The 57,443-nt window shown below is 59.9% G+C and carries 51 protein-coding genes and 1 other RNA gene (1 of these 52 running past the window's edge); 33 read left to right on the forward strand and 19 right to left on the reverse strand.

All coding sequences use genetic code 11. The features are described 5' to 3' along the window. The first annotated feature begins 357 nt into the window (after positions 1–357). Both ABS758_RS08480 and ABS758_RS08485 read left to right on the forward strand, forming a co-directional pair. Positions 358–2,607, forward strand: a complete 2,250-nt coding sequence (locus ABS758_RS08480; RefSeq protein ID WP_350382275.1) for a diguanylate cyclase domain-containing protein — start codon at positions 358–360, stop codon at positions 2,605–2,607. Continuing rightward, complete coding sequence (locus ABS758_RS08485) at positions 2,562–2,978, forward strand: EAL domain-containing protein (RefSeq protein ID WP_350382274.1); 417 nt, start codon at positions 2,562–2,564, stop codon at positions 2,976–2,978. Before ABS758_RS08480 ends, ABS758_RS08485 begins: the two co-directional genes overlap by 46 nt. Before the next feature lie 17 nt (positions 2,979–2,995). Here ABS758_RS08485 and lnt read toward each other — a convergent pair whose 3' ends face one another. The 10 genes from lnt to queA all read right to left on the reverse strand — a co-directional run bounded on the left by lnt (position 2,996) and on the right by queA (position 14,310). Further along, entirely contained in the window at positions 2,996–4,621 is a 1,626-nt protein-coding gene (gene lnt / locus ABS758_RS08490; RefSeq protein ID WP_350382272.1) for an apolipoprotein N-acyltransferase, read from the reverse strand. After that, entirely contained in the window at positions 4,614–5,501 is an 888-nt protein-coding gene (locus ABS758_RS08495) for a CorC family transporter (protein WP_350382270.1), read from the reverse strand. The genes lnt and ABS758_RS08495 overlap by 8 nt, the downstream gene beginning before the upstream one ends. A gap of 54 nt (positions 5,502–5,555) precedes the next feature. Beyond that, positions 5,556–6,041: an rRNA maturation RNase YbeY gene (gene ybeY / locus ABS758_RS08500; RefSeq protein WP_350382304.1), complete on the reverse strand. Its 486-nt coding sequence runs from the start codon at positions 6,039–6,041 to the stop codon at positions 5,556–5,558. Next, on the reverse strand, positions 6,031–7,053 hold the full coding sequence (locus tag ABS758_RS08505) for a PhoH family protein (protein ID WP_350382269.1): 1,023 nt from the start codon (positions 7,051–7,053) through the stop codon (positions 6,031–6,033). Before ABS758_RS08505 ends, ybeY begins: the two co-directional genes overlap by 11 nt. Beyond that, positions 7,050–8,537, reverse strand: coding sequence for a tRNA (N6-isopentenyl adenosine(37)-C2)-methylthiotransferase MiaB (gene miaB / locus ABS758_RS08510; RefSeq protein ID WP_350382268.1), 1,488 nt, complete (start codon positions 8,535–8,537; stop codon positions 7,050–7,052). The genes ABS758_RS08505 and miaB overlap by 4 nt, the downstream gene beginning before the upstream one ends. Before the next feature lie 208 nt (positions 8,538–8,745). Beyond that, complete coding sequence (gene secF / locus ABS758_RS08515) at positions 8,746–9,681, reverse strand: protein translocase subunit SecF (protein ID WP_350382267.1); 936 nt, start codon at positions 9,679–9,681, stop codon at positions 8,746–8,748. Positions 9,682–9,693: 12 nt separating this feature from the next. Further along, complete coding sequence (gene secD, locus ABS758_RS08520) at positions 9,694–11,565, reverse strand: protein translocase subunit SecD (protein WP_350382266.1); 1,872 nt, start codon at positions 11,563–11,565, stop codon at positions 9,694–9,696. Positions 11,566–11,668: 103 nt separating this feature from the next. After that, on the reverse strand, positions 11,669–12,016 hold the full coding sequence (gene yajC, locus ABS758_RS08525; protein ID WP_350382265.1) for a preprotein translocase subunit YajC: 348 nt from the start codon (positions 12,014–12,016) through the stop codon (positions 11,669–11,671). Positions 12,017–12,118: 102 nt separating this feature from the next. Further along, positions 12,119–13,255: a tRNA guanosine(34) transglycosylase Tgt gene (gene tgt / locus ABS758_RS08530; protein WP_350382264.1), complete on the reverse strand. Its 1,137-nt coding sequence runs from the start codon at positions 13,253–13,255 to the stop codon at positions 12,119–12,121. Then, on the reverse strand, positions 13,252–14,310 hold the full coding sequence (gene queA, locus ABS758_RS08535; protein ID WP_350382263.1) for a tRNA preQ1(34) S-adenosylmethionine ribosyltransferase-isomerase QueA: 1,059 nt from the start codon (positions 14,308–14,310) through the stop codon (positions 13,252–13,254). Before queA ends, tgt begins: the two co-directional genes overlap by 4 nt. Positions 14,311–14,515: 205 nt before the next feature. On the opposite strand from queA, the gene dacB reads away from it, so the two are divergent. The 5 genes from dacB to ABS758_RS08560 all read left to right on the forward strand — a co-directional run bounded on the left by dacB (position 14,516) and on the right by ABS758_RS08560 (position 17,883). Continuing rightward, entirely contained in the window at positions 14,516–15,895 is a 1,380-nt protein-coding gene (gene dacB / locus ABS758_RS08540; protein ID WP_350382262.1) for a D-alanyl-D-alanine carboxypeptidase/D-alanyl-D-alanine endopeptidase, read from the forward strand. Positions 15,896–15,991: 96 nt separating this feature from the next. Continuing rightward, positions 15,992–16,630, forward strand: coding sequence for a uracil phosphoribosyltransferase (gene upp, locus ABS758_RS08545; protein WP_350382261.1), 639 nt, complete (start codon positions 15,992–15,994; stop codon positions 16,628–16,630). 139 nt (positions 16,631–16,769) lie between these two features. Continuing rightward, the gene (locus ABS758_RS08550; protein ID WP_350382260.1) at positions 16,770–17,093 is read left to right on the forward strand and encodes an ElaB/YgaM/YqjD family protein; all 324 of its coding nucleotides are present in this window, start codon (positions 16,770–16,772) and stop codon (positions 17,091–17,093) included. A gap of 5 nt (positions 17,094–17,098) precedes the next feature. Continuing rightward, entirely contained in the window at positions 17,099–17,551 is a 453-nt protein-coding gene (locus tag ABS758_RS08555; protein ID WP_350382259.1) for a phage holin family protein, read from the forward strand. Beyond that, positions 17,551–17,883, forward strand: a complete 333-nt coding sequence (locus tag ABS758_RS08560) for a hypothetical protein (protein WP_350382258.1) — start codon at positions 17,551–17,553, stop codon at positions 17,881–17,883. Before ABS758_RS08555 ends, ABS758_RS08560 begins: the two co-directional genes overlap by 1 nt. A 22-nt stretch (positions 17,884–17,905) precedes the next feature. Here ABS758_RS08560 and ABS758_RS08565 read toward each other — a convergent pair whose 3' ends face one another. Beyond that, positions 17,906–19,450 (reverse strand): UbiD family decarboxylase, encoded by a 1,545-nt coding sequence (locus tag ABS758_RS08565; RefSeq protein WP_350382257.1) that lies wholly within the window; start codon positions 19,448–19,450, stop codon positions 17,906–17,908. Positions 19,451–19,521: 71 nt separating this feature from the next. Here ABS758_RS08565 and ABS758_RS08570 point away from each other — a divergent pair, with 71 nt between their 5' ends. Next, positions 19,522–20,406, forward strand: coding sequence for a lytic transglycosylase domain-containing protein (locus tag ABS758_RS08570; protein WP_350382256.1), 885 nt, complete (start codon positions 19,522–19,524; stop codon positions 20,404–20,406). Between the two features lie 19 nt (positions 20,407–20,425). Here the strand turns inward: ABS758_RS08570 and ABS758_RS08575 are convergent, their stop codons facing one another. Beyond that, positions 20,426–21,595 (reverse strand): pyridoxal phosphate-dependent aminotransferase, encoded by a 1,170-nt coding sequence (locus ABS758_RS08575; RefSeq protein WP_350382302.1) that lies wholly within the window; start codon positions 21,593–21,595, stop codon positions 20,426–20,428. 61 nt (positions 21,596–21,656) lie between these two features. Between ABS758_RS08575 and ABS758_RS08580 the strand changes: the two genes are divergently transcribed. The 4 genes from ABS758_RS08580 (at position 21,657) to ABS758_RS08595 (ending at position 26,608) form a co-directional block, all read left to right on the forward strand. Beyond that, positions 21,657–22,583 carry a hypothetical protein gene (locus ABS758_RS08580; protein WP_350382255.1) on the forward strand — a complete coding sequence of 309 codons (927 nt, stop codon included), beginning with the start codon at positions 21,657–21,659 and terminating at the stop codon, positions 22,581–22,583. 86 nt (positions 22,584–22,669) lie between these two features. Continuing rightward, entirely contained in the window at positions 22,670–24,964 is a 2,295-nt protein-coding gene (locus ABS758_RS08585) for an NADP-dependent malic enzyme (protein WP_350382254.1), read from the forward strand. Between the two features lie 22 nt (positions 24,965–24,986). Continuing rightward, the gene (locus tag ABS758_RS08590; RefSeq protein ID WP_350382252.1) at positions 24,987–26,150 is read left to right on the forward strand and encodes a patatin-like phospholipase family protein; all 1,164 of its coding nucleotides are present in this window, start codon (positions 24,987–24,989) and stop codon (positions 26,148–26,150) included. Next, positions 26,147–26,608 (forward strand): barstar family protein, encoded by a 462-nt coding sequence (locus tag ABS758_RS08595; protein WP_350382250.1) that lies wholly within the window; start codon positions 26,147–26,149, stop codon positions 26,606–26,608. The genes ABS758_RS08590 and ABS758_RS08595 overlap by 4 nt, the downstream gene beginning before the upstream one ends. 1 nt (position 26,609) lies before the next feature. Here the strand turns inward: ABS758_RS08595 and ABS758_RS08600 are convergent, their stop codons facing one another. Then, on the reverse strand, positions 26,610–27,332 hold the full coding sequence (locus tag ABS758_RS08600; protein ID WP_350382248.1) for a 16S rRNA (uracil(1498)-N(3))-methyltransferase: 723 nt from the start codon (positions 27,330–27,332) through the stop codon (positions 26,610–26,612). A gap of 135 nt (positions 27,333–27,467) precedes the next feature. Between ABS758_RS08600 and tkt the strand changes: the two genes are divergently transcribed. The 10 genes from tkt to ABS758_RS08650 all read left to right on the forward strand — a co-directional run bounded on the left by tkt (position 27,468) and on the right by ABS758_RS08650 (position 37,651). Then, positions 27,468–29,513, forward strand: a complete 2,046-nt coding sequence (gene tkt / locus ABS758_RS08605; RefSeq protein WP_350382301.1) for a transketolase — start codon at positions 27,468–27,470, stop codon at positions 29,511–29,513. 12 nt (positions 29,514–29,525) lie between these two features. After that, positions 29,526–30,536, forward strand: coding sequence for a type I glyceraldehyde-3-phosphate dehydrogenase (gap, locus tag ABS758_RS08610; protein WP_350382246.1), 1,011 nt, complete (start codon positions 29,526–29,528; stop codon positions 30,534–30,536). A 111-nt stretch (positions 30,537–30,647) separates the two neighbouring features. Beyond that, positions 30,648–31,835, forward strand: coding sequence for a phosphoglycerate kinase (locus ABS758_RS08615; RefSeq protein ID WP_350382245.1), 1,188 nt, complete (start codon positions 30,648–30,650; stop codon positions 31,833–31,835). A 19-nt stretch (positions 31,836–31,854) separates the two neighbouring features. Then, an RNA gene (gene ffs / locus ABS758_RS08620) (signal recognition particle sRNA small type) lies at positions 31,855–31,952 on the forward strand. A gap of 31 nt (positions 31,953–31,983) precedes the next feature. Continuing rightward, complete coding sequence (gene dnaX / locus ABS758_RS08625) at positions 31,984–33,864, forward strand: DNA polymerase III subunit gamma/tau (RefSeq protein ID WP_350382243.1); 1,881 nt, start codon at positions 31,984–31,986, stop codon at positions 33,862–33,864. A gap of 43 nt (positions 33,865–33,907) precedes the next feature. Further along, positions 33,908–34,234 (forward strand): YbaB/EbfC family nucleoid-associated protein, encoded by a 327-nt coding sequence (locus tag ABS758_RS08630; RefSeq protein ID WP_350382241.1) that lies wholly within the window; start codon positions 33,908–33,910, stop codon positions 34,232–34,234. Position 34,235: 1 nt separating this feature from the next. Further along, complete coding sequence (gene recR, locus ABS758_RS08635) at positions 34,236–34,838, forward strand: recombination mediator RecR (protein ID WP_350382239.1); 603 nt, start codon at positions 34,236–34,238, stop codon at positions 34,836–34,838. 80 nt (positions 34,839–34,918) lie between these two features. After that, positions 34,919–35,965 (forward strand): substrate-binding domain-containing protein, encoded by a 1,047-nt coding sequence (locus tag ABS758_RS08640; protein ID WP_350382238.1) that lies wholly within the window; start codon positions 34,919–34,921, stop codon positions 35,963–35,965. Beyond that, positions 35,958–36,800 (forward strand): ABC transporter ATP-binding protein, encoded by an 843-nt coding sequence (locus ABS758_RS08645; RefSeq protein ID WP_350382236.1) that lies wholly within the window; start codon positions 35,958–35,960, stop codon positions 36,798–36,800. Before ABS758_RS08640 ends, ABS758_RS08645 begins: the two co-directional genes overlap by 8 nt. 59 nt (positions 36,801–36,859) lie before the next feature. Next, positions 36,860–37,651: an ABC transporter permease gene (locus tag ABS758_RS08650; protein ID WP_350382234.1), complete on the forward strand. Its 792-nt coding sequence runs from the start codon at positions 36,860–36,862 to the stop codon at positions 37,649–37,651. Between the two features lie 57 nt (positions 37,652–37,708). On the opposite strand, the gene ABS758_RS08655 is transcribed toward ABS758_RS08650, so the two are convergent. From ABS758_RS08655 to tal, 4 genes are all read right to left on the reverse strand, one after another. Then, on the reverse strand, positions 37,709–39,199 hold the full coding sequence (locus tag ABS758_RS08655) for a tripartite tricarboxylate transporter permease (RefSeq protein WP_350382233.1): 1,491 nt from the start codon (positions 39,197–39,199) through the stop codon (positions 37,709–37,711). A gap of 3 nt (positions 39,200–39,202) precedes the next feature. Further along, complete coding sequence (locus ABS758_RS08660; protein WP_350382231.1) at positions 39,203–39,685, reverse strand: tripartite tricarboxylate transporter TctB family protein; 483 nt, start codon at positions 39,683–39,685, stop codon at positions 39,203–39,205. A 3-nt stretch (positions 39,686–39,688) separates the two neighbouring features. Continuing rightward, positions 39,689–40,645, reverse strand: coding sequence for a tripartite tricarboxylate transporter substrate binding protein (locus ABS758_RS08665; protein ID WP_350382229.1), 957 nt, complete (start codon positions 40,643–40,645; stop codon positions 39,689–39,691). Positions 40,646–40,807: 162 nt separating this feature from the next. Then, entirely contained in the window at positions 40,808–41,770 is a 963-nt protein-coding gene (gene tal, locus ABS758_RS08670; protein WP_350382227.1) for a transaldolase, read from the reverse strand. A 212-nt stretch (positions 41,771–41,982) separates the two neighbouring features. Here tal and carA point away from each other — a divergent pair, with 212 nt between their 5' ends. The 5 genes from carA (at position 41,983) to greA (ending at position 49,420) form a co-directional block, all read left to right on the forward strand. After that, entirely contained in the window at positions 41,983–43,152 is a 1,170-nt protein-coding gene (carA, locus tag ABS758_RS08675; protein WP_417251599.1) for a glutamine-hydrolyzing carbamoyl-phosphate synthase small subunit, read from the forward strand. Between the two features lie 18 nt (positions 43,153–43,170). After that, entirely contained in the window at positions 43,171–46,410 is a 3,240-nt protein-coding gene (gene carB, locus ABS758_RS08680) for a carbamoyl-phosphate synthase large subunit (RefSeq protein ID WP_350382226.1), read from the forward strand. Further along, entirely contained in the window at positions 46,410–47,189 is a 780-nt protein-coding gene (locus tag ABS758_RS08685; RefSeq protein WP_350382224.1) for an SDR family oxidoreductase, read from the forward strand. Before carB ends, ABS758_RS08685 begins: the two co-directional genes overlap by 1 nt. A gap of 103 nt (positions 47,190–47,292) precedes the next feature. Then, entirely contained in the window at positions 47,293–48,612 is a 1,320-nt protein-coding gene (locus ABS758_RS08690; protein ID WP_350382222.1) for a solute carrier family 23 protein, read from the forward strand. A gap of 331 nt (positions 48,613–48,943) precedes the next feature. Next, a complete protein-coding gene (gene greA / locus ABS758_RS08695) occupies positions 48,944–49,420 on the forward strand; it encodes a transcription elongation factor GreA (RefSeq protein WP_350382220.1) in 477 nt (158 codons plus the stop codon). A gap of 83 nt (positions 49,421–49,503) precedes the next feature. Here greA and ABS758_RS08700 read toward each other — a convergent pair whose 3' ends face one another. Continuing rightward, positions 49,504–50,058, reverse strand: a complete 555-nt coding sequence (locus ABS758_RS08700) for a YhbY family RNA-binding protein (RefSeq protein ID WP_350382219.1) — start codon at positions 50,056–50,058, stop codon at positions 49,504–49,506. 17 nt (positions 50,059–50,075) lie between these two features. Between ABS758_RS08700 and ABS758_RS08705 the strand changes: the two genes are divergently transcribed. The 5 genes from ABS758_RS08705 to ABS758_RS08725 all read left to right on the forward strand — a co-directional run bounded on the left by ABS758_RS08705 (position 50,076) and on the right by ABS758_RS08725 (position 55,824). Further along, the gene (locus ABS758_RS08705) at positions 50,076–50,729 is read left to right on the forward strand and encodes an RlmE family RNA methyltransferase (RefSeq protein WP_350382218.1); all 654 of its coding nucleotides are present in this window, start codon (positions 50,076–50,078) and stop codon (positions 50,727–50,729) included. A gap of 133 nt (positions 50,730–50,862) precedes the next feature. Further along, positions 50,863–52,767: an ATP-dependent zinc metalloprotease FtsH gene (ftsH, locus tag ABS758_RS08710; protein ID WP_350382217.1), complete on the forward strand. Its 1,905-nt coding sequence runs from the start codon at positions 50,863–50,865 to the stop codon at positions 52,765–52,767. A gap of 17 nt (positions 52,768–52,784) precedes the next feature. Beyond that, on the forward strand, positions 52,785–53,627 hold the full coding sequence (gene folP, locus ABS758_RS08715) for a dihydropteroate synthase (RefSeq protein ID WP_350382216.1): 843 nt from the start codon (positions 52,785–52,787) through the stop codon (positions 53,625–53,627). Continuing rightward, the gene (gene glmM, locus ABS758_RS08720) at positions 53,624–54,964 is read left to right on the forward strand and encodes a phosphoglucosamine mutase (protein ID WP_350382214.1); all 1,341 of its coding nucleotides are present in this window, start codon (positions 53,624–53,626) and stop codon (positions 54,962–54,964) included. Before folP ends, glmM begins: the two co-directional genes overlap by 4 nt. Before the next feature lie 110 nt (positions 54,965–55,074). Then, positions 55,075–55,824: a GNAT family N-acetyltransferase gene (locus ABS758_RS08725; protein ID WP_350382213.1), complete on the forward strand. Its 750-nt coding sequence runs from the start codon at positions 55,075–55,077 to the stop codon at positions 55,822–55,824. Positions 55,825–55,844: 20 nt separating this feature from the next. On the opposite strand, the gene ABS758_RS08730 is transcribed toward ABS758_RS08725, so the two are convergent. Beyond that, positions 55,845–57,332: a Ppx/GppA phosphatase family protein gene (locus ABS758_RS08730; RefSeq protein WP_350382211.1), complete on the reverse strand. Its 1,488-nt coding sequence runs from the start codon at positions 57,330–57,332 to the stop codon at positions 55,845–55,847. Between the two features lie 70 nt (positions 57,333–57,402). Here ABS758_RS08730 and ppk1 point away from each other — a divergent pair, with 70 nt between their 5' ends. Continuing rightward, a protein-coding gene (gene ppk1, locus ABS758_RS08735; RefSeq protein ID WP_350382209.1) for a polyphosphate kinase 1 crosses the window boundary here: on the forward strand, positions 57,403–57,443 show its 5' portion. The gene runs 2,029 nt beyond the window's last position; only the first 41 of its 2,070 coding nucleotides appear in the window; the start codon lies at positions 57,403–57,405; the stop codon falls past the right edge of the window.

The raw sequence follows: 57,443 nt of genomic DNA on the forward strand, positions 1-57,443 counted from the left end.
CATTGCTCCATTAAACGTGTTCTTCGTAAAAACAAGTCTAATGAATGTCGCTGTCCCCCGTTCATGATGTAGAGCCCTTTTTTTTCGTGTGCGTCCAGCATGGGCGCACTCCTGCGGGCATGAAACCGCAAAGCTCAGTGTTGAGAACCTTGAGTGTGTCGTTGCGCTTCTATCGTGACGGCTGGGTTTTACACACATGTACTAGCAAAAGCCCGAGATCCCGCCAGGAAACCGGGCTTTTGCGTTGTTACCTTTTGGGGCCGATCCATTAAGATATATTTATAGTGGTTCTATTTTGTGCTCGGCTTTTTGTGCGGGCATCGTGTAGTCCCGACATATCCCAGAAAATCCAAACGCATGCGCCTACCAATATCCCGGCAAACAAGGTTTAGCGGCCACTCGTATTTTGGCATCGCGGCATTGTCTGCAGCCCTGTATGGCTTGGTGCTGGCCATGATATTGGGTAATGCGGGCCTGGTGTACGTACTAATGTCGGGTTACGACGCCGCCCTCGATCAGTCGGCCGTGCTGGCCGAGATGCGCACTGGCAGTCAGCGCCTGGCGGTGCAGGCCATGCGTCTTTCGGATGGTGGGCTTTTGCAAACAGGCCAGCTCAGCAAAGATATCGATGCAATGGATCGCCATCTGCAGGCGCTGGATCAGGGCGGGGTGGTTGGTGATCGTGAGATTGCGCCGTTGCAGCAGGCGGTGGTGCGTCAGTTTCTGCCTAGTATTCAGCGTCACTGGGTGGGGTTCAAGGGGCGCTTGCAGGCGGTCATTCTCAACTCTTACTCGCACGGCGAAGCGTCGCGCGATCCCCAGGATCTGCCTGGCGGCGTGCAACGCCAATGGTTGGCTGATGATGCGGGCGCCTTGCTCAAATCTGTGTCGGCTGCGTCCGACGCCTTAATGCCACAGTTGCGGGAAGTCAAAAATCACGTCATCAGTACTTTGCTGGTAGCGGTATTTGTTGATCTTGCCTTGCTTATCTTTTTGTTTTGGGCGATGCGCCGGATGGTTGTGCTGCCTTTATCCGAGCTACGCAAAGGCACCGGCGCATTTGCGCACGGTAATTACAGCCATCGTCTCGAGCCTAGGGGTGTGCGAGAGGTTGCAGAGATCAGCACCGCGTATAACGTAGGCGTGCAGCATATCCACGAGCTCATCGAGGAAATGCACAGCAACCAGCAGGGCTTGCAGCGGGCAGATCTGGTGTTCCAGGGGCTTGCAGCCAATGCGCTGGTGGGTATCTTCCTGTCATCCCATGGGCGCTTCAGCTTTGTCAGCCGAAAAATGGCCGACATCTTTGGCTATCAGCCAGACGAAATGGTGGATCAGCTGTCGCTGCTTGCGTTGATCGCCCCAAGAGAACGCTATCTGGTAGACGAAACCCTTAAAAATGCCCTTACCCGCAAATCGCCCACGGTGCGCTTTGAGCACCGCGGACGACGTAAAGACGGCTCCCTGATTGATATCGAGGTGTTTTTAACCATCATCGGCAGTGGTGACGAGGCCTCGGTGATTGGGCTGGTGCAGGACATCACTGAAAGCAAGCAGGCAGAGTCCTCTGCCCAATTGGCAGCCATTGCCTACGAGAACAGCAGTGAAGCCATTGTGATCACAGAGCCCACCGGTGTGATCATCGACGTGAATCCAGCGTACTCCAAAATGACCGGCTATTGGCCCGACGAAGTGGTCGGCGAGTTGCTGTCTTTGTTGCGGCCAGGGCGTCACAACCGTGATTACTACGATGCCATGTGGCACGCGATCAATACCAAGGGACGTTGGGAGGGTGAGCGCTGGCAGCAGCGTAGGTCGGGCGAGGAGTACGCCCAGCGTGTGGTGCTGGATACCGCTTGGAATCACGATGGAACCGTCAACTGCCGGGTGGTGATGCTAAGTGATATCACCCAGAAAAAACAGATGGAAACGGCCATCTGGAATCAGGCACACCATGATCCCCTGACTGGCTTGCCCAATCGCCAGTATTTCAACGAGCAGTTGCTCGATAGCGTTGCCCAGTCTCGCGCAAAGGGGCAGACCCTGGCGCTGCTGTTCATGGATCTGGACCTCTTTAAAGAGGTCAATGATTCGCTGGGCCATGCGATGGGCGACCGCCTGCTGGTAGACGTTGCCGAACGGCTGCGTCAGTGTGCTCCGGACGGACAACATTTTATTGCCCGGCTGGGTGGCGACGAGTTTGTGATGCTGCTGACAGGCGCCCCTGACCGTACCGTGATGGATCACTTATGTGAGCAGATACTTGCCCGCATCACGCAGTCCTACCAATTGGCGGGCACTGCCACCCATGTCTCTGCCAGCATTGGCCTGGCCTTCTATCCCGCCGATGCGGATACCGCCGAGTCCCTGATGCGCCATGTGGATATGGCCATGTATGCTGCCAAGGCACAAGGTCGTAATCGCTATCGGTATTTTGATCAATCCATGCGTAATCGAGTGCAGATGCAACACGATCTGCTGGTGGGGCTGCCCCAGGCTTTGGCCGCTGGCGAGTTCTTTCTTGAATATCAGCCGATTTTCGCTTGTGATACCGGGCAGGTTTGCCGGCAGATAGTCTGTCGCTTGAGTTTGATGAGCGCATCCTGACGCACCTTGAGCACAATGTGCGGCCCGGGCTGCTGGCACTGCATCACGCCGGCATGCGATTTTGTGTGGGTGCTGCGTCTCTTGGCATGCCGGCATTGCTGGTGTCGGGGCGCCTGCCTTTCGAGTTTCTGAAGCTGGATCCAGGAATTACGGAGCAGATTACCAACAGTCCAGTGGCCCGAACGGTTTGTGAAACCATTATTTCGTTGGCACACCGCCTTGAGATGTCAGTGATTGCTGAAGGCATCACCAACGCCGCACAGCATCAAGTGCTCAAAGCCATTGGGTGTGATGCCGGCCAGGGGTTTTGGCTGGGTCCACCCCTGAATGCTTCGGACTTCGAACAACAATATCTGGTGCACCCCGCCTAGCCGGTGGCTGCAGTGGCTCAGGCCCTTTTTTTGCGCAGATAGAGGCCTGCCAGCAACAGAGCCAGCAGCCAAATCAGGATGGGGCGGTCGCCCCAGCGGACATACGGGGTCAGGCCCTGGGCCCCCTGGATTTCTACGTCCAGCACGCCCGGTATGCCGGGATCCAGCTCGGCTCGGACCTCACCCTTGGGGCCGATGGCGGCAGTTGTCCCGGTGTTGGTGGCCCGAATCACTGGCCGTGCAGTTTCCAGGGCGCGCATGCGCGAGATCCACAGGTGCTGCCGGAGTGCCCAGGAGTTGCCAAACCAGGCCAGATTGCTGAGATTGACCAGTACGCTGGCACCGGGCTGGCCATTGGCCCCCGGCCTGACCGCTGCGGCAATCTCCTCGCCAAAGGCGTCCTCATAGCAGATATTGATGGCCAGGGCCTGATCGCCAATGTGCAAAGCGGCCTGCCCGGGCTGTCCGCGATTAAAGTCGCCCAGGGGGATATTCATGGCGTGGACAAACCAATGAAACCCGGTCGGGATAAATTCACCGAACGGGACGAGATGCTGCTTGTCGTAGTGCCATTGACCCGGCTGCAAGGGACCCTGCGTGTCGGTGGGTTGAATGACCGTGGCGCTGTTGGTGTAGCGGTCTGCCGATTGGCTGCGGGTGTGCAAGGGCAGCCCCATGATGATGGGTGCCTGCATGGTTTGGCTAAGGCGTATCCAGGATTGCCAGAAGGCGGGGGAGATCTGGTCTTGAAACACGGGCAATACGGTTTCTGGCAGTACGATCAGCTGAGGTTGGTCTTCAGGCGATTTGGCAGCCAGGCCTGCCAGCCGGTGCGTGCGTGCCATGGCCTCTGACAAGCGGTCGGGATTGAATTTGTCGGCCTGTGGCGTGGCGGGTTGCACCAAACGCACCAGCATGGGCTGGCCAGATGCCCGGGCCCAGTCGATGTGTCCCCAGGCAATGCCCAATAAACCGCTCAGCAAAGCCAGGGCAATGGTGGCAGCTGCGCTGCGATCGTAGGGGGTGTCTTTGGCTCGTGCCATCAGTGCAATGGCTCCGGCTGCGAAAGCAGCCAGCCAGGCCACCCCATATACCCCTATAAAAGGGGCCCAGGCCGCAAACATGCCCTCTGCGTGCGCATAACCGATGTTTAGCCAGGGAAATCCGGTAAACAGTGTGCCGCGCAGCCACTCAAAGGATGCCCAGGCACTGGCCCAGACCAGGGCGTTGAGGATCTGCCTGCCTGCCTTTTGCTGGGGCAGGCGATAGGCGGCACAAAGCCAGGCAGTGAGTGCGCAGGCGCCTGCCGCGAACAGTGCCATGGCAGCCGTAAACAGCAGCAGTGCGGCAATGGCCAGGGGCAGGGCCAGGCCACCAAACTGGTGCATGCTGATGGTCAGCCAGTACACCCCGATGCTGAATTGCACCCAGCCAAAGAGCCAGCCGCGCAAGGCGGCTTGCCGGAGGGTGCCTGCCTGCCATGTTTGCGCAGCCAATACCGCCAGGCTGGCGATCTGGACAAAGGGCAGGCTCCAGGCAGGTAGCGGCCCAGGTGCGAAGCAAAGCGCCTGCAGCGCCCCGGCCAGAATCAGGTAGAGCCAGGATTTGGCTGATTGCCCTTGCTTGCTGTTGGGCTCAACCATGCTGTGAGGCGGGTTCCTGTGATTGGTCTGTCATCCGCTGGATATGCAGCCAGCGGGCACATTTGCTGTCGGCACTCACTACTGTGATTGCCAGACCGTGGCTTTCGAAACGCTCGGCCCGGCGGGGGATATGGCCCAATTGTGCGGCCAGCCAGCCATTGAGCGTGTCGTAATCTTCGTCGGGGATATCTACGTGGAAGGCTTCGTTGAAGTCGTCGATTTCGGTCATGCCCATGGCACGCCAGCTGTTCTCGCCGGTGCGGAAAATCGTTTTTTCGTCTGCTTCGTCGAATTCGTCTTCGATGTCGCCCACAATCTGTTCGAGCACGTCTTCCATGGTAACCAGCCCGCAGATGCCGCCGTGTTCGTCGATGACGATGGCCAGGTGATTGTGGCCGACGCGAAACTCGTGCAGCAGCTCGTTGAGCCGTTTGGTTTCGGGGATGAACACCGGGGGCCGGATCAGGGCTCGAATATCCAGGGCGTGATCGGATAGCGTGAGCAGCAGATCCTTGGCCAGCAAAACACCGATGATATTGTCACGGTCGCCTTCGTATACCGGAAAGCGGGAGTGACCTGTCTCGGTGATGCTGCGCATGAGCTCGGACAAGGGTTGAGTGACGTCGAGAAGATCCATCCGCGAGCGCGACACCATGATGTCGGCAACGGTTTTGTCGGCAACTTCAAGCGCGCCCGAGATCATGGCGTAGGATTCGCCATCCAGGATCGAGTGATCGTGTGCGGCTTCGAGGACGGCCCGGATGCCTTGGCGGTCGGTGGGTGGGGCAGGCCGCATCAGGGCTTTTAGACGGGAGAAAAGCGAACGGGAAGCCGCCTGGGTAGGTCGGGGTTCTGAGTCTGAGGAGTGAGGGTCTGGCATTGTCCGAAGGACGAGTAATGGATCCCGTAGCATAACCGATAAAGTGTCAAACGCTTAAGGGCCGGATTGCGTCAGGTAAGGGTTGGGGATCCCCTGTGCCGCAAGGATCGCTGTTTCCAGTGCTTCCATGCGTTCGGCTTCATCTGTCTGGATGTGGTCATAACCCAATGCGTGCAAAACGCCATGGGTCACCAGGTGTGCGGCATGGTGCAAAAACGGCTTGTGCTGATCAAGGGCCTCTTGCTGTAGTACCGGCAGGCAGAGCACGATGTCTCCGCTGATCAAGCCCGAGGGATCTGCACCGTATTCGAAGGTCAGTACGTTAGTGGCGTAGTCACGCTGCCGCCAGGCTGCGTTCAGGGTGCGGCCTTCGTTGGTGTCCACAATGCGTATAGTCAGTGCCACAGGCTGGCCGGCTCTGGGGTCTGGGGGCACCAGAGCGTGTTCAAGTGCCCGGCCGACCCAGCGGCGCAGGCGCCAGCGTGGCAGGTGCGGTGCTTTTACACCGTACTGGACAGCCAGTGAAAACTCAGGATACATGGTCGCCGGCTTGCTCGTAGGCATCCACAATGCGTGCCACCAGCGGATGGCGCACCACGTCGCGGCTGGTGAAGCGTGTTTGGGCAATGCCGGGGACACCATCCAGCACTTCGAGTGCGTGCAGCAGCCCACTCTGGTGGCCCTTGGGCAGGTCTACCTGCGAAGGATCGCCGTTGATGACGGCCTTGCTGCCAAACCCGATCCGCGTGAGAAACATCTTCATTTGTTCGGGTGTCGTGTTCTGGGCCTCGTCCAGAATGATGAAGGAGTGGTTCAGTGTGCGCCCGCGCATGTAAGCCAGCGGGGCGATCTCGATGGTTTGCTTTTCGAAGAAGCGCTGTGTCTTCTCGAAGCCCAGCAGATCATACAGCGCGTCGTATAACGGGCGCAGATAGGGGTCTACCTTCTGGGTGAGGTCGCCGGGTAAAAAGCCCAGGCGCTCGCCGGCCTCTACTGCGGGGCGGGTAAGCACCAGACGTGACACCGATTCACGCTCCATTGCGTCGATGGCGCAAGCCACCGCCAGCCAGGTTTTACCGGTGCCGGCGGGGCCCACACCAAAAGTGACGTCATGCTTGAGGATGGCCTGCAGGTAATCGCGTTGCCGGGGTGTGCGTGGGCGCAGATCCGATTTGCGGGTATGCAGCACGATACCGTCTGCATCCACAGGCGGCAGCTCGGGCAAACTTTGGGCCGACGTGTCTGAGGGCAGGTGCGAGTTTGAAATCCCACGGTTGCTGAGCTCTACCAACCCCAGTTGCAGCGCATCCAGCGATAGCGCTTCTTTTTCGGCTCGTTTGTGAAACCAGCGCAGGGCGTTTGTTGCCTCTTGGGCACGTGCCCCCCGAACGCTGAGGCGGTTGCCGCGTCGGTTGATCGTCACGTCGTAGGCGTGAGAGATCTGGCGCAGGTTCTCATCCAGTGGGCCGCAGAAATTGGACAGCTGCGTGTTGTCTCCCGTCAATTGCAGCGTCACGGGACGCGGGCCGGGTGTCTTGATGCGGGTACTCATGCAGGAATATGGCCGGTTTCGCGGGTGATGATTTCGCCCCGCAGGGTGTTGGTCATGGTTTCGGTAATGCGCACGTCCACCATCTGGCCAATCAGTCTTGGTTGGCCTGCAAAGTTGACGATGCGGTTGTTTTCACTGCGGCCCTTCATGTCGGCTGGGTCGCGTTTTGAGGGCCCCTCGACCAGCAAGCGCTGTACGCTGCCCACCATGGATTGGCTGATATCGGCAGCCTGCTGGTTGATCAGGGCTTGCAGGCGATGCAGTCGTTCAAGCTTTTCGGCTTGCGCAGTAGGGTCGTCCAGATCAGCTGCCGGGGTGCCCGGGCGCTTGGAGTAGACAAAGGAAAAGGACTGATCAAAGCCGACTTCCTGGACGAGGTCCAGCGTTTTTTGAAAGTCGGCTTCGGTTTCGCCTGGAAACCCGACGATGAAGTCGGATGACAGGGTCATGTCGGGACGTGCAAGACGCAGGCGCCGGATGATGGATTTGTATTCGAGTGCGGTGTAGCCGCGTTTCATGGCGGCCAGCACGCGGTCGCTGCCGGCTTGAACCGGCAGGTGCAAAAAAGGCACCAGCTTGGGCAGGCGACCGTGTGCTTCGATCAGGCGTGCCGTCATCTCTTTGGGGTGCGAGGTGGTGTAGCGGATGCGCTCGATCCCCGGAATGTCGTGCACGTAGTCGAGCAGCATCGCGAAGTCGGCAATCTCGTCTGCGGCCCCGGTGGGGCCGCGATAGGCATTGACGTTTTGGCCCAGCAGGGTTACTTCGCGCACACCCTGATCGGCAAGATCTGCGATTTCCGTGAGCACGTCGTCGAAAGGCCGGGAAACCTCGGCACCCCGGGTATAGGGGACAACGCAGAAGCTGCAATACTTGCTGCACCCTTCCATGATGGACACAAAGGCGGTGGGGCCGTCCACGCGTGCTGGCGGCAGCGCGTCAAATTTCTCGATCAGGGGAAACGAAATATCCACTTGCGAGTGGCCTGTGGCCCGGCGCCGGTCGATGAGCTCGGGCAGGCGGTGCAAGGTTTGCGGACCAAACACCACATCGACGTAAGGTGCCCGACGGACAATGGCTTCGCCCTCCTGGCTGGCTACGCAGCCACCCACGCCGATGACAAGATCCGGCTTGGCTTGCTTGAGGTGCTGCACGCGCCCGAGATCCGAAAACACTTTTTCCTGTGCTTTTTCGCGCACCGAACAGGTGTTGAACAGGATGATGTCCGCGTCTTCCGGTGTATCGGTAAGCTCGACACCTTTGGTGGCGCGGAGAATATCCACTATTTTTTCGGAGTCGTATTCGTTCATCTGGCAGCCAAAGGTGCGGATGAAGAGCTTTTTATGCTGTCCGGGTGACACAGGCTGCAGCAGGGTTGCCAGGGTTTCATCTTGAGACTGGCGCCAGGCCTGGTCTTTGAGGTGCTCGGCGGATTCGCGGGAAGCAGGGATGACGCCGGGGCGACGTACGGGGGTTTCTTGCATGGCAAAGCGCCGGGGCGGGTTTACATCCCGGGGGCGTCGAAAAATGGATGATCGGGCATTTTAACCCACAGCGCTGCCAGATGCCCGGGTGGTCCAGGTATCTGGCAGCGCTGTTGTTGGTTGGGAGGATAACCCCACCGCGCGGCCTGTTGGCCGCTTGGATAATCCAGGCAATCCACAGCCCGCAGGGGCTGTGGATTGTCCAGGATTATCCCAGTTCTACCTCGGTGTTATCTTTCTTGACGTGCTTGACGAGGTCTTCACGCTGAATCCCCATCCACATGGCCAGGGCGGCAGCCACAAACACGGAGGAGTAAATGCCAAACCAGATACCGATGGTGAGGGCCAGGGAGAAGTTGTGCAGGGTGGGGCCGCCAAAGAAGAACATCGACAGTACCATCATCTGGGTGGACCCGTGGGTAATCACGGTTCGGGAGATGTTTTGTGTGATGGACGCGTTGATGATTTCGCGTACGGATGCCTTGCGCTGCTTGCGGAAGTTCTCGCGGATACGATCCATCACCACCACGGATTCGTTGACGGAGTAGCCCAGTACCGCCAGCACCCCCGCCAGCACCGAGAGTGAGAACTCCCACTGGAAGAAGGCAAAAAATCCCAGGATGATCACCACGTCGTGCAAGTTGGCGATGGCGCATGATGCCGCCAGCTTCCATTCGAAGCGAACCGCCAGGTACAGGATGATCCCCACCACTACAAACAGCAGCGCCATGAGCCCGTTGTGAAGCAGCTCTTGCCCCACTTGCGGGCCGACGAATTCAACCCGACGCAACTGCACATCGGGATGTTGTGCCTGCAGTGCGGTGAGCACCGTGCGGCTTTGGGTGGCCGTGTCTTCGTTGGGGCGCACTGGCAGCCGGATCATGATGTCTTGCGAGGTGCCAAAATTTTGCACCTGGAAGTCGCCGTAACCCAGGGCGTCAATGGCGTTGCGGATCTCGCCCACCGGTGCGGTCTGGGTGTAGTGCACCTCCATGACGGTGCCGCCAGTGAACTCGATTGACAGGTGAAAGCCGCGGCCGACAATGAAAAATACGGCGGCCAAAAATGTAAGCAGGCTGATGATGTTCAGGATCAGCGCATGCCGCATGAACGGGATGGTGCGATGGATGCGGAAAAATTCCATGATGAATCCTGATTAGTCTTGCTTGGGTTTCCAGATCTGGCCGATGGAGATGGTCTTGAGCTTGCGTTTGCGCCCGTAATACAGGTTGGCCAGTGCACGTACGCCTACCACCGACGAGAACATGGAGGTGAGAATGCCGATAGTGTGCACCACAGCAAAGCCGCGTATCGGCCCGGTACCAAAGGTGAGCAATGCAATCCCGACGATCAGGCTGGTGAGGTTGGAGTCGAAAATGGTTGCCCACGCACGCTCGAAGCCCAGATGGATGGCTTGCTGGGGTGGTAATCCTAATCGAAGTTCTTCGCGGATGCGCTCGTTGATCAGGACGTTTGCATCGATGGCCATCCCCAGGGTAAGTGCGATAGCCGCAATGCCTGGCAGGGTGAGGGTGGCCTGCAGCATGGACAGTACCGCCAGCAGCAACAGCACGTTAAACGAGAGGCCCAGCGTGGAGAACAGGCCAAACAGGTGGTAGTAAAAAATGATGAAAATGGCGATGGCCGTAAAGCCGTACAAGGTGGAATCAAAGCCTTGCTTGATGTTTGCCGCACCCAGGCTGGGGCCGATGGTGCGCTCTTCGATGATGTGCATCGGGGCTGCAAGCGAGCCGGCGCGCAACAGCAAAGAGACATCCGCGGCTTCCTGGGCGGTCATGCTGCCCGAAATCTGCACCTGGCCACCCGGGATTTCTGAGCGGATCACCGGGGCGGTGACAACCTCGCCCTTGCCGTTTTCAAACAGCACGATGGCCATCCGCTTGCCGATATTGTCTCGCGTCACGTCGCGGAAAATCCGTGCACCTTTGGAATCGAGCGTCAGGTTGACGGTGGGCTCTTGTGTTTGCTGGTCGCGCCCAGGTTGCGCGTCTTGCAGGTTTTCACCAGTAAGGATCACCTGCCGGCGCAGCAGCAACGGCCGACCATCGCGGTCGGTGTATTTCACCAGGCCAAACGGGACACGGCCCGAGGCCAGGGCGGCGGTGGCCGACGGGGAGTCGTCCACCATGTGGATTTCCAGTGTGGCGGTGCGGCCAAGGATCTCTTTGGCTTTGGCAACGTCCTGCACGCCAGGCAACTGGACGACGATCCGGTCGCCGCCTTGCTGCTGGATCACGGGCTCGGCCACGCCAAGTTCGTTGATCCGGTTGTGCAGTGTCTGGATGTTTTGTTTGAGGGCGCTGTTTTGCACCTGGGTGATGGAGGTGGCACTGAGCTTGCCATCCAGCGTCCAGGTGTTGTCTGAACGGCCGGTTGAGAATTCCATCTCGGGCATGGTGCGCCGCAGAGTGTCGGCGGCTGCATCACGTGCGTCCTGGCTTGCAAAACTTGCATGCACGGATTGCTGGTTGCGCTCGACGTCTTCGTATTTGATCTTGGCGTCGCGCAGGGCCGTGCGGGCTTCGCCGGCCATGGAGTCGTAGCGGCTGGTGAGTGCGCCCTGCAAATCAACCTGCAGCAAAAAGTGCACACCGCCTCGGAGATCCAGCCCCAGATACATGGGGTGGGCGCCCAAGGCCGTCAGCCAGTTGGGTGAGGCCGACATCAGGTTCAGCGCCACCGTGTAATCCGGGTTCTTGGGATCGGTGTTAAGCGCGTTTTCGAGCGTGTCCTTGGCTTTGAGCTGAACGTCTGTGGTTTCAAACCGCAGGCGCACTGTCCCTACCGGGCCGTTCATTTCAAATGAACCCGCCGTCGGTGTGATATTTGCCTGTGCCAGGATCTCGTTGGCTTTGTCCAGGGTGCCCTGATCGACCCTGACCGATGTTTTAGCCCCGGCGATCTGGACAGCGGGGGATTCGCCATAGAGATTGGGCAGCGTGTAGAGCACGCCAATCACGACGGCGGCCAGCACGATGAGGTATTTCCAGATGGGGTAACGGTTCATGGTCGGTCAGGAGAGAAGCGTAAAAGACCGGGCGCCGTCCAGGGTGGGCAGCATGTCTGGGGGGACAACTGCACGTGGTGCGTGCCGACGGCGCCGGAAGGGATCAGAGCGACTTGATTGTGCCTTTGGGAAGCACAGCCGTGACAGCGCTACGCTGCACGATGGTTTCCACGGCTTTGTCGCCTGATTGAGCGATTTCGAGGGTGATGTAGCTGTCGCTGACTTTGCTGATCTTGCCCAGTATGCCACCAGACAAAATGACCTCATCGCCCTTGCCCAGGGTTTCGACCATTTTCTTGTGTTGTTTCTGGCGCTTCATCTGCGGCCGGATCATCAGGAAGTACAGGATGACGAACATCAGGATGATGGGCAGCATGCTCATCAAGGCATTGGGTTCGCCACCGGCAGCCGCCTGGGCCGGGATCAGGGTCAGGGTGTCAAGCAGAGACATGAAGGCTCCTGGGAATTCGAGTGTGGGTTAAAGGAAGGAAATAATAGATGAGATTAACTCTTGATTGTAGCGGCATCCGGGCAGGGTCGTCTGTAGGGATATTTAATCAATCCCCCGCTGGCGATCCCGCAGGAAGTTGTCGCGCCATGCTTCAAACCGCTGGTGCTCAATGGCTTCGCGCATTTCGGCCATCAGGTTCAGGTAAAAATGCAGGTTGTGTAAAGTATTTAGCCGGGCACCCGTGATTTCACCTACACGTTGCAGATGATGCAAATAAGACCGCGAAAAATGCTGGCAGGTGTGACAGGTACAGTCTGGATCCAGGGGCCGGGTGTCGGCGCGGTAGCGGGCATTACGAATCTTGATGTCGCCGTATCGGGTAAAGAGCCAGCCATTACGTGCGTTACGGGTGGGCATCACGCAGTCGAACATGTCTACGCCGCGTGATACACCTTCAACCAGGTCTTCAGGGGTGCCCACTCCCATCAGGTAGCGGGGTGCGCCGGCCGGCATGCGGGGAGTGACGTGGGCCAGTACCCGCATCATGTCGGCTTTGGGTTCACCCACCGAAAGCCCGCCAATGGCATAGCCCTCGAAGCCGATTTCGGTCAGACCCGCCAGAGATTCGTCGCGCAGGTCTTCAAACATGCCCCCCTGGATAATGCCAAACAGGGCATTGGGATTCTGCAGATCCTGGAAGGCCTGGCGCGAGCGCCGTGCCCAGCGCAAGGACATGCGCATCGATGCCGCTGCTTCTTCGTGTGTCGCCGGGCGGTCACTGATGCGATACGGCGTACATTCGTCCAGTACCATCGCGATATCGGAGTTCAGGCTGCGCTGGATGCGCATGGATTCTTCCGGAGAGAGAAACTGCCGAGAACCATCGATGGGCGAGGCAAAGCGCACGCCTTCCTCGGTGATCTTGCGCATGCTGTCAAGGCTGAATACCTGAAATCCGCCCGAGTCGGTCAGGATGGGGCGGTTCCATTGCATGAACCCGTGCAGGCCGCCATGCTGATCCAGGATATCGGTACCCGGCCTCAACCACAGGTGAAACGTATTGCCCAATACAATCTGGGCGCCGATTTCCGTCAGTTCGTGGGGCAGCATGGCCTTGACGCTGCCATAGGTGCCCACCGGCATGAAGATGGGCGTTTCGACGATTCCGTGGTTGAGGGTAATGCGGCCGCGCCGTGCGGCGCCGTCCGTGTGCAGAAGTTCGAATTGCAGTCCGGTCATGGGGTCAGGGCAGAGGGGTTCTGGGCGGCCTCGATGAACATGGCATCGCCGTAGCTAAAGAAGCGGTAGCGGGATTGTACGGCGTGCTCGTATGCCTGGCGGATGGGGCCCGTGCCAGCCAAAGCAGACACCAGCATCAGCAGAGTGGATTGCGGGAGGTGGAAATTGGTAATCAGGGCATCCACATAGGCAAACGAGTACCCCGGGGTGATAAACAGCCGGGTATCGCCTTCGGTGGTATGGATGCCATCACCTTCTGCAGCGGCTGCTTCAAGCGAGCGCACGCTGGTGGTGCCTACCGCCACCACACGCCCACCACGAGCGCGGGTTTCGTGCACTTTTTGCAAGGTTTCGGCAGAGACGACATAGCGCTCGGCATGCATGACGTGATCACGGATGTGGGTCACCCGTACGGGTTGAAACGTACCCGCTCCTACATGCAGGGTGACAAATGCCTGGTCCACCCCTTGCGCCTTTAGGCGGTCGAGCATGGCCTGATCAAAATGCAGCCCTGCTGTGGGTGCAGCCACAGCACCTGGTTTCTGTGCATAAACCGTTTGGTAGCGCGATTCGTCCTCGTTGTCGGGGGCGTGGGTAATGTAGGGAGGTAGAGGCACGCTGCCGTACTGATCAAGTAGCGCCAGGACGGGTTCGGGAAAATGCAGTTTGAAGAGTTCGTCCTCGCGTCCCAGTACCTGCGCGTCAAATGCGCCGTCGGCCAGTATCAGCCGGGTGCCGGGCTTGGGTGATTTGCTGGCACGCACATGAGCCAGCACATGGTGTGGATCGAGAATGCGTTCGACCAGCACCTCGATTTGCCCGCCAGTGGCCTTTTGTCCACGCAGGCGGGCCTTGATCACCCGGGTGTTGTTGAACACCAGCAGATCTCCTGCCCGCAGCAGACTGGGCAGGTCGGTAAATTGCAGATCATGCCGGGTGCTGGCGGCGTCCAGGCGCAGCAGCCGGCTTGCATCCCGGCGTTCGGCTGGATGCTGGGCGATCAGCTCGGGGGGCAGGTGGTAATCAAAATCAGAAAGATCGAGGTCGGCAATCACGGGCAGGGCAGACGTTGCATCTGTAACGTCTGAAAATAAAGGTTGGCCGGTATTTTAGTCCTAACAAACTTTGGATTATGCTGGGACTTTTTTGAGTGTGCGGATGATGCGGACAGCGCAGGACAGTATTCGATGGCCGCGTCTCTCTAGCTGGAGACGTGGCTTCGCAGGCCGGGTAGCCGGTGCTTTGGCACTGTGGGCAGGCATGGTCTGGGCGGCAAGCGCCTGGGGCCAGGCGTTGCCGCCCGAGTTGCAAAAAGCCTGGCAGGCCACTCGCTTGCCCGATGCTTCTTTGTCGCTGGAAATTCGCGAAGCAGGTGGGCCGGTATTGGCGCAGGTGCAAGCCAATGTGCCGCGCAATCCGGCGTCCGTCATGAAAACCGTCACCACCTGGACGGCCCTGTCGGCGTTGGGGCCAGATTATGTCTGGCGCACGCGGTTTTTGTCGGTTGGTGGCGCCCGCATTGATGATCAGGGCACGCTGCAAGGGCCTTTGTATGTCAAGGCGGCTGGCGACCCCTGGTTCACCATCGAAGACCTCTGGGTTGCCTTGCGCGAACTGCGTCTGCGCGGAGTAAAAAACCTTGCCAGTGTGGTGGTTGATCGCAGTGTGTTCGGGCCTGTGTCCATCGACCCAGGCGACTTCGACGACTCACCCGACCGGCCCTATAACGCCAGCCCTGATGCCATGATGGTTGGGTTTGGCGCCACGCGCATTTTTTTCCAGGCCGATGCTGCGCACCGGCAGTGGATTCCAGTCATCGATCCCCCCACACGCAACGTTCGCATCGAAGGTCGCCTCGAGTGGCGCGACGGTCGCTGCAAGCCGGCCTCACAGTTTTCTGCGGATGCCACAGCCCAGGGGCCCGTCGCAATTATTCGCATTGGTGGTCAGGCCTCGGGGTCGTGTGGAGATTTCAGCCTGTATCGCCTGGCCGGGTCGCAGGCGGATCATTTCGAGTCATTGTTTCGTCTGCTATGGCGCGAACTTGGCGGTACGCTGGGCAAGGGGTTTACCCAGGGCACGGTGCCGGCCAATGCAGACGTCCTCGTGTCACACGACTCTCCGGCGCTGGCCGATGTCATCCGCCAGATCAACAAGCACAGCAATAACGTCATGGCCCGCATGACCTTATTAACCCTGGGGGCCGAAATCAACGGCCCTGGCGCCACACCAGACACGGCCGCCCGTGCGGTCCGTCAGGTACTGGCCAGCCAGCATGTGGATACCGCGGGCTGGGTGCTGGACAATGGTTCGGGCCTGTCGCGGCAAGGCCGCCTGACTGCGCACGGCTTGGCGCAGATGCTGGATGTCGCCTGGCGCTCGCCGATGATGCCCGAGTTTGTATCCTCGCTGGCCATTTCAGGGATGGACGGTACCGTACGCAAACGGCTGCGTTCAGACGATACCCGTGGCCAGGCACATCTCAAAACCGGTACCTTGCGTGAATCGCGCGCCTTGGCCGGGTATGTCAGAGGCGTCAGTGGCAAGCGGTATATTTTGGTGAGCTTGGTAAACCATGCCAATGCCGGGGCAGTGCGTGCATTTGATGACGCACTGGTGCGTTGGCTGGCGGCCCACTGACACCGGCACCGGCCGCCGCTGCGCGGTCGTGCCCCTTCTGTGTATGCCACCAGGGGTTAAACTGCTGTCCAGTTTCCGCCAGTCGACAGGTTTGCCATGCCCATCCACGAAATTCGCCATCCCCTTATCCGCCACAAGCTGGGCCTGATGCGTCGCGCCGATCTCAGCACCAAGAATTTTCGTGAGATGGCGCAAGAAATCGGCTCGTTGCTGACATACGAAGCCACTAAAGATCTACCGCTCGAGCCCTCGCACATCATGGGCTGGGCCGGTGCGCTTGACGTCGAAAAGCTGGCGGGTAAAAAAGTTACTGTTGTGCCCATTTTGCGCGCCGGGATTGGCATGCTGGATGGGGTCCTCAATCTGATTCCGGGAGCCAAGGTCAGTGCGGTGGGTATCGCCCGCAACGAGCAAACCTTGCAAGCTCAGCCGTATCTCGAAAAATTGGTGGGTCAACTGGATCAGCGCCTGGCGCTGATTATCGATCCGATGCTGGCCACCGGGGGATCCATGGTGGCTGCCATCGACATGCTCAAGCAAGCCGGATGCCGCACCATCAGGGCCCTGGTGCTGGTGGCTGCCCCGGAAGGCATCGCCGCTGTCGAGCAGGCGCATCCGGATGTCCATATCTATACCGCGTCGATTGATGACCACCTCAACAAAGATGGTTACATTATCCCCGGCCTGGGCGATGCGGGTGACCGCATTTTTGGTACCCGCCAAAAGACGGATTAAGTACCCGCCAAAAGACGGATTAAGCAGTAGTTGGGCGTGTTTTGGCGGTCATTGTCGGCTGCTTGTACAGTTTCTGACACAGATCTCTGTCCGAATCAGGTAGGATATGAGTTCCTCTGTCAGATTCAAGGAGTACCGAATGGCCACTCGTAAGCAAATTGCGACACAGTCCGCAGGCGACGCCCTTATCGAAGACCTTAAATCCAGTCTGGATCAGGCCGAAAAATTGCTGCGCGAAGCCGCCGACGCAACGGGCGAAAAAGCGGCCGATTTGCGTGCACGGGCGCTGACCGCCCTCGATCAGGGCCGCAGTGCTCTGGCTGATACGCAGGCCAATCTGGTCGAACAAGGCCGCAAGGTTGTGCACGATACCGATGAATACGTGCAATCCAACCCCTGGAAAGCGGTTGGCATTGCGGGAGTTGCCGGCCTGCTTCTGGGCGCTTTGCTGTCGCGGCGCTAAGCCCAATGGCAACACTCGGTCAGGTCGCGGCAGATCTCGCCGCCCAGCTGGCTGCTCTGCTGGGTACCCGGCTCGAGCTCCTGGGTCTCGAGGCTCAGGATGTCCGAGATCGCCTGCTGTGCCGTCTGGCGCAGCTGGTGCTGGCGGTGTTTCTGCTGGCGCTGGCAGTACTGGTGGCTACGCTCACCATTGCCCTGTATTTCTGGCCCACCCAACACCGTTATCTGGCCTTGTGCTTGTTGGCCCTGGGCTATGCTGCGCTGGGTGCCGTTGTGCTGGTGTGCCTGTTGCGGCGGCTCAAAACAGATCCGCCACCCTTTGCGGTCAGTGCCCAGGTGTTGCAGCAGGATGCGCAGGCGTTCAAAATACCTGCCGCTGGCAGCGCCACATCAGACTTCAACCGGGCGCCTGACGGCACCGACATGCCCGATGAAGATCCTTTTCGGGGGATGTCGTAATGTCGTTGTTTGCACCATCTCAAGCCGCACAGCAGCGTCAGTTGCGTATTCAGTTGCTGCGTCTCCAGGCTGATTATCAGCGTCTGGCGCTGCGCCGTACGGGGTGTCAGTTGGTGCAGGCGCTACAACCCGACGCGCTGGCTGCGCAAGCCCGTGCTCATTTGCGTGCCAAGGGTCTGGGGTGGCTTGGCGTGGGTCTGCAGGCCTTGCGCCGTTATCCGCTGATGAGTTCGCTGCTGGGGTCGTTGCTGGGCAGCCGAAGCCGCCGCCGCATTGCGCTTAAAACCGCCCTGATCACCGGGCTGGTCTGGTTGGGCAAGCGCCAAAGGTAAGGATCGGAACCAACCAGGGGCACTAGATGCCCAGCTGACTCCACATGGCATCCACCTTGCGTTTGGTGTCCTCGTCCATGTGGATGGGGCGGCCCCATTCACGTGGGGTTTCTGCCGGCCACTTATTGGTGGCGTCCAGTCCCATCTTGCCGCCCAGGCCGGACACCGGAGAGGCAAAGTCCAGATAATCGATCGGGGTGTTGTCCACCAGCACCGTGTCACGCACAGGATCCATCCGGGTGGTCATCGCCCAGATCACTTCGGGCCAGCTACGGACATCAATGTCCTCGTCCACCACCACAATAAATTTGGTGTACATAAATTGCCGCAGCACACTCCATAGGCCAAACAAAATGCGTTTGGCATGCCCCGGGTACTGTTTGCGGATGGAGACCACTGCCAGACGATAACTGCAGCCTTCGGGGGGCAGGTAGAAATCGGTAATCTCGGGAAACTGGCGTTTGAGCAAAGGCACAAAAACTTCGTTTAGCGCCAACCCCAGTACGGCGGGTTCATCCGGCGGTTTGCCGGTATAAGTACTGTGATAAATCGGCTGGCGACGATGGGTGATGCGCTCAACCGTAAACACCGGAAACCAGTCTTGTTCGTTGTAATAGCCGGTGTGGTCGCCGTAAGGGCCTTCCAGGGCCATTTCGTAGCCGGTCTCTGGCGGCGGTTTAACGCCCTCGGGTACGGCGGGCGCCTGCGCGCGAGGGTCTGTGGAGGGCAGAATATGGCCCTCCAGAATGATTTCTGCCTGGGCGGGTACTTGCAGGTCGCTACCCAGCGCAGCCGCCAGCTGGGTGCGGGATCCCCTCAGGAGACCGGCAAATTGATATTCGGACAGGCTGTCGGGGATGGGGGTGACAGCCGCCAGCAAGGTGGCTGGATCGGTGCCCAAGGCAACGGCAATCGGAAACGGCTTGCCGGGGTGTGCCAGGCAGTGGTCGCGGAAATCCAGCGCGCCACCACGGTGCGAGAGCCAACGCATGATCAGCTTGTTGCGCCCGATCAACTGTTGACGGTAAATACCCAGGTTTTGCCGGCGGGCGTTGGGGCCGCGGGTAATCACCAGCCCCCAGGTCAGTAGCGGGGCCACATCGCCTGGCCAGCAGCTTTGCAGCGGCAAGGTGTTGAGATCCAGCTCGTTGGCCTCAATGACGACTTCCTGGCATGCTGCCCCCTTTACCTGGCGTGGGTTCATGTCCCACAAGGCAGCTTTGAGCATCGCGACCTTGGACAGGGCATCACGCATGCCATGGGGGGGTGTGGGCTCGCGCAGCGACGCCAGCAGCTCGCCGGTCTCGCGCAGGGCGGAGACATCCTCGGCACCCATGCCCCAGGCCACGCGCTGAGGGGTGCCAAACAGATTGGCCAGCACCGGGGTGTCGGCAGGCTTGCCCGCATGTAGCGGATGCTCGAACAGCAGGGCGGGGCCTCCTGAGCGCAAGACCCGGTCGCAGATTTCGGTGATTTCGAGGTGGGTGGAGACAGGGTGCTGGATACGCTTGAGTTGCCCCTGGCGCTCGAGCTGGGCAATGAAGTCCCGGAGATCGCGATATTTCACAGAGTATGGCCAATCAGGTTACAGTGTCGTCGTGCCACAGATTACCATCCGACTGTCTGCCGGAGGCCGCCATGGTTGCAGGATTTTCTGATCGACTGCAGCACGGGGTGCGTGCCGTCGTGTCTCCTGTCAGCGAATTCATCCACGTCAGTGCCATTTATCTGGGGCTGGCGGTTCTCACAACACTAGCGCTCAGCTTGGTGCTGCCGTCCATGCGCCAACAATCCCGGCAACTGCACGAAGTTGTCCTGGCCATGTTTCAGGCAGATGGTGGCAGCTACAGCGTACCCGATAGCGACGAAATCTGGTCGCCCATGGCCTCGTCCGAGGTGCCGGATGCCGCAGATAACACCAGCCCGCCTGCTACAGACGATACCGCTGCCGCACAACCGGGCGACAACCCGCCTGCCGCAGCCCAGCCGCCGGTTGCGCAGGCCGGTGTACCCGGATTCATGCAAGCAGTCTCGGCCAGCATCCATGATCGTTCCGTATTCGGCGCAACAGCGTCTCAGGTACACGGTCTGCGCAGTTATCTGGCCCGCAAATACCGGATTTCGCCCAGTGTGGCCGGCGCCTTGGTGCGAATTGTGTTTCCGGTCGCCCGAGACCTCAAGCTGGACCCCCAATTGATGCTGGCGGTGATCGCCATCGAGTCCCGTTATAACCCTTTTGTTGAGAGCTCCGTGGGGGCGCAGGGTTTGATGCAGGTGATGGGAACAGTGCACAACGACAAGCTGCGCCGGTATGGTGGGCAGCCTGCCATCTTTGACCCGGTGGTCAATATCCGTGTGGGGGGCCAGATCCTGGCCGACTGCATTCGCCGCCGGGGTTCTGTGCAGGGTGGCTTGGCCTGTTATGTGGGTGCGTCGGGCCCCAGCGACGGCGGGTACGGTGCCAAGGTGCTGGCCGAGCGCCGTCGTATTGCGCTGGCCTCCGGCATCCCCCTCGGCAAGTAATAAAGCCGGGCGAAATCATTTATGCGTGCAGCGTCGCCATAAAAGTTTCCATCCGGGTGATGGCCTGACGCAGGCGATCCAGGCCGGTGGCATACGAAAACCTGACAAAAGTCTGTGCATGGGCCGGGCCAAAATCCAGCCCGGGTACGGCAGCGACGCCTGCCTCTTGCAAAAGGCGTCGGCAAAAGGTGGCGCTGTCGATGCCCGTGTGGCTGATGTCTGCAAAAATATAAAACGCACCGTCTGGCGCGGCAGGCACATCGAGGCCGAGGCGCGAGAATTCGGGCAGGAGATAATCGCGGCGCTCTTTGAAGGACAGGCGCCGGCGCTCGTAGATCTGCATGACTTCGGGCTCAAAGCAACTGAGTGCTGCATGCTGGGCCAGTGCTGGCGCGCAAATAGCCAGGCTGGCAGCCAGTTTTTCGATGGCCGGCATCAGTGCCGCCGGAGCCATCAGCCAGCCTAGGCGCCAGCCTGTCATGTGAAAATATTTTGAGAAGCTGTTGATGACAATCAGGTTGTCATCCAGGGTAAGGGCGCTTTGCGGCGTGTGATCGTAGGCCAGGCCGAGATAGATCTCGTCCATGATCACAAAACCGCCCCGGGCACGTACTGCGGCGATCAGCGCCCGCAGGGCCTCGCGCGGCATGGAGGTGCCGGTGGGATTGCTGGGCGAGGCAATCAGCACGCCGCGAGTGTTGGGTCCCCAGTGATCTTCGATGTCTTGGGCGCACAGTTGAAACCGCTGTTGCGCCGTGGTGGGGATCAGTCGTGTGATGCCGCCGGCGGCGGTGATGAAATTTTGGTTGGCTGGATAGGAAGGATCGGGCATCAGGACTTCGTCGCCCGGATTGATGAGTGCCAGGGCCACCAGCAACAGGGCACCGGAAGCACCGCCGGTGACCAGAATCCGTGAGGGATCCACGTGTGCGCCAAACTGGGTGTCGTAGTAGTGGCTGATGGCTTCGCGCAGCGCCGGGATGCCTGCAGGCGCGGTGTAGCCACTGAGGCCGGCCTCTGCCGCGCGGTTGAGCGTCTCCAGCACGCGGGCTGGTGCAGTGAAATCGGGCTCGCCGATCCCCAGGCTGATGATGTCATGCCCTTGGGCAGCCAGTGCCTGCGCCTGTTTCAGCACTTCCACAGCGTAAAATGGCACCGTGCGTTCTGTTCGCTCTGCCAGTTGAACCATCATCAATCTCTAGCGCATCCATTTGAAAGCCCGATTGTAGCCTTGGCTTCAGGAGATCCCAATGCAGTCACCGTCACGCCGCGCCTTTCTGTCCGGACATCGTGTCGAACGCTCTCCCTGGGAGGCATTCATGACACGTCTGCGTCGTGCTATCCAGGGGCAAGTCTATGATTTTTCTACCCCCGAGGGCAGTGCGCGGTTGCTGCCCGGACATATGCAAGACGTGTACCGGGCGCGGGCCCTGTGCCACGAATACGGCATCACCCTGGCACTCGATGGGCTGCCCTCTGCCAACCCAAGAGATGATTCGCCGGTGCTTTGGGTAGAACCTGGTTCTGCCATGGCCCGTTGCGAGCGCCTGGGCGATGGTGACCCTCGCTGGTTTGTGCAGCCTGGCTGTCTGGTGGCCGAACTCGAAACCGCCGGTTTGCCGCAATTCAAGGATCAGCCGCCGCACCTCACGGTTGCCGCCTGGCTGGCAGATCGCCGCGGGTGTGATTGGGGCCGTGGGCAAACAGCCGATAGCGGTCTGGTGCACGCATTGGTGCTGCTGTCCGATGGCACCCAGGCCAACCTGGGCGCGTTTGGCGTCGATAACCACAAGCCGCTGGACAATCTGCGCGTACAGGAAATGATCCCCAAGCTGTTCGAGCTCAATGCCTCTTTGGCAGGCCAGCCGGCATCGCCAGATGCTCTGTGGGATGGGCGCTACCGGCTGGACGCACTCAGCCCGGTCGAGGGGCAAACCATCAATTTGTCACATCTGCTGCTGGGGCACGGCGGTGAGCTGGGATGGGTTGAATGGCTGGTGTTCGACGAGCGAGTCGGGCGGCCTGGCAGCCGGCCCTACGAGACCCGCTATGGGCAGCGACAGGCGGCCAATGACACCCATGCCGCCGATGGCGCCGTGCGCGCACTGTTCGACCCGGATGGCCTGTTTCCGTCCCGCGGGCAAGACTTCAATCATCACTATGGATCGGATATATAGCGGGCATGCGGCCCGGTCGTACCCGCAATCGATCCAAGCAGCTAGAATGACATCACCCCTCATTTATTTTCTATCAAGGCATCACGATGGACGAATCACTGCGTGCGGCAGCTCTCGAATACCACGAGCATGGCCGCCCCGGCAAAATCTCGGTTACTCCTACCAAGCAGCTTTCCAATCAGCGTGATCTCGCACTGGCCTATTCGCCTGGTGTCGCTGCGGCCTGCGAAGAAATTGTCGCGGATGCGCATAATGCTTTCCGTTACACCGCGCGCGGCAATCTGGTGGGCGTGATTACCAACGGTACAGCCGTGCTGGGTCTGGGCAATATCGGCGCGCTGGCGTCCAAGCCCGTGATGGAAGGCAAGGCGGTTCTGTTCAAGAAATTCTCCGGCCTGGATGTCTTTGATATCGAAATCAACGAACAAGATCCCGACAAACTCGTCGAAATCATCGCCGGGCTCGAGCCCACCTTCGGCGGGATCAACCTCGAGGACATCAAGGCGCCTGAATGCTTCGAGGTAGAGCGCAAGTTGCGCGAGCGCATGAAAATCCCCGTGTTTCACGACGACCAGCACGGCACGGCCATTTGCGTTACGGCTGCGTTTATCAATGGTCTCGAAGTCGTCAAAAAAGATATTGCCAAGGTCAAGGTGGTGGTCTCCGGGGCCGGGGCAGCGGCACTGGGTTGCCTGGACCTCATGATGGACATGGGCTTGCCCCTCGAGCACGTTTGGGTGTCCGACATCGAGGGTGTGGTCTACGAAGGCCGCACTGTCCTGATGGATCCCAAGAAAGAACGCTTTGCCAAAAAAACCGATGCCCGTACGCTGGATGACATCATCGCCGACGCAGACGTGTTTCTGGGCCTGTCGGCCGGTGGGGTGCTGAAACCCGCCATGGTCAAAAAGATGGCCGAGCGCCCGCTGGTGCTGGCGCTTGCCAATCCCAACCCCGAGATCCTGCCTGAGGATGCTCACGCAGTGCGTGATGATGTCGTCATCGCCACCGGGCGTTCCGACTTCCCCAACCAGGTCAATAACGTGCTGTGCTTTCCGTATATCTTCCGCGGAGCACTCGATGTGGGGGCCACCACCATCACCCGTGGCATGGAAAAAGCGGCGGTTATGGCCATCTGCAAGCTGGCCCGCGAAGAACAAAACGATGTGGTGGCAGCGGCCTATGGCCTGTACGACGTTTCCTTCGGCACCACTTACTTTATTCCCAAGCCGTTTGATCCCCGCCTGATTGTTCGTATTTCTCCCGCTGTGGCCAAGGCAGCCATGGACGATGGCGTCGCCACACGACCCATCGCCGATTTCGAAAGCTATGCCGGCCAGCTCGAGCAATTTGTCTATCACTCCGGTGCCTTCATGAAGCCGCTGTTCTCGGCGGCCCGCGCCATGGTCCGCGAGGGTGGCAAGTCGCGCATTGTGTTCGCCGAAGGCGAAGACGAACGCGTATTGCGTGCAGTGCAGATCATCGTCGACGAACGTCTGGCCAAACCGATTCTTATCGGGCGCCCGGCCGTACTGGCCAGCCGCATCGAAAAATACGGGCTGCGCATCCGCCTGGACGTTGACGTCGAGGTCACCAACCCCGAGCACGACGAGCGCTTCCATCAATACTGGACGCACTACTGGGAGCTCATGTGTCGGCGTGGCATTACCAAGGAGATGGCGCGTGTCGAGATGCGGCGTCGCCTGACGCTGATCGGCGCCATGATGGTGCACATGGGTGATGCTGATGGCATGATTTGCGGCACGGTGGGTGCCTATGGCAACCATTTGCGCTTCATCGATGAAGTCCTTGGTCAGCAGCCAAATGCACGCACCTACGCGGCGATGAACATTCTGCTGCTCAACGAGCGCACCATTGCGCTGGCTGATACGCACGTCAACGACAACCCTGATGCAGCCCAGATCGCCGAGATCACCCTGATGGCGGCCGAAGAAATGCGGCGCCTCAACATCGAACCCAAGGTGGCACTGCTGTCGCGGTCCAACTTTGGTACCGGCAGTTCGTCCTCGGGCCAAAAAATGCGGGACGCCCTGGCGATTGTGCATGAGCGCGATCCCAATCTCGAGGCAGACGGCGAGATGCACGGCGACTGCGCGCTCGATCCAAGCCTTCGCGAGCGTATCCTGCCCACCACCACACTCAAGGGCGAAGCCAATCTGCTGATCTGTCCCAGCGTGGATGCCGGCAACATTGCCTATAACCTGCTCAAGACAGCAGCCGGTGGCAATATTGCTGTGGGCCCGTTTTTGCTGGGGGCCAATGCGCCAGTGCATATCCTGACATCCAGCTCCACCGTACGGCGGATCGTCAACATGGCAGCCCTCACGGTCGTCGATGCCAACAAACCCCGACGCACCTGATCAAGGGCGCATAGGCCTGGTCATGACAGGAGGCGGCGCGCGCGCCGCCTACCAGGCCGGGGTGCTGTCCGGGATCCTCCAGGTGCTGGATCCCGATTCAGCCCCCGGGTTTCGCAATCCGTTTGACATCATCTGTGGGACATCGGCCGGCGCCATCAATGCGGCGGCCCTTGCCTGCCGGGCACACCGGCCGCATCAGGCCGTCAACCACCTGTGTGCACTGTGGCAGGCCTTGCATACGAATGATGTTTATTATTCGGATGCCCTGCGGCTGATGCGAACCGGCCTGCAGTGGATGGCCATGCTCACGCTCGGTTGGCTTCGGCCGCAGTGGTCGCGGCTGGCGCCACACTCGTTTCTGGATAATCAGCCGCTGGCCCGTTTGCTGGGCCAGACGCTCAATTTTTCGCGTCTCAACACCAACCTGCAGCGTGGTCATCTGCAGGCGGTGGCCATTACGGCTGCTGCCTACACAACCGGAGAACACCTCACTTTCTATCAGGCGCGTGGCGGCATCATGCCCTGGACACGTACTTTGCGCAGGGCGGTAGCCTGCCAGATCGGGGTTGACCATCTCCTTGCATCCAGTGCCATTCCCTTTGTATTTCCAGCCCGCGCCATTTTGTTGGGAGACCGAACCGTCTGGTGCGGTGATGGCTCGATGCGGCAATTGGCACCCATCAGCCCGGCCATTCACCTGGGGGCGCAACGCATCTTTGTCATTGGTACCAACTACCGCGATGAGACCCAGCCGGGAATCCGTGAACTCAGTCCCCAGTACCCCTCTTTGGCTCAGATTGCGGGGCATACTTTGTCCAATATTTTTCTGGATGGTGTGTCCGCCGATATGGAGCGCCTCGAGCGCGTCAATGAGCTGCTTGCGCGAATCCCTCCAAATGGATTAAAAAGCGAGTCACTGCGACCCATCCATACCCTGATGATCGCACCCAGTCAGTCTCTCGATGAAATTGCGCTGGCCCATCTGGCCGAGCTTCCAAGAGCTGTCCAAACGTTGTTCAGGGTGTTGGGTGTCTCGTCCCGGAAAATCGAACCCGGGGGCGGGGCACTGGCGTCTTACCTTTTGTTCGAGTCTGGTTACACAAAAGACCTGATCGCGCTAGGTAGGGCAGACAGCATGAATCGTGCTGATGAAATCATCGCTTTTTTCAAGGAGTGGTCCGCATGAGTCTGGCCCAGATAAGCAAAATGTTCGCCCAAGGCGTGGTCGACGCCCAGGCTGTGTCCGAACAGGATGCCATGGCCGCTGCGGCCGAGGCCGGTCTGGCGGCGTTTGTGGTCGATTGCGATCGTGCCCGCAGCCGCTCTGCTGTGTTGCGAGCTGTCGTCAAAGCGCTTGATTATCCCGAGTTTTTCGGCGGCAATCTGGATGCCCTGTACGATTGTCTCAGCGACACGCTGATCGACCAGAAAACCGGTTTGTTTTTGTGGTTCCGGCATTTGCATTCGGGTGATCCGGCGTTGGCCAAAGATGCCCAGGCGATTCAAGCCGTGTGCGACGATGTCGTCGAGTTTGGCCAAAACAACGAGCGTGTGTTTGTGTATGCCATCCAGCATGCCGGCGCACATCCGGCGGCAGAACCTGGCGTAGACCCCACGCCGTACTCTGGCCGCGACGGCGCCTGAATCACCACGCCAGCAAGGCCGTGGCAGCCGCTGCCATGGCCAGGCCGGCCGTTTCGGTGCGCAGCACCCGCAAGCCAAACTGCACGGGCGTGATACCCACTCTGTCTGCTGTGGCCAGTTCAGCCTCAGACCAGCCGCCTTCGGGCCCCACCAGCAAGGTCAGGGTCTTGTCCACCGAGCGCAAGGCCGTGGCAAAGTCCTGACTGGCATCAGGATGGCAAAATACCAGGTGCCCTGATACTTGCGTCAGGCTGTTTGCCAGCGTTTGCGGCGCCTCCAGATGCATCAGCCGATTGCGGCCACTTTGTTCGCTGGCTGCCTGGATCACCGCGCGCCAGTGTGCCATCCGTTTCTCAAGCCGCGGCCCGGCCAGACGCAGCACGCTGCGGTCTGCAGCAACCGGGATCACCCGGTGCACGCCCAGCTCGACTGCTTTTTCGATGATCCAGTCCATTTTGTCGCCTGCCGCAATACCCTGCACCAGGGTGATCTGGCCGGTGAGTTCGCGCTCGATGGGGGCGTGTGCACCAAGCACTGCCCAGGCCTGACGCCCTTCGGTGTGTAAAACAGCGGTAAATTGCCCGCCCCGGCCATCAAACAGGACAATGTCGCTGCCCGTAGGCAAACGCAAGACCCTCAAGGCGTGATGCGCCAGTGGTTCGGGCAGTTCGATCCGTTGATGGGCCTGCAACGGGGTGGGGCAAAAAAAGCGGGCGGTTGACATAAGTAGCTCATGTCCCTGCAAGAGGAATGCCCGGACTATAAACCGGAGCGGGCAGGGTGGTAAAATTCAGGGCTTTGTCATCCTTCATTTTTGCTTACGCATGCAGCTTGGCTTGCGTGCGTGGCCCAAATACCTATGAGCGCCTTGCCCGCCCCTGATCCTTCCATGGCCAACGCGATCCGTGTTCTTGCCATGGATGCCGTCCAACAAGCCAATTCCGGGCACCCCGGGGCCCCAATGGGGATGGCTGATATTGCGCATGTGCTCTGGACGCGTCATCTGCGCCACAACCCGGCCGATCCCGCCTGGATCGACCGCGACCGCTTCGTGCTGTCCAATGGCCATGGTTCGATGCTGTTGTATGCCTTGCTGCATCTCAGCGGCTACGATCTGCCCATCGAAGAACTCCGCAATTTCCGCCAGCTGCATTCGCGCACGCCGGGGCACCCCGAAGTCGGCATCACGCCGGGGGTTGAAACCACCACCGGCCCTCTGGGGCAAGGTCTGGCCAACGGGGTGGGGATGGCGCTGGCGCAGGCCCTGCTTGCACAAGAGTTCAACCGTCCAGGACACCAGATCATCGACCACGACACCTATGTGTTTGTCGGCGATGGCTGCCTGATGGAAGGTATTTCCCACGAGGCCTGCTCCCTGGCCGGTACGCTGGGCCTGTCGCGTCTCATCGTGTTCTACGATGACAACGGCATTTCCATCGACGGTGAAGTCGAGAACTGGTTTGCCGACGACACCCCGGCCCGCTTCGAGGCCTACGGCTGGAACGTCCTGCGCGGTGTGGATGGCCACGACAGCAATGCATTGGATGCCGCCATCAACCAGGCACGTGCCCATGGGGCTGCAGGCCGTGGTCCCACCCTGATTTGTTGCCGCACCATCATCGGAAAAGGCGCGCCCACCAAGGCAGGCACCGAAAAAGTACACGGCGCACCGTTGGGCGCGGATGAGATTGCTGCCGCCCGCAAGGCCATGGGCTGGTCTTACCCGCCCTTCGACATCCCGCAAAATGTCTACGCCTACTGGAATGCCCGCGAGCGCGGCGCCCATCTGCAATCCGACTGGCAAGTACGGTTTGACCACTACGCCGAAGCCTACCCCGAGCAGGCGTCCGAACTCTGCCGCCGGATGGCCGGCGAGCTGCCTACTGATTTCGCCCGGCGTGCGCTCGATTACGTGCTGTCTACGCAAGACAAAGCCGAATCCATCGCCTCGCGCAAGGCCTCCCAGCAGGCCATCGCTGCGTTTGCCGAGATCCTGCCCGAGCTCCTGGGCGGTTCGGCCGACCTCACCGGGTCCAATTTCACCGACTGGAAAGGCGTCACGCCGGTGCGCCGCACGGCGCAAGGCCTGCAGGCCGGCCGGCACATCAATTACGGTGTACGCGAGTTCGCCATGGCCGCCATCATGAACGGCATGGCGCTGCACGGGGGCTACCTGCCGTTTGGCGGCACGTTCCTGACGTTCTCCGACTACTCCCGCAACGCGTTGCGTATGGCTGCCCTCATGAAGCAGCGCGTGGTGCATGTCTTTACCCACGATTCCATCGGCCTGGGCGAAGACGGCCCCACTCACCAGTCCATCGAGCACGCCGGCAGCCTGCGCCTGATTCCCAACCTGCATGTCTGGCGTCCGTGCGATACCACAGAAACCGCGGTGGCCTGGCAGTCTGCCTTGTCCCGTCCAGCCAGCGTGGGCATGGCGGTTCATCCGGGCGGCCCGTCTGCGTTGTTGTTGTCGCGTCAAAACCTGCCGTTTGTCGCCCGGGATGCCGCCACCACCCAGGCCATTGCCCGAGGCGGCTATGTGTTGCGCGACATGGTGGGCGCCTGCGCGGTGCTGATTGCCACCGGTTCTGAAGTCGAGCTGGCCCTGCAGGCGCAAGATCAGCTGGCCGCACGCGGTATTGCCACCCGCGTGGTGTCCATGCCTTGCACCCAGGTGTTTGATGCCCAGGATGCTGCCTGGCGCCGCGAGGTGCTGCCTGCGGATCTCCCCCGCGTGGCCATCGAGGCAGGCGGCACGGCTACTTGGTATAAATACGTTGGTACCACCGGTGCAGTGGTGGGTATCGATACCTTTGGTGAATCGGCACCGGCCGGTGTGTTGTTCAAACATTTCAACCTGACGGCCGATCATGTGGCCGCTACAGTCGAACAGCTTTTGTAAAGGAAATTCTCCATGACCATTCGCGTCGCCATCAATGGTTACGGCCGTATCGGCCGCAACATCCTGCGGGCCCACTACGAAGACGGCAAAAAGCACGATATCCAGATCGTGGCCATCAACGACCTCGGTGATCCCGAAACCAATGCGCACCTCACCCGCTACGATACTGCCCATGGCCGCTTCCCTGGCACGGTCGAAGTGGATGCAGACAGCATGGTCGTCAATGGCGACCGCATCCGTGTGCTGGCCGAGCGCGACCCCGCCAAGCTGCCCTGGGGCGAGCTCAAGGTGGATGTTGTGCTCGAGTGCACGGGTTTCTTTGCCACCAAAGAAAAAGCCTCTGCCCACCTCAAGGGCGGTGCAAAAAAGGTCATTATCTCGGCTCCCGGCGGCAAGGATGTCGACGCAACCATCGTGTATGGCGTCAACCACACTGTGCTGAAGGCCAGTGATACCGTTATCTCCAACGCGTCTTGCACCACCAACTGCCTGGCACCGCTGGTGCATCCGCTGCACCAGAAACTGGGTATTGTTCATGGCTTGATGACCACCATCCACGCCTATACCAACGACCAGGTCCTGACCGACGTCTATCACAAAGACCTGCGCCGGGCGCGTTCTGCCACGCACAGCATGATCCCCACCAAAACCGGTGCGGCTTCTGCGGTGGGTCTGGTGTTGCCAGAGCTTAACGGCAAGCTGGATGGTTATGCCATCCGTGTACCCACAATCAATGTCTCGATCGTTGATCTCTCCTTTGTGGCCTCGCGTGACACCACCGTCGAAGAAGTCAACGGTATCCTCAAGGCTGCTGCCGAAGGCCCCCTGAAAGGCATTCTGGCTTACACCACAGAGCCCCTGGTATCGGTCGACTTCAACCACAGCCCGCTGTCCAGCACAGTAGACGCAGGCCTGACCAAGGTCTTGGGTTCTCTGGTCAAGGTGTCTTCCTGGTACGATAACGAGTGGGGTTTCTCCAATCGGATGCTGGATACCACCGTGGCCCTGATGGCTGCAAAATAATCCAGAGCGTGTAAAAAAGGGCGGGGTAACCCGCCCTTGTCATATCTGGTGCTTTACCGTTTTTGTGCCATTTGTGTGCTGTTTTCTATCAATCAACCCACTTCTGATCCCATGACCATTCAGACTCTTTCTGCCCTGGCCCAAGCCGGCAAGCTGGCCGGCAAACGTGTGTTTATCCGCTCCGATCTCAACGTGCCGATGGATGGTGATCGCATCACCGAAGACACCCGTATCCGCGCGTCTGTGCCTGCAATCCGGATGGCGCTTGATGCGGGCGCGGCCGTGATGGTGACATCCCACCTGGGACGGCCCACCGAAGGTACCGTAAGGCCTGAAGATTCCCTGAAACCGGTTGCCGTCCGGCTGGCCGAATGCTTGCAGCAACCCGTGCGCCTGGTGCAAGACTGGGTGCCGGGTGTTGAGGTTGCAGTGGGCGAAGTCGTGCTGCTCGAAAACTGCCGCTGTAATCCGGGCGAGAAAAAGAACGATCCTGCCCTGGCGCGGCAGATGGCGGCCCTGTGTGATATCTATGTCAATGATGCCTTCGGTACCGCGCATCGCGCTGAAGCCACCACCGAGGGCATTGCCCACTTTGCCCCGATAGCGTGTGCCGGCCCCTTGCTGGCTGCCGAGCTTGATGCGCTGGGGCGTGCCCTGCAGTCACCTCGCCGACCAATGGTGGCGATTGTCGGCGGCTCAAAGGTGTCTACCAAGCTGTCCATCCTGCAGGCGCTGGCCGGCAGGGTTGACCAACTGATCGTGGGGGGCGGTATTGCCAACACATTTATGTTGGCTGCTGGCCTGCCGATCGGTAAATCGCTGGCCGAACCCGATCAGATCGATCAGGCCCGTGCGGTGATTCAGGCCATGCAGGCGCGTGGGGTCGAAGTGCCTATCCCTGTGGATGTGGTGGTGGCTGGCCGTTTTGCAGCCGATGCCCCTGCCACCGTCAAGGCGGCAGCTGATGTTGGGCCCGATGATCTGATTCTGGATATTGGCCCCCAAACCGCGCAGCAACTGGCGCGGCAACTGCGCAGCGCCGGCACCATTGTCTGGAACGGCCCTGTGGGCGTATTCGAGTTCGAAGCCTTTTCGCATGGCACCGAAACCATTGCCCGGGCAATCGCAGACTCCGATGGATTTTCCATTGCCGGGGGCGGTGACACCCTGGCGGCCATTGCCAAATATGGCATTGCACAGCAAGTGGGGTATATCTCCACCGGGGGTGGTGCTTTTCTCGAATTTCTCGAAGGTAAAACTTTGCCGGCGGTTGCTGCCCTGCAAGGTCACAAGGCTTGAGGTCTGTTAGAATTATCAAGGCGGGCCCCTTCGCATGGTTCGGCGGTAAATCTGGTCAGGTCGGGAACGAAGCAGCCATAGCCGTGCAGAACCAGTGCCGAAGTCAGGCTCGCCTTTCCTTTTGTCTTTTCCGGTCAGCGGCCAACTCATGAGCTATCTCGTTCTGGCGCGCAAATGGCGCCCCCGATCTTTCGATACCCTGGTGGGGCAAGATCACGTGGTGCGGGCACTCACTCATGCCCTGTCTTCTGGTCGATTGCACCATGCCTGGCTGTTTACCGGCACGCGCGGTGTCGGCAAGACCACGCTCTCGCGGATCTTGGCCAAGTCTCTGAATTGCGCCGATGGCGTCACGGCCACGCCCTGCGGGCATTGTCAGGCCTGCACCGAAATCGACGCCGGCCGTTTTGTCGATTACATCGAGCTCGATGCCGCTTCCAATCGCGGCGTCGACGAAATGACCCAGCTCCTCGAGCAAGCGGTGTATGCACCCTCGTCTGGCCGCTACAAGGTCTACATGATCGACGAAGTGCACATGCTCACCGGCCATGCCTTTAACGCCATGCTCAAGACGCTCGAAGAACCCCCCGAGCATGTCAAGTTCATTTTGGCCACCACCGATCCGCAAAAGATTCCAGTGACGGTGCTGTCGCGTTGCCTGCAGTTCAATCTCAAACAAATGACCGTACCGGCCATTGTTCAGCATCTGCAGCAGATCCTTGTGCAAGAAAACATCCCCGCCGATACGCAAAGCCTGCGTCTGATTGCACAGGCGGCGGCGGGTTCCATGCGCGATGCGCTGTCCCTTGCCGACCAGGCCATCTCGTTTGCCGCCGGCAATCTCACGGCCCAGGCAGTGGGCGAGATGCTGGGCACCCTGGATCAGCATCATCTGGTGGCCCTGGCCCGTGCATTGGCCGCGGCAGATGCTGCGGCAGTGCTGGCAGTGGCGGATGATCTTGCCTTGCGCGGCCTGTCTTTTCGGTCAGCGCTGGCCGATCTGGCTATTTTGTTGTCGCGGGTGGCCATTGCACAACGTTTGGGGCATGCTCCCGAGAACGACCCCCAAGCCGAGGATATTCAATCGCTGGCGGGCCTGCTAAGCCCCGACGACGTGCAGCTGTTTTATTCTGTGGCCGTGCACAGTCGCCAAGAGCTTGCTCTGGCACCTGATGAATACGCCGGCTTCGTGATGGCCTGCCTGCGGATGCTGGCCCTGTTGCCGGCGGATCGTGTGCCGCCTGTGCCATCGTCTGCGCCGCCGGTGGCGGTGAAGCCCTCATCGCCTGCAGGTGATGTGGCGGCCTTGCCTGCGTCCCACTCCCACGATACCCCCGCTTGGGAAGCCTCGCCGTCAGAGTTGCAGACGGCGGCTGTCCAGGCCCAGCCGGATGTGCTTCAAAGCCCCAGCCAGCAGCCAGTCTCCGAAAATCCCGCGGCATCCGGAAATCCCGCTTTGGATGATCAGCCGGTGCCTGATGATGCACAAGCGGCGGATGACTGGACGACAGGCATCCCCGACGCATCGGACGATGGCTCGGAACCCGGCATGGCGGTATTTGGCGCGGATGACACCCTGGCAGAGCAGTTGGGTGGCCTGTCCGGTGTGCCTGCACCAACGGCAGCCGCCCAGGTAGACCCGGCCAGCCTTACATCAACCCAGTGGCCCACACTGGCAGCCAGCCTGCCGGTTACGGGTGCTGCCCGGGCGCTGGCGCTTAACAGCGAGTGGCAATCGGGCGACGAGCACCAGATCCACCTGCGTGTGGCGATTCACACGCTCACAGAAGGCGGGGCGCACGATCGTCTGCGCACCGTGTTGTCCGAGCACTTTGGCCGCGTATTGCAGTTGCAGGTGGATTACGGCGATACAGGCGGGGACACCGCCTACGCGCTGGATCAGGCGGCCCGGGGCAGGCGTTTGCAGGCGGCAGAACAGGCAGCCCAACAAGCCCCCCTGGTTCAGGCCCTGGTGCAGCAGTTTGGGGCCCGCATTGTGCCGGGATCCGTGCAGCCGCCTGCGGTATAGTCGCTGTTTTGTTTCCCTCTCTTCACCCAATCAGGACATCACCATGATGAAAGGTCAGATTGCCGGCTTGATGCGTCAGGCTCAGCAGATGCAAGAAAACATGAAAAAGGCGCAGGATGCCCTGGCCGACATCGTCGTCGAAGGTGCCTCGGGTGGCGGCCTGGTCAAGGTCTCCATGAGCTGCAAATTCGATGTGAAACGGGTCACGATCGATCCAACTCTCTATGACGACGATCGCGACATGATCGAAGATCTGGTAGCAGCCGCCTTCAATGACGCCCAGCGCAAGGCTGAAGCCACTGCCCAAGAAAAAATGTCTGCCGTTACCGCCGGGATGTCGTTGCCGCCGGGCATGAAGCTGCCATTCTGAGATGGCAACGGGCCTACCCGAACCCGAGCCCCTGCGCGCCCTGATTGACGCCTTGCGCAGCCTGCCGGGTGTCGGTGTGCGGACAGCACGGCGGATGGCGTACCACCTCTTGCAGCATGATCCTGACGGTGCGCGGCACCTGGCCGATACGCTGCAGGCTGCCGTGGGAGAGCTGCGCCACTGCGAACGCTGCAACTCGTTTTCCCAGACGCCGCTGTGCGCCACGTGCCAGGACCCCACCCGGGATCCGGCCGTGTTGTGTGTCGTCGAAACTCCCGCCGATCAGAACATGATCGAGTCCAGCCATGGCTACAAGGGCCTGTATTACGTGCTGATGGGGCGTCTGGCGCCCCTTGAGGGGGTTGGGCCTGATCAAGTGCGTTTTGCGCAGTTGCTTCAACGTGCTTCGGATGGCCAAGTGAAAGAAGTGATTCTGGCCACCAACTTTACGGCCGAGGGCGAAACCACGGCATATTATCTGGCCGATATGCTGCGTAACCAAGGGCTGACAATTACCCGGCTGGCTCGCGGGGTGCCCAGCGGCAGCGAGCTCGAATACGTGGATGCAGGCACGATTGCCTGGGCGTTGGCCGAGCGTCGCTAGTACTGCTGGCACGGCTTACCCGTCGATTAATCCGCGGTATTATGCTTGCGTAGCATTTAAAACCAATACGGAGACACACCATGGCCATTTCTCGTCGTGACCTTCTAAAAACCGCTGCTGCAGCGGGTGTGCTGGGTGGTTTGCCTGGTCTTGCCAGGGCCCAGATCGACACACCCGAAAAACCTTCACTGACGATTGCCGTGGGTGGCCAGGCCCTGATCTATTACCTGCCGCTGTCGGTTGCGCATCTCAATGGCTACTTCAAGGACGAAGGCCTGGATACCACGATTGCCGATTTTGCCGGGGGTTCAAAGGCCTTGCAGGCCGTGGTGGGGGGTAGCGCCGATGTGGTCTCCGGAGCCTTCGAGCACACCATCAACCTGCAGGCCAAGGGGCAGTTCTATCGCTGCTTTGCCCTGCAAGGTCGTGCGCCGATGATTGTCCTTGGGGTCTCCAAAAAGACCATGCCCGATTACAAAACACCGGCTGATCTCAAAGGCAAAAAAATTGGGGTGACGGCACCGGGCTCGTCTACCAACATGATGGCCAGTTTCTTTTTGGCCCAGCACGGTCTCAAACCCTCGGATGTTGCCTATATCGGGGTGGGCGCAGGCGCCGGTGCGGTTACTGCCCTAAGGTCAGGCCAAATTGACGCCATCGCCAACCTTGATCCCGTGATCAGTACCCTGGTCAAAGAAGACGCCCTCCAGATCATTGCCGACACCCGCACCTTGCAGGATGCTCACAAGATCTTCGGCGGCAACATGCCTGCCGGCTGCCTGTACGCCTCGCAGGCATTCATCGATGCCAATCCCAATACCACCCAGGCCCTGGCCAATGCCATGGTGCGGGCCGACAAATGGATTCAGGCGGCCACCCCGGACGACATCGTCAAGCTGGTGCCCAAGTCCTATCTGCTGGGCGACCCCGATCTCTACAAGCTGGCACTCAAGGGCAACCGCGAAGCGCTGTCCCCCGACGGCTTGGTGCCCGAAGACGGTCCGCAAACCGCGCTCAATGCGCTAGCCGAGTTCGTGCCGCACTTTGATCGCACCAAGATAGACATCTCGCGCGTCTGGACCAACCAGTTTGCAATCAAGGCTGGCCAGAAGTATCCGCATGGTTGATTCTGCAACACATTCTGCTGATGTCCGTGCGGGCGAATCGCCCGCATTGTTGCTGGATTCCGTCACCTGCACCTTTACCGACGCCAAGGGTGGGTCTTACACGGCTATGCGCGCCGCCACCGTCTCGGTGGCGGCGGGCGAGTTCGTTTCCGTGGTGGGCCCTACTGGCTGCGGCAAATCTACGCTGCTCAATATGGCAGCTGGTTTGCTACAGCCCTCGGGCGGCCGGGTAACCGTGTTTGGGCAAGCCCTGCAAGGCGTCAATCATCGTGCCGGGTATATGTTCCAGGGCGAGGCGCTGATGCCCTGGCGTAATGCCCTGGGCAATGTCACGGCCGGGCTCGAGTTCGCGGGTGTCTCCGCTGCAGAAGCCAAATCCCGTGGGCAAGATTGGCTGCGGCGCGTAGGGTTGGGCGGCTTCGAAGACCGCTACCCTCACCAGATGTCGGGCGGGATGCGCAAGCGTGCCATGTTGGCGCAAACCCTGATTCGCGATCCCGATCTCATCCTCATGGATGAGCCTTTCTCTGCGCTCGATATCCAGACGCGTCAGCTGATGGAAAACGAAGTCCTGGATCTCTGGATGGCGCGCCGCAAGGCGGTGCTGTTCATCACCCACGACCTCGACGAAGCCATTGCCATGAGCGACCGTGTCGTGGTGCTCTCGGCAGGGCCCGATACCCACCCGATCGGCGAATTTGTCATTGACATCCCGCGTCCGCGTGATGTGGCCGAGGTTCGGATGCATCCCCGCTTTATCGAGCTGCACCGAGGGATCTGGGCGGTCTTGCGTGATGAAGTTCTTAAGGGCTATCAGCGTCAGAAACAGGCCTGATGTTTATTTTCCAGCCTGGCCAATGTGTCTGTCGGGCCTGAAACCGAGGAGTCTCCACCATGAAATCCGAACTCTCCCGGCCTGTGCTGCGCACCTTTCAGGTGGCCTTGCTGGTAACCATTTTGCTGATCTGGCACTTTGCCGCCCAAAACAAGGATATTGCCTTCTTTTTTGGCCGGCCCCTCGAAGTCGCACAGGTGATCTGGGCCTGGTTTGTGACGGATGCCAGCGTCTATCGGCATCTGTGGATTACGCTCTCGGAAACTGTGCTGGCCTTTTTTATCGGCACGGTGGGTGGCCTCGCCTTTGGCCTGTGGCTGGGTTTGTCGCGTAGCGCCAGCGCCTTGCTCGAGCCCTATGTCACGGCGGCCAATTCCATGCCGCGCGTGATTCTGGCCCCGATCTTTGGCATGTGGTTTGGCCTGGGTATTTGGTCCAAGGTGGCCCTGGCTGTTACCTTGGTGTTTTTCATTGTGTTTTTCAATGTGTATCGCGGCGTGCGCGAGGTATCACCCACGCTGCTGGATAACGCTCGCATGCTGGGGGCCAACCAGCGCCAGCTCTTGCGTCATGTGTATATTCCTTCAGCGACCAGCTGGGTGTTCTCCAGCCTGCACACTTCGGTAGGCCTGGCGTTTGTCGGTGCGGTGGTGGGCGAATACCTGGGCTCTGCCGCGGGGGTGGGCTACCTGATCTTGCAGGCTGAAGGCACGCTGGATGTCAACACGGTGTTTGCCGGTATCGTGGTGCTGACGATTTTTGCCCTGCTGCTGGATGGGGCGGTATCGCTGGCCGAGCGCCGGCTGCTGGTGTGGCAACCCGAACCCGGGACAACAACGGGCCAGGCCTGATCCCAAGAGGCGCCAGAGGTTCTCTGGCGCATCAGACAGGTGTTGAGCCTGTTGCAATCAACCCGCAGCCGTCTTGATCTTGCGCAGCAGGATGGGCATCAGCAGCACCAGTATCGCCAGGATCAGAAAGGTCAGGGACAAGGGATTTGTGACAAACACAGAGGGGTCCCCATTGTTGATGGCCAGGGCTCGGCGCAGCTGGGTTTCTGCCATCGGCCCCAGGATCAGGCCGATCAGCAGGGGGGCAATCGGGAAATCGTAAACCCGCATGACATACCCCGTGACCCCGATCACAAACATGATGAGCAGATCCACCCAGGATGTTGACAGGCCCCAGACGCCAACCATGGTAAAGACCAGGATGCCGGCGTACAGATAAGGGCGCGGGATGAGCAGCAGACGCACCCAGATGCCGACCAGAGGCAGGTTGAGCACCAGCAGCATGACGTTGCCGATATACAGCGACGCGATGATGGTCCAGACCAGGTCGTGGCTGTTGGTGAACAAAAAAGGCCCTGGCTGCAGCCCATAGCTTTGGAAAGCGGCCAGCAGTACAGCGGCTGTGGCCGAGGTGGGCAGGCCCAGTGTAAGCAATGGAACCAAAATGCCGGCGGCCGCTGCGTTGTTGGCGGCCTCGGGGCCCGCGACACCTTCGATGGCGCCGTGGCCGAATTCATTTGGCTTTTTGCATAACTTGCGTTCTGTCATGTAGGACAGAAACGTCGGTACCTCGGTGCCACCGGTAGGCAGCGCCCCGATGGGAAAGCCAAATAAGGTGCCGCGCAGCCAGGGTTTCCAGGATCGTTGCCAATCCTCTTTGGTCATCCAGGCCTTGCCGGACAAGGGATTGATCTGTGGCGGCATGCTGCGGTAGCGGCTGGCAACATACATGACCTCGCCAACCGCAAAGAGCGATACCAGGACGACAGTGAGCTCGATGCCATCAAGGAGTGCAAAAACGCCAAAAGTGAGGCGCGCCTGGCCTGTCTGGGCGTCGATGCCGACCACGCCCAATGCCAACCCAAGCAGCAGGGCGATCAGGCCGCGCACACGGGATGCGCCAAGCACCACCGATACTGACATCAATGACAGCACCATAAGCGCGAAGTAATCGGCTGCGGTAAAGACGAAGGCCAGTTCGGCCACGAGGGGGGCGAAAAAAGTAATGCCCAGCGTGGCCAAGGTGCCGGCAACGAAGGACCCAATGGCTGCAGTGGCCAGTGCGGCCGCACCCCGGCCGGATTTGGCCATTTTGTTGCCTTCGAGGGCGGTCATCATGGACCCGCTTTCTCCGGGGGTGTTCAGCAGAATGGAGGTGGTGGAGCCGCCGTACATGGCACCGTACAGGACACCCGCAAAAATGATGAAGGCGGCGGTGGGCGAGATCTGTACCGTAACTGGTAGCAGCAGGGCAATGGTAAGCGCCGGGCCGATGCCAGGCAGTACGCCCATGGCTGTGCCGAGCATTGAACCCAGCAATGCCCAGAGCAGGTTGACAGGTTCCAGCGCAATGCTGAAACCCGACATCAAGGCAGAAAATGAGTCCATGTGTCAGGTGCCCAGAAAGGGGAACGCGTTGCCCAGGCTGACGCCCAGTGAAGAAAAGCCATACCAGCAAAGGAGGCCAAGCACCAGACCGATGGCTGCGTCCATCAGGATGCGGCGCGAGCCAAAGGCGCGGGTTACCAGGGCAAAGCTGATCATGGCCGTGAGGGGGAACCCCAGTGGTTGCATGGTGAGCAAGGGGGTGGCTGCGCCACCTGCCGCCCAAAGCAAGGCAGGCCAGGAGGCTTTGGCGTCGGCTTCGGCGTCTTCGGAGTCTTGGGGTTTAAAGGTTTCTCCGCGGGCAATCTGGATAAGCAGGACAATGCCAAAGACCACCAGCAGGCCACCGATGACGGTAACGAAAAAACCCGGGCCCAGCGCAGCATAGCCGCCCAATTGCGGCAGACTGCGCCCCTGGAAGAACCACAACAGGCCGATGGCAATGATGACCAGCCCCAGCCACCAGGGACGCGAAGTCTTGGGTGCCATGGGCTACTTGATCAGGCCGACGGATTCCAGGACTTTCTGCTGACGGACTTTTTCCTGGTCGAGGAAAGCGGAGAAGTCGTTGCCAGCCAGGTAGGCGTCTGTCCAGTTGTGGTCGGTCAGTGCTTTTTTCCACTCGGGGGTGGCATGCATCTTGGCGAAACGATCCAGCCACATTTGCCGGCCGTTGTCGGACATGCCTGGTGCGCCCACAATACCGCGCCAGTTGCCGATAACCACGTCCAGGCCTTGTTCCTTGAGTGTGGGGACATCGAGGTTGGGCAGACGTTTTTCTGAGGTGACGGCAATCAGGCGCAAGCGGCCTTGTTCGGCATAAGGCCCGAGTTCGGACAAGCCGGAAATGGCCACTTTGAGTTGGCCGCCGGCCAGTGCAGTGATCATTTCAGCACCGCCGTCGTAGGCCACGTAATTGAGCTTCTTGGGATCCAGGGGGATCGTCTGGGCCAGCAGTGCCGCCGTGACGTGGTCGACCCCGCCAATGGAGCCACCGCCGATCGGGGTGGCGCCAGGATTGGCGGCCAGGGCCTTGGTAACGTCCTGGATCGTCTTGAAGGGTGAGTTGACTGGCACGGCGACCGCGCCGGCGTCGTCGGTCAGGCGGACCAGTGGCGTGACATTGTCGAGCGTGACCGGGGATTTGTTGAGAATAATGGCGCCGACGATGATCGAGCCCAGGGACATGATGCCGTTGTCATTGCCCTTGGCAGTGCGTACGAACTCAGCCAGGCCAATGGTGCCGCCCGCGCCGCCTTTGTTGGTTACCTGAGAGCCATCCGTAAAAATGCCGGTTTCCTGCATGACTTGTAGCGGTACACGTGCTGCTGCGTCGTAGCCACCGCCTGCGCCGCCGGGTGCCATGACGACTGCCGGGGCGGCCATGGCCATGGACAGCGGCAATGCCATTGCTGCTGTGGCTGCGCAGAATTTTCGTATGAAAGTCATTGATGTCTCCTGGGGTGGTACACGAGAGGAAATGATCCGGACGGCGAAGGATGTGATGCTGCTTTAGGATATTGGGCCCCGGCCGAAAATGCATCGGGGATATACCTAGTTATCGGTGTTGGTGGCGTAGCGGCCCCAAGCCAGGGGCCGCTTGCTAACCGCTTAAAGTGTCGCAGCCGCTGAGACCAGCAGGTTGTCCAGTTTGATCGCGTCGGCGGTAAAGATCCGGATCCCTTCGGCCAGTTTTTCAGTGGCCATGGCATCCTGGTTGAGTTGCGTGCGAAACGTAACTTCGTTGCTGGCCAGCCACTCGGGGGCATTTTGCTTGGCGTCGTCTATCGACAAGGCTGCGGGCAATGGCTGGGTGTTGCCGGCCAGCTCGCCCAGCAGGGCGGGGCTGATGGTAAGCAGATCGCAGCCTGCCAAAGCCTGGATCTGCCCGATATTGCGGAAGCTGGCGCCCATGATCTGGGTAGGGATGTCGTAGGCTTTGAAGTAGCGGTAGATGCGCTTGACAGACTGCACGCCGGGGTCTTGTGCACCAGATTGCGCTGCTTCGTCCCATTGGGCGCCGGCTGTTTTTTTGTGCCAATCGTAGATGCGCCCTACAAACGGCGAGATCAGTGTGACCTTGGCTTGCGCGCATGCGATGGCTTGCGTCAGCGAAAACAGCAGGGTGAGGTTGCACTGGATACCGTCGGCCTGCAAGGCACGCGCCGCCTGGATGCCTTCCCAGGTGGAGGCCAGTTTGATCAGCACGCGTTCGCGGGGGATGCCGGCGGCTTCGTAGAGCCCGATGATCTGGCGGGCGCGCTCGATGCTGGCTTGTGTATCAAACGACAGGCGTGCATCCACTTCTGTGGATACCCGTCCGGGCACAATGGCCAGGATTTCGCGGCCAAACGCCACCAGCAGGCGGTCGGTTTGTTCGCTGGGAGAGGCGGAAGGATGGTCTTGCAGCACTTGCTCAAGCAAGTGCCGGTAGCTGTCTTGCTGCACCGCCTTGAGAATCAGCGAGGGGTTGGTGGTGGCATCCGTGGGCTGGTAGGCCCGCATGGTTTCAAAATCGCCAGTATCCGCCACGACGGTAGTGAGCGCACGCAGGGCATCGAGTTGGTGAGTCATGAAAACAAACACCTCAGGTGAAACGGTCAAAAACACCTACTTTAGACGATTTGTTGCAAATAGCCATGGGAAGGATGACCGATCCCCTGGCAGTGCCCGCCTGGGAGGAGATGCCCCGATGGAGGAAATAAGCGGGCGGTCCGGCAAGAGACACCTGGGAGAACTGTATAATAGGAAGGTTTATATATCGACTTTACAACCGGGGTACCATTTTGCTGCCGTCAATCTTTCCAGAGGGGCCCGCAGGGCTTGTTCCAGCAATTCTTGCCTTGGCTGACGGTACCGTATTTCGAGGCGTCTCTATTGGCGCCGACGGTTACACCGTGGCCGAGATCGTGTTCAACACGGCCATGACAGGCTATCAGGAAATCCTCACCGACCCCAGCTACAGTGGTCAGATTGTCACGCTCACGTACCCCCATATTGGCAATACCGGCGTCAATGCCGAAGACGTCGAATCCAGCAAGATTCACGCCGCCGGCCTGGTGGTGCGTGATTGCCCGGCCCGGGTGTCCAACTTCAGGGCTACCCAGTCTTTGCCGGATTACCTGAAAGCACAGGGCGTGGTGGCCATCTCGGGGATAGATACCCGCAAGCTTACCCGTATCCTGCGCGAGCGGGGCGCTCAGGGCGCCTGCATTCTGGTGGGCGATGACGTTGCCCGTGCCGTTGAGTTTGCTCGTGGTTTTGGCGGTATGGAAGGCCAGGATCTGGCCCTGAAAGTTACCACCGAAAAATCCGGTGCCTGGATGCAGGGCACCTGGCAGCTGGGTCGCGGGTTTCGCCGCCAGGAGAACACGCAATACCGCGTGGTCGCCTACGACTACGGCATCAAAACCAATATTTTGCGTCTGCTGGCTGATCGTGGCTGCGATATTACGCTGGTGCCGGCCACCACGCCAGTGGCCGAGATCCTGGCCCAAAACCCCGATGGCGTGTTTTTGTCCAACGGTCCTGGAGACCCCGCTGCCTGTCAGTATGCAGTGGATACCTGCCGGGCCGTGCTCGAGCGTGGAACCCCCCTGTTTGGCATTTGCCTGGGCCAACAGGTGCTGGGAATCACCCTTGGCGGCCGTACCGTCAAGATGAAAACCGGCCACCATGGCGCCAATCACCCAGTGCAAGACCTCGCTACCAGACGGGTGTTCATCACCAGCCAGAATCACGGCTTTACCGTGGATGGCGACAGCCTGCCCGATAACGCCCGCGTCACGCATGTGTCGCTGTTTGATGGCACCTTGCAGGGCTTCGAGCTTACCGACAAGCCGGTGTTCTGCTTTCAGGGCCACCCCGAGGCCAGCCCGGGCCCGCACGACATTCTCGTGCTGTTCGACAAATTCATCGACCTCATGGCGCAATACAAAGCGCAGTCGTCCAAATAACTGACTCCCAGCCTCCTCATGCCCAAGCGTTCAGACATTAAAAGCATTCTCATCATCGGGGCAGGCCCGATCATCATCGGCCAGGCCTGCGAATTCGATTATTCCGGGGCCCAGGCCTGCAAGGCACTTAAGGCAGATGGCTTTCGCACCATTTTGGTCAATAGCAATCCTGCCACCATCATGACCGACCCGGAAACGGCCGACGTCACCTACATCGAACCCATTACCTGGCAGGCGCTCGAGAAAATCATCGAGATCGAAAAGCCCGATGCGGTGCTGCCCACCATGGGCGGGCAAACGGCGCTTAACTGCGCGCTCGATCTCGACCGCCACGGCGTGCTGGCCAAGCATGGTGTCGAGCTTATCGGCGCCAATGCAGCGGCCATCGAGAAAGCCGAAGACCGACTCAAGTTCAAGGATGCCATGACATCCATTGGGCTGGATTCTGCAAAATCAGGTATTGCGCACACCATGGACGAAGCCTGGGTCGTGCAAAAACAGATCGCTGCCGAGGTGGGCACTTCCGGTTTCCCCACCGTGATCCGGCCCAGCTTTACCCTGGGTGGTACAGGCGGGGGCATTGCCTACAATGCCGAAGAATTTGAAATCATCTGCCGTCGAGGCCTTGAAGCCTCGCCTACCCACGAACTCCTCATCGAGGAATCCCTGCTGGGCTGGAAAGAGTTTGAGATGGAAGTCGTGCGCGATCGCGCCGATAACTGCATTATTGTGTGCGCCATCGAAAACCTGGATCCCATGGGCGTGCATACGGGTGACTCCATCACCGTCGCGCCGGCGCAGACGCTCACCGACAAAGAATACCAGTTGATGCGTAACGCTTCGCTGGCCGTGTTGCGCGAGGTCGGGGTTGAAACCGGAGGGTCCAACGTTCAGTTTGCTATTAACCCGGCCAATGGGCGCATGATCGTCATCGAAATGAATCCCCGGGTGTCGCGATCTTCAGCGCTGGCTTCCAAGGCTACGGGGTTTCCCATTGCCAAGGTGGCAGCCCGCCTGGCGGTGGGTTATACGCTCGACGAGCTCAGCAACGAAATCACCGGCGGCGCCACGCCAGCGTCCTTCGAACCCACCCTCGACTACGTTGTCGTCAAGGTGCCGCGCTTTGCCTTCGAGAAATTCCCCCAGGCCGATTCCCGGCTGACCACCCAAATGAAAGCGGTGGGCGAAGTCATGGCCATTGGCCGCACCTTCCAGGAATCCTTCCAGAAAGCCTTGCGTGGGCTTGAAGTCGGCGTCGACGGCCTGAACCAAAAAACCACCGATCGCGAGCGTCTGCAAATCGAACTCGGCGAACCTGGCCCAGAGCGCATCTGGTATGTGGGTGATGCCTTTGCCCAGGGCTTCTCGCTTGATGAAGTGCATCAGCTGACAAAGATCGATCCCTGGTTTCTCGCGCAGATCAAGGAAATCGTCGATATCGAGCTTGCCCTCGAACAGCGCACGGTTTCCGAGCTCGATGATGACACCATGCGCGAGCTCAAACGCCGTGGCTTCTCTGATCGCCGTCTGGCATTTTTGTTGGACACCACTGAAGCCGAAGTACGCAAGCTGCGCCATCAAATGAATGTACGTCCGGTGTACAAGCGGGTAGATACCTGCGCCGCCGAATTTGCCACCACCACGGCGTACATGTATTCCACCTACGAGGAAGAAGACGAATCCGCACCCACCGATCGCAAGAAAATCGTGGTGCTGGGTGGCGGGCCCAACCGCATTGGCCAGGGGATCGAATTCGATTACTGCTGCGTGCATGCGGCGCTGGCACTGCGCGAGGATGGCTTTGAGACCATTATGGTCAATTGCAACCCCGAAACCGTGTCCACCGATTACGACACCTCCGACCGCCTGTACTTCGAACCCCTGACGCTCGAAGACGTGCTGGAGATTGTCTACAAAGAAAATCCGGTGGGCGTGATTGTGCAGTATGGTGGTCAGACGCCGCTTAAGCTGGCGCGTGCCCTCGAAGCCAATGGCGTGCCTATCATTGGCACCAGCCCCGACTCCATCGACATCGCCGAAGACCGCGAGCGCTTCCAGAAGCTGCTTACAAAACTGGGCCTGCGTCAGCCGGCCAACCGCACTGCACGCACTGAAAGCGAGGCGCTTTCTCTGGCTGGCGAAATCGGCTATCCCCTGGTGGTGCGCCCCAGCTATGTGCTGGGTGGGCGTGCCATGGAAATCGTGCACGAACCTCAGGATCTCGAGCGCTACATGCGCGAGGCTGTCAAAGTCAGCAATGACTCGCCCGTGTTGCTCGACCACTTCCTCAATAACGCCACCGAGGTGGATGTCGATTGCCTGGCCGATGGCGAGCAGGTGATTATTGGCGGCGTCATGGAACACATCGAGCAAGCGGGCGTGCACTCGGGCGACTCCGCCTGCAGTTTGCCGCCGTATTCGCTGTCCGATGAAACCGTCGAAGAAATCAAGCGTCAAACGGCCTTGATGGCACGCGCACTCAACGTCAAAGGCCTGATGAACGTCCAGTTTGCCATCCAGGATGGCGATGTGTACGTGCTTGAGGTCAATCCTCGCGCCTCGCGTACGGTGCCTTATGTCTCCAAGGCTACTGGGCGCCAGTTGGCCAAGATTGCCGCCCGGATCATGGCGGGCCGCACCTTGGCGGCTCAAGGCGTCAGCAGTGTGCCGGCGCCAGTGCACTATTGCGTCAAAGAGGCTGTGTTCCCCTTCGTCAAGTTTCCGGGTGTCGACACTATTTTGGGCCCCGAGATGAAATCCACCGGCGAAGTCATGGGCGTAGGCGAAACCTTTGGCGAGGCTTTCGTCAAATCCCAGATTGCAGCCGGGGTCTGGCTGCCAGAGTCTGGCCGGGTCTTCATTAGTGTGCGCGACCAGGACAAATCCCGTGCCGTCGAAGTGGCCCGTGGCCTGGCCTCGATGGGCTACCAGCTGGTGGCTACACGCGGAACAGCCGCTGTCATCGAAGCCGCCGGCCTCACGGTAGAAATCGTCAATAAGGTCACTGAGGGGCGCCCCAACGTGGTCGACATGATCAAAAATGGCGAACTCGCCATGGTGATCAACACGGTCGAAGAACGCCGTAACGCCATTGCTGATTCGCGCACCATCCGTACGCAGTCGCTGGCCAACCGGGTCACGTTCTTCACCACCATTGCGGGTGCGCGGGCAGCCGTCGAAGGCATGCAATACCTGCGACAGGGAGAAGGCCTGAAAGTCTATAGCCTGCAGGCCATGCACGCAGCCTCGCCCGCCTGATGACTACCCGCCAGCGCGTCTTTATCACCGGTGCCAGCAGTGGCATCGGGGCTGCGCTGGCACGGCAGTATGCGTCTCAGGGCGCAATGCTCGGACTGGTGGGGCGTCGCCAGGAAGCCTTGCAGCAGGTGCTGGCCGGTCTGCCAGGGCGGGGGCATCAGTCTTATGTTGTGGATGTCCGGGATCGCGATGCCCTGCGCACCGCAGCCCTTGATTTTCTCCAGGGCGGCCCGGTCGACTGCGTACTTGCCTGTGCCGGCATCAGTGCCGGCACACTCACGGATGAGCCCGAGGACTTTGCGGTGTTTCAGGCCATCATCGACACCAACTTGCTGGCCATGGTGGCTACATTCGAACCTTTTCTCGCCTCGATGCGTGCCCGGCGCCAGGGGGTGTTGGTGGGGATCGGCAGTGTGGCGGGTGTGCGCGGGCTGCCGGGGGCTGGCGCCTATAGCGCGTCCAAGGCAGCAGTGCGTGCCTATTGCGAAAGCCTGAGAGTCGAGCTGTATGGTTCAGGTGTTCAGGTAGTGACGATTGCGCCCGGGTTCATTGCTACACCCATGACGGCCCACAATCCGTACCGGATGCCGTTTCTGATGCCTGTGGAGCGTTTTGCCCAACAGGCCATGCGGGCGATTGAGGCACGTGATCGATACCGGGTGCTTCCCTGGCAGATGGCCTGGGCAGGCCGCTTGCTGCCGCTGGTGCCTGGCGCTGTCTTTGATGCTGTGGCGGCGCGCCGTAAACGCAAGCCCAGGATGCCTTCCGGCCCGCGTTGATGTGTGCGGCGGATATTGCCGGGCAGATACATCCCGCCTTACACTTGCGACAAATTTTTAATTCCTTCCCTCCCTTTCCTGGACGGCTCCGCGCCGCGCATCCATGACAACATCCTATTTTCCCCGCTGGCGGCGCGTATCGGGCACAGCAGACGGTGCCGTTGTGCAGCCCGATGAAACCATGCCCTTGCCACAAACGGTGGCCATGGGTGCCCAGCATGTGGTGGCCATGTTTGGTTCCACAATCCTGGCACCCCTGATCATGGGTTTTGATCCCAACCTGGCGATTCTGATGTCAGGTGTGGGTACCCTGATATTTTTTCTGTTTGTGGGTGGGCGGGTGCCCAGTTATCTGGGCTCAAGCTTTGCCTTTATCGGCGGGGTGGTGGCCATCACCGGATATTCGGGCAGCGGGCCAAACCTCAATATCGGGGTGGCCCTGGGGGCCATCATCATCTGTGGCCTGATCTATGCCTGCATTGGCTTGCTCACCATGTGGATCAATGCCCGTCAGGGCGGTGCCGCCGACTGGATCGACCGCTGGATGCCACCTGTGGTGACAGGCGCAGTGGTGGCCGTTATTGGCCTGAACCTGGCACCATTGGCAGCCAAAGGTGCCATGGGCGGTTCTTTGTTTGATGCCTCGATGGCGATGCTGACGATCTTATGCGTGGGCGGGGTCGCGGTGTACACCCGTGGGCTGGTGCAGCGCCTGTTGATCCTGGTGGGCCTGTTTTTGGCGTGTGTGTTGTATGGCGTGCTGACCAACGGGTTTGGTCTGGGCACCCCCATCGATTTCTCCGCCATTGTGGCGGCACCGTGGCTGGGTTTGCCCAAATTTACCGCGCCGGTGTTTGAAGGGCATGCCATCAGCGTTATCGCCCCGGTTGCCATCATTCTGGTGGCGGAAAACCTGGGCCACATCAAGGCGGTCAGCGCCATGACGGGCCAGAATCTCGACCGCTACCTGGGCCGGGCGTTTCTTGGAGACGGCGTGGCCACCATGATTTCCGGTGCGGTGGGCGGCACAGGGGTCACAACCTATGCCGAGAACATCGGCGTGATGACCGTCACTAAAATTTATTCAACCCTGGTGTTTTTGGTGGCGGCCCTGGTGGCACTGCTGCTGGGCTTTTCGCCCAAGTTTGGTGCCGTGATCCAGGCGATTCCCGCCCCTGTTCTGGGTGGCATGGCCGTGGTGGTCTTTGGCCTGATTGCCATTGCGGGGGCTCGCATCTGGGTGGTGAATCAGGTGGATTTCACCGATAACCGCAATCTGATCGTGGCCGCCGTGACGCTGGTACTTGGGGCAGGCAACTTTTCCATCGAGCTGGGTGGCTTCAAGCTGGATGGCATTGGTACTGCAACCTTTGGTGCCATCATCCTGTATGCCTTGCTGCGAGGCTGTAAAAAAGCGTCCTGATATCGCTTGCGGGCCTTTCCGGCCTGTGGCTTGGTCACAAGGCTTGCTTTTTCCGGGCGGATTGGCCACAATAGCCCCAGCACCCCGGTTTCGGCCGGGGTTTTTCACGGGCGCGCCGCGTGATCCCCCGAGGCAGGTACCCTTTGTTTGGTGGCCACTCACTACCCTCATGGGTGTATGGATCACAGCGCCCACATGTTGTAACCCAACCTGATAACACGCTTCGGGCATCTGGGTTATGGTTTCGGGCATCGCCCGATTTTGGATTTTTCTAGTAGTCAGGCGCTCCAGCGCACGGAGCGTCTTTTACTTTTTTTGAGTCAGGATAATTATGGCTGCGATTCCTTTGACAGCTCGCGGGGCCGAGCGCTTGCAAGCAGAACTGCAACGATTGAAAACGGTTGAACGCCCTGAAGTCATCAATGCCATCGCCGAAGCGAGGGCCCAGGGAGATCTTTCTGAAAACGCCGAGTACGATGCCGCGCGCGAGCGCCAGGGCTTCGTGGAAGGCCGTATTCAAGAGCTCGAAGGCACCCTGTCCAACGCCCAGATCATCAACCCGGCCGATCTCGATGTCGAGGGGCAGGCGGTATTTGGTGCCACGGTCGAGATCGAAGACCTCGAATCCGGCCAACGTCTCACCTACCAGATCGTGGGCGATCTCGAAGCTGATATCAAGGCCAACCGGATTTCCGTCTCCAGCCCTGTGGCGCGCGCCCTCATTGGTAAAAGGCAGGGCGATGTGGTTGAGGTCCGTGCGCCGGCGGGTGTGCGCGAATACGAAGTCTGCTCCGTCAGCTATCAATAAGTTTGTTGCCTGGCGGCCCCAGGCATAAAAAACCGGGCGGGTCTGCCAGACCCGCCCGGTTTTTTTCAGCACACAAAGACGGCTTAACGCGGATTACGGCTACGTCGGGCCCCTGCACGCAGGGACAGCGCACTGCCGCTGCTGCGTCTGGGGATGCCATGTGGCGCTGTCGCCAACCCTTGGCGCCCGCCTGCCGGTTTGCGGCCCTTACGTGCGGGCTCGGTGGCTGTTGCCGCCCGCCGGGCCTTGGGTGAGGCGGACTCTGGGGCTGTGGCGGCCTGCTTTTTGGGGACGTAAGGAGCAGATTTTTTACGCACGGCGCGGGTACGGTTTTGCGCGTCGATGGCAGCCTGTTGCGCCAGAAGGTCTGGGCGGTAGATAATCAGCGTCTTGCCCAAATGATGCACGGCAGCACAGGACAGCGTTTCGCAGATGGTATCCAGCATGGTTTCGCGCTCGGGGCGCTCGGCGCCCGCAATGCGAACCTTGATGAGTTCGTGGGCGGTCAGGCTGTGGTCGATCTCGGCCAGCACCGCATCGGTAAGGCCCTTGTCGCCAATCAGGACGATCGGGTGCAGGGGGTGAGCAGCGGCTCGCAAATCGCGGCGCTGCTGAGAGCTTAGTTCAAGTTTCGGCATACTGGAATTGTACGGGAATGGCCAAGAAAAAATTCTCCAAAGCCTGGGTACAGCGTCATATTAACGACCCATACGTCAAAATGGCGCAACAAAAAGGGTATCGGGCGCGGGCTGCCTTCAAATTACTTGAGATTCTCGAGTCAGAAAAGCTGTTGCGTCGCGGTGATGTGGTGGTCGATCTCGGGGCCACGCCAGGCAGTTGGTCGCAGGTGGTCAGAGAGCGCCTGTTATCAGGTGCGGGCGAGATCGATGGCCGCATTCTGGCGCTGGATCTCCTGCCCATGGAGCCCATTGCAGGGGTCGAGTTTCTGCTGGGTGATTTTCGTGAGGACGCCATTTTGCAGGATCTGCACGAGCGCCTGAACGGGCAGGCGGTCGACCTTGTAATTTCCGATATGGCCCCCAACTTGTCTGGAGTGGCCTCTGCAGATTCTGCGCGGATTGCGCATGTATGCGAGCTTGCCCTTGAGTTTTCCAGCCAGCACCTGAAGTCGGATGGCGCCCTGATCGTCAAGGCGTTTCACGGCAGCGGGTTTTCCCAGATCGTGCAGGCATTCAAGCAGCACTTTGTCCGGGTTGTCGAGCGCAAGCCCAAGGCTTCTCGCGATGAATCCTCGGAAACCTTCCTGGTTGGACGTGGGCTGAAGGCCAAACGTAACGATTTGGCCTGATATCTGCCCGTGCGGGTTATGGGGCGGCTTGCGGATTCAGGTAGAATGAACCATTGACGGATTTGTCAGCTTGTTGTAATCGGGCGTAAGGCCCATCGGCAGGCTGGCAGCAGCAAAACCCAGGAGATCTGTTTTGAACAACTCGTTTTCCAAGATTGCGGTTTGGCTGGTGATTGCGCTGGTGCTCTTTACGGTGTTCAAACAATTTGACGGACGCCCAGCCACCAGCAGTGATGCAGTCACCTACACGCAATTCATGAACGACGCCCGTGCCGGTCGTATCAACAAGGTGGATATCCAGGGCGATACCCTGTATGTCACACCCGAGTCCGGGCGCGCCTATAGCCTGACGTCTCCTGGCGATCTCTGGATGGTACCCGAGCTGGTCAAGGCTGGCGTGCAAGTGTCGGGCAAGGCCCGCGAAGAGCCTTCCTTGCTTACCAGCCTGTTCATCTCCTGGTTCCCCATGCTGTTGCTTATCGGGGTATGGATTTTCTTCATGAGGCAGATGCAGGGTGGCGGCAAGGGGGGGGCTTTCAGCTTTGGCAAGTCCCGTGCGCGCATGCTCGATGAAAACAACAACAACATCACGTTTGCCGATGTTGCCGGGTGTGACGAAGCCAAAGAAGACGTGCAAGAGCTCGTCGACTTCCTCCGTGATCCCACCAAGTTTCAGCGCCTGGGTGGCCGCATTCCGCGCGGCGTGCTGATGGTTGGCCCCCCGGGTACCGGTAAAACGTTGCTGGCCAAGGCCATTGCCGGCGAGGCCAAGGTGCCGTTTTTCAGCATCTCGGGATCCGATTTCGTCGAAATGTTTGTCGGCGTGGGTGCTGCCCGTGTGCGCGACATGTTCGAAAATGCCAAAAAGCAGTCTCCTTGCATCATTTTCATTGATGAAATCGATGCCGTGGGTCGTCAGCGGGGCGCAGGCCTGGGCGGCGGCAACGACGAGCGCGAGCAAACCCTCAACCAGTTGCTGGTCGAGATGGATGGCTTTGAAACTGGCCAGGGAGTTCTGGTGGTTGCAGCCACCAACCGGCCTGACGTCCTGGATCCAGCCTTGCTGCGTCCTGGCCGCTTCGACCGCCAGGTGGTGGTCTCGCTGCCGGATATCCGTGGGCGCGAGCAAATCCTCAAGGTGCACATGCGCAAGGTGCCCATTGCTCAAGATGTTGATGCCAATGTGCTGGCACGTGGCACGCCCGGGTTCTCGGGGGCCGATCTGGCAAACCTGATCAACGAGGCAGCTTTGTTTGCTGCGCGGCGCAATGGCCGTACCGTAGACATGCAGGATCTTGAAAAAGCCAAAGACAAGATCATCATGGGGGCAGAACGCCGCTCGATGATCATGCCCGAAGAAGAACGCCGCAATACGGCTTACCACGAGTCTGGTCACGCCTTGGTGGCACGCATGCTGCCCAAGACAGACCCGGTGCATAAAGTCACTATTATTCCGCGCGGACGTGCCCTGGGCGTCACCATGCAGTTGCCCGAAGGCGACCGCTACAGCATGGATAAAGGACGCCTTCTCAATACTATTGCGGTGTTGTTTGGTGGGCGTATTGCCGAAGAAGTCTTCATGAACCAAATGACTACCGGCGCGTCCAACGACTTCGAACGCGCCACGGCCATTGCGCGCGATATTGTTACCCGTTATGGCATGACCGACTCCCTCGGGCCAGTGGTTTATGCCGAAAACGAAGGCGAAGTCTTCCTGGGTCGTAGTGTCACCAAAACCACGCACGTCTCAGAATCCACCATGCAAAAGGTGGATGCCGAGATCCGCAGCATCATCGACGAGCAATACCAGGTGGCCCGCAATCTGATCGAGTCCAACCAGGACAAAATGCACGCCATGGCCAAGGCCTTGCTCGAGTGGGAAACCATCGACGCCGAGCAGATCAACGACATTATGGAAGGCAGACCTCCGCGGGCACCTCATCCCCCGTCATCCGGTAACGATACGCCGCATACGCCGCCTTCGGCCGGCCAACCAGCTGCCAATCCGGATAAGGGCCCGGCAGCCACACCAGTCTAATTTCAGGCGGCTCTCGTATGCATGCAACGCTGCAATGCGGGCGTTTTCAGCTGGCGCTGAAACGCCCGCTGGTCATGGGGATCGTCAATGTCACCCCGGATTCCTTCTCGGATGGCAACGCCCACTTCAAAACAGACCAGGCCATCGCCTACGGGCTCAAGCTGGTGCAAGAGGGGGCGGATATTCTGGATATTGGTGGAGAATCCACACGCCCTGGCGCACAAGCAGTGTCTGTGCCCGATGAACTGCAGCGCGTGCTGCCGGTACTCGAGGGCCTGCGCGACTGCGGTGTGCCGCTGTCGGTGGATACCTGCAAGCCCGAGGTGATGCGTGCGGCCATTGCATCAGGTGCTGCTGACATGATCAACGATATTGCGGGTTTTGCCAGCGATGCGGCGGTGCAGGCGGTGCGGGATGCCCAATCTGCGCTGTGTCTGATGCATATGCAGGGCCAGCCTCGCACCATGCAGCACGATCCCGTGTATGCGGATGTTGTGCGCGAGGTTCACGATTATCTTCAGGCAGGCGCTCGGCGCCTGCTGGCGGCAGGGGTAGACGCCAACCGGATCGTGCTCGATCCTGGGTTTGGCTTTGGCAAGACCGTGGCGCACAATTACGCCTTGCTGAATCAATTGCCGCAGGTGATGGGGCAGCAATATCCCAGTCTCATCGGCGTGTCACGCAAGTCCATGATTGGCGCAATTACCGGCCGGCCGGCGCCCGAGCGTCTGGGGGGCAGCATTGCGGCAGCGTTGGCGGCGGCCGCCCGGGGTGCGCATATCCTGCGCGTCCATGACGTGGCCGATACGGTTGGTGCCTTGCGGGTTTGGGCAGCGATAGAACAAGGAGCTCGTGCATGAATGCACGCAAATATTTCGGTACGGACGGTGTCCGGGGCGTTGTCGGGGGCGAGCGCATCAATGCCGAGTTTGCCCTGCGTCTGGGATACGCAGCGGGCCGTGTGCTGGCGCGTGAAGTGCAGACCACGGGCCGACCCACCGTGGTAATTGGCAAGGACACCCGGATTTCCGGCTATATGCTTGAGTCTGCCCTCGAAGCCGGCCTGTCGGCTGCGGGCGTGGATGTCCTGCTGGCCGGGCCAATCCCCACGCCGGCAGTGGCCTATCTCACGCGTGCCTGGCGTCTGGCGGCGGGTATTGTCATCAGTGCGTCACACAACCCGCATTATGATAACGGCATCAAGTTTTTTTCATCTTCGGGTGCCAAGCTGCCTGATGAAACTGAAGCGGAAATCGAAGCCATGCTCGAGCAGCCCGTAGGTTGTGCAGATTCTGCCGGTTTGGGGCGTGCCCGGCGCATCAACGACGCTGCCGGGCGTTATATCGAATTTTGCAAAAGCACCTATCCCAACGAGCTGGATCTTCAAGGGCTGAAAATTGTGGTAGATGCTGCCAACGGCGCGGCTTATCACATTGCGCCCCATGTGTTTCGCGAGCTTGGGGCTGATGTCAACGTCATTGGTTGCGAGCCCGATGGCTTCAATATCAACGAAAACGTGGGCGCCACACATCCGGAAACCCTGGCAGCGGCTGTCGCCGCCCAGGGGGCGGATCTCGGTATTGCGCTGGATGGTGATGCCGACCGGCTGCAGATGGTTGACAATACCGGGCGCTTGTTTAATGGCGACGAGCTGCTCTATGCCATTGTGTGCGATCGGGCTAAAATTCGTCCCATCGACGGTGTTGTGGGTACACTCATGACCAACTTTGGCCTCGAGCGTCGCCTTAAAGAACTTGGCATCCCCTTCGAGCGCGCACAAGTGGGCGACCGCTATGTCCTTGAGCGCCTGCGCGAGCACGGATGGCTGTATGGTGGCGAGAGTTCCGGGCATTTATTGTGCCTGGATCTGCACACCACGGGAGATGGCATTGTGGCTGCGCTGCAGGTATTGGCGGCCATGCAACGAGCGGCAAGCACCTTGTCTGCGCTGGTCGCTGATCTCACGCTGTATGCGCAAAAAATGGTCAATGTTCCCCTTGCACCGGGCGTCAACTGGAAAACCCATGCGGGTTTGCAGGCGGCATCCGCTGCAGTTCAGCAGTCTTTGGGAGAACACGGCCGCGTTTTAATTCGAGCCTCGGGCACCGAGCCCAAATTACGTTTGATGGTAGAAGCCGACGACCCTGCGCTGGCTGAAGAAGGCGTGCGTCAGTTGGTGGCTGTCAAACTCAGCTGATTGTTATGGCCCATAACGCACTTTTGGTTTTACGGCAGTCGGTCCCGCCCGATTGCGCGCCCTTGCCCGGCCACGTAGCCAGGCCATACGGCTTGCCGCCTCCAGTGCCCATGCAGCATATCAACTGGCCAGGCGTTGAGGCTGCGGGGCTATCGCTCAGCATTGCGCGCACACCCGAACAATTACACGATTTGCAACGTTTGCGGTTTCGGGTGTTTACTGAAGATTTGGGTGTGCATTTTCCTCAGGCGGTAGGCGACCGCGATGTCGACGAGTTTGATCCCTGGTGCATTCACTTTATGGTGCGCGATACTCGCAGTAATCGGGTGGTGGGCACATATCGTCTGCTAACCCCCGAAGCGGCCAGGCAGGCAGGCCGTTATTACTCTGAGTCAGAATTCAACCTGGCACCCTTGCAGGCCGAGCGCTCGCTTCTGGTCGAAGTCGGGCGTTCGTGCATTGATGCCGAGTACCGCCACGGAACAGCCATCATGCTGTTATGGACGGCGCTGGCGCAGGTGATGGTGCGGGGGGGCTACCGCTATATGCTGGGCTGTGCCAGTGTCAGTGTGCGCGACGATGGTGTGGTTGCCTCCGAGGTCTGGCGCCAGGCACAGTCTTTGATGGCGCGCCGGCCGGATGTGCCACAGATCAAGCCTTTGCATCCTTATCCCCTGAAAGCCCTGCGCCAGACCCAACTGGCCCGCGTTCCGCCCCTTATCAAGGGATATCTAAAGGTAGGCGCCACCATTTGCGGCGCACCAGCCTGGGATCCCGATTTCAGTACCGCGGATTTTCCGATTCTGCTGGATGTGCGATGGCTGGATACCCGCTATCGGCGCCATTTTGGCTTGTGCTAGTTTTGGTGTCTGCCCGGTATTTACACCACGTCCAGCGTAAATCCAGCTTTGCGCCAGACTTCGATTTCGCCCTTTAGCAAGAAACCGCTCAGCGGATGGGCGTCCAGCCAGCCGTCATCAACCCTCAGGTGCAAGGCCTGATTCAGCGCCTGCATCTTGAAGGGCAGGGTTTCGAGAGGTTCGCGGCGGCGCAATACCAGGACAGCCAGGCGCAGACAGAACAGGGTTAGCCATTGAATGCGCGTGGGCTCGAAGTGGCGCACCTTGGCCAACCGGCCATGCTGGCCCAGGGCCAAAAAGGCCAATTGTTGTTGGTCGTCGTGCGAAAAGCCCGGCATGTCTGCGTGCTGCAAAATATACGCACCGTGCTTGTGGTAGTCGTTACGGGCAATGGCCAGGCCGATCTCATGCAGTTGTGCAGTCCAGCCCAGCGCCTTGCGCTGCTCGATGATCTGCGGCTGTGTGTCATCCAGCTGCAGCTGGTCGAACAGTGCCAGGGCCATTTGCCGAACCGCCTCTGCCTGGTTGCCATCCACCTGATAGCGGTGGCTCATTTGCTTGACTGTGGCATCGCGCTGGTCCTGGTGAAGATCACGGCCCAGCAGATCGTGCAGTACCCCCACACGTAGGGCACCGTCGCCGGCATCCATCTGTGTGATGCCAAGTTCCTGGAAGGCGGCGATCATGATCGCAAGGCCTCCGGCCAGTACGGGTGCGCGCTCGGCCTTAAGGCCCGCCCAATCCTGAAGCCGGACTTCACCGGCCTGAATCAGTGCCTGGCTTAGTTTTTCCATGCCCGCCAGCGTGATGCCCTGCTGGCTGAAGCCGTTTTCAAGCAGAACCGCCAGCAAGCCCTTGGCCGTGCCCGACGAGCCGTAGGCTTCATCCCAGCCCATCAGGCGGTAGGGCCGGGCGATGCCTTCGAGGACACTGCGGGCGGCCACGATGGCGCGCTGCATGCGTGTGCGGGTGATGCGTCCAGTGCCAAAAAAACGTCGTGTCCAGGTGGTGCAGCCCAACTGCAGGGAGGCCAGTTGCAAGGGGGTTTGCCCTTTGCCGATAATGAATTCGGTGGAGCCCCCGCCGATATCGATGACCAGCCTGCGGTGCTCTGTCGGGGGGAGATCCTGGATGACACCGAGATAGATCAGGCGGGCTTCTTCCTGGCCGGAAATCACCTCGATCGGAAATCCGAGTGCCTGTTCGGCGACAGGCAGGATCTCGGCGGCATTGCGTGCCACGCGAAACGTGTTGGTGGCGACTGCGCGGACGTTGGCGGGAGAAAACCCCTGCAGCCGCTCGCCAAATCGCTTGAGTGCGGCGATGGCCTGTGCCGCGGTCTCTGGCGTGATGCGCTGGTGCTCATCCATGCCGTTGGCCAGGGCGACGAGTTCGCGCAGTCGGTCTTCGGTATATAACTGAACCGTATCCCCGTGGCGCACGATGCGCCCGATGGAGAGCCGAAACGTATTGGAACCGAGGTCGATGGAAGCCAGAAGGTTGTCCATGCCCTTACCTGAGAATGTCACACTGTGCGATTATAGTGGTCTGCACATGACAGGCTTTGGAGTCCCCCTCATGCACGGCGCACAGACCCCGCCACCTTTGCTCAATCGTGA

The organism is Castellaniella sp. FW104-7C03 (assembly GCF_040276085.1).
Taxonomy (GTDB): domain Bacteria; phylum Pseudomonadota; class Gammaproteobacteria; order Burkholderiales; family Burkholderiaceae_B; genus Castellaniella.

Bases quoted from the DNA above. Each gene is read 5' to 3' on its own strand.
- secD (WP_350382266.1), bottom strand. From the start codon at position 11,565: ATGAACCGTTACCCCATCTGGAAATACCTCATCGTGCTGGCCGCCGTC.
- tkt (WP_350382301.1), top strand. From the start codon at position 27,468: ATGAGCGCCTTGCCCGCCCCTGATCCTTCCATGGCCAACGCGATCCGT.
- ABS758_RS08600 (WP_350382248.1), bottom strand. From the start codon at position 27,332: ATGTCAACCGCCCGCTTTTTTTGCCCCACCCCGTTGCAGGCCCATCAA.
- ABS758_RS08630 (WP_350382241.1), top strand. From the start codon at position 33,908: ATGATGAAAGGTCAGATTGCCGGCTTGATGCGTCAGGCTCAGCAGATG.
- glmM (WP_350382214.1), top strand. From the start codon at position 53,624: ATGAATGCACGCAAATATTTCGGTACGGACGGTGTCCGGGGCGTTGTC.
- ABS758_RS08655 (WP_350382233.1), bottom strand. From the start codon at position 39,199: ATGGACTCATTTTCTGCCTTGATGTCGGGTTTCAGCATTGCGCTGGAA.
- ABS758_RS08730 (WP_350382211.1), bottom strand. From the start codon at position 57,332: ATGGACAACCTTCTGGCTTCCATCGACCTCGGTTCCAATACGTTTCGG.
- ABS758_RS08575 (WP_350382302.1), bottom strand. From the start codon at position 21,595: ATGGTTCAACTGGCAGAGCGAACAGAACGCACGGTGCCATTTTACGCT.
- dnaX (WP_350382243.1), top strand. From the start codon at position 31,984: ATGAGCTATCTCGTTCTGGCGCGCAAATGGCGCCCCCGATCTTTCGAT.
- ABS758_RS08550 (WP_350382260.1), top strand. From the start codon at position 16,770: ATGGCCACTCGTAAGCAAATTGCGACACAGTCCGCAGGCGACGCCCTT.
- lnt (WP_350382272.1), bottom strand. From the start codon at position 4,621: ATGGTTGAGCCCAACAGCAAGCAAGGGCAATCAGCCAAATCCTGGCTC.
- miaB (WP_350382268.1), bottom strand. From the start codon at position 8,537: ATGCAAGAAACCCCCGTACGTCGCCCCGGCGTCATCCCTGCTTCCCGC.
- ybeY (WP_350382304.1), bottom strand. From the start codon at position 6,041: ATGTATCCTGAGTTTTCACTGGCTGTCCAGTACGGTGTAAAAGCACCG.
- ABS758_RS08615 (WP_350382245.1), top strand. From the start codon at position 30,648: ATGACCATTCAGACTCTTTCTGCCCTGGCCCAAGCCGGCAAGCTGGCC.
- ABS758_RS08650 (WP_350382234.1), top strand. From the start codon at position 36,860: ATGAAATCCGAACTCTCCCGGCCTGTGCTGCGCACCTTTCAGGTGGCC.
- ABS758_RS08645 (WP_350382236.1), top strand. From the start codon at position 35,958: ATGGTTGATTCTGCAACACATTCTGCTGATGTCCGTGCGGGCGAATCG.
- greA (WP_350382220.1), top strand. From the start codon at position 48,944: ATGGCTGCGATTCCTTTGACAGCTCGCGGGGCCGAGCGCTTGCAAGCA.
- yajC (WP_350382265.1), bottom strand. From the start codon at position 12,016: ATGTCTCTGCTTGACACCCTGACCCTGATCCCGGCCCAGGCGGCTGCC.
- ABS758_RS08660 (WP_350382231.1), bottom strand. From the start codon at position 39,685: ATGGCACCCAAGACTTCGCGTCCCTGGTGGCTGGGGCTGGTCATCATT.
- ABS758_RS08585 (WP_350382254.1), top strand. From the start codon at position 22,670: ATGGACGAATCACTGCGTGCGGCAGCTCTCGAATACCACGAGCATGGC.
- ABS758_RS08705 (WP_350382218.1), top strand. From the start codon at position 50,076: ATGGCCAAGAAAAAATTCTCCAAAGCCTGGGTACAGCGTCATATTAAC.
- recR (WP_350382239.1), top strand. From the start codon at position 34,236: ATGGCAACGGGCCTACCCGAACCCGAGCCCCTGCGCGCCCTGATTGAC.
- ABS758_RS08725 (WP_350382213.1), top strand. From the start codon at position 55,075: ATGCAGCATATCAACTGGCCAGGCGTTGAGGCTGCGGGGCTATCGCTC.
- ABS758_RS08640 (WP_350382238.1), top strand. From the start codon at position 34,919: ATGGCCATTTCTCGTCGTGACCTTCTAAAAACCGCTGCTGCAGCGGGT.
- ABS758_RS08665 (WP_350382229.1), bottom strand. From the start codon at position 40,645: ATGACTTTCATACGAAAATTCTGCGCAGCCACAGCAGCAATGGCATTG.
- ABS758_RS08570 (WP_350382256.1), top strand. From the start codon at position 19,522: ATGGTTGCAGGATTTTCTGATCGACTGCAGCACGGGGTGCGTGCCGTC.
- secF (WP_350382267.1), bottom strand. From the start codon at position 9,681: ATGGAATTTTTCCGCATCCATCGCACCATCCCGTTCATGCGGCATGCG.
- ABS758_RS08505 (WP_350382269.1), bottom strand. From the start codon at position 7,053: ATGAGTACCCGCATCAAGACACCCGGCCCGCGTCCCGTGACGCTGCAA.
- ABS758_RS08560 (WP_350382258.1), top strand. From the start codon at position 17,551: ATGTCGTTGTTTGCACCATCTCAAGCCGCACAGCAGCGTCAGTTGCGT.
- gap (WP_350382246.1), top strand. From the start codon at position 29,526: ATGACCATTCGCGTCGCCATCAATGGTTACGGCCGTATCGGCCGCAAC.
- folP (WP_350382216.1), top strand. From the start codon at position 52,785: ATGCATGCAACGCTGCAATGCGGGCGTTTTCAGCTGGCGCTGAAACGC.
- upp (WP_350382261.1), top strand. From the start codon at position 15,992: ATGCCCATCCACGAAATTCGCCATCCCCTTATCCGCCACAAGCTGGGC.
- ABS758_RS08690 (WP_350382222.1), top strand. From the start codon at position 47,293: ATGACAACATCCTATTTTCCCCGCTGGCGGCGCGTATCGGGCACAGCA.
- ABS758_RS08595 (WP_350382250.1), top strand. From the start codon at position 26,147: ATGAGTCTGGCCCAGATAAGCAAAATGTTCGCCCAAGGCGTGGTCGAC.
- tal (WP_350382227.1), bottom strand. From the start codon at position 41,770: ATGACTCACCAACTCGATGCCCTGCGTGCGCTCACTACCGTCGTGGCG.
- ABS758_RS08580 (WP_350382255.1), top strand. From the start codon at position 21,657: ATGCAGTCACCGTCACGCCGCGCCTTTCTGTCCGGACATCGTGTCGAA.
- ABS758_RS08590 (WP_350382252.1), top strand. From the start codon at position 24,987: ATGACAGGAGGCGGCGCGCGCGCCGCCTACCAGGCCGGGGTGCTGTCC.
- ABS758_RS08700 (WP_350382219.1), bottom strand. From the start codon at position 50,058: ATGCCGAAACTTGAACTAAGCTCTCAGCAGCGCCGCGATTTGCGAGCC.
- ABS758_RS08685 (WP_350382224.1), top strand. From the start codon at position 46,410: ATGACTACCCGCCAGCGCGTCTTTATCACCGGTGCCAGCAGTGGCATC.
- ABS758_RS08555 (WP_350382259.1), top strand. From the start codon at position 17,099: ATGGCAACACTCGGTCAGGTCGCGGCAGATCTCGCCGCCCAGCTGGCT.
- dacB (WP_350382262.1), top strand. From the start codon at position 14,516: ATGGTCTGGGCGGCAAGCGCCTGGGGCCAGGCGTTGCCGCCCGAGTTG.
- ABS758_RS08495 (WP_350382270.1), bottom strand. From the start codon at position 5,501: ATGCCAGACCCTCACTCCTCAGACTCAGAACCCCGACCTACCCAGGCG.
- tgt (WP_350382264.1), bottom strand. From the start codon at position 13,255: ATGACCGGACTGCAATTCGAACTTCTGCACACGGACGGCGCCGCACGG.
- ABS758_RS08480 (WP_350382275.1), top strand. From the start codon at position 358: ATGCGCCTACCAATATCCCGGCAAACAAGGTTTAGCGGCCACTCGTAT.
- carB (WP_350382226.1), top strand. From the start codon at position 43,171: ATGCCCAAGCGTTCAGACATTAAAAGCATTCTCATCATCGGGGCAGGC.